The 57,671-nt window shown below is 58.6% G+C and carries 42 protein-coding genes (1 of these 42 cut by a window edge); 7 read left to right on the top strand and 35 right to left on the bottom strand.

Annotated elements, in window-relative coordinates; all coding sequences use genetic code 11:
- The 6 genes from LF252_RS20620 to pdhA all read right to left on the bottom strand — a co-directional run.
- Positions 1–174, bottom strand: the start of a protein-coding gene (locus LF252_RS20620) for a type III pantothenate kinase (protein ID WP_226271480.1). The gene continues 570 nt to the left of window position 1, outside the view; the window shows 174 of its 744 coding nt (coding positions 1–174); it begins with the start codon at positions 172–174; its stop codon lies beyond the left edge, outside the window.
- 139 nt (positions 175–313) lie between these two features.
- Positions 314–2,080: a pseudouridine synthase gene (locus tag LF252_RS20615; RefSeq protein ID WP_226271479.1), complete on the bottom strand. Its 1,767-nt coding sequence runs from the start codon at positions 2,078–2,080 to the stop codon at positions 314–316.
- 165 nt (positions 2,081–2,245) lie between these two features.
- Entirely contained in the window at positions 2,246–2,629 is a 384-nt protein-coding gene (locus tag LF252_RS20610; protein WP_125420509.1) for a TraR/DksA family transcriptional regulator, read from the bottom strand.
- A gap of 277 nt (positions 2,630–2,906) precedes the next feature.
- A complete protein-coding gene (ribH, locus tag LF252_RS20605) occupies positions 2,907–3,383 on the bottom strand; it encodes a 6,7-dimethyl-8-ribityllumazine synthase (RefSeq protein ID WP_226271478.1) in 477 nt (158 codons plus the stop codon).
- Positions 3,384–3,518: 135 nt separating this feature from the next.
- The gene (locus LF252_RS20600; protein WP_226271477.1) at positions 3,519–4,295 is read right to left on the bottom strand and encodes a tetratricopeptide repeat protein; all 777 of its coding nucleotides are present in this window, start codon (positions 4,293–4,295) and stop codon (positions 3,519–3,521) included.
- 49 nt (positions 4,296–4,344) lie between these two features.
- Positions 4,345–5,520 (bottom strand): pyruvate dehydrogenase (acetyl-transferring) E1 component subunit alpha, encoded by a 1,176-nt coding sequence (gene pdhA, locus LF252_RS20595; protein WP_226271476.1) that lies wholly within the window; start codon positions 5,518–5,520, stop codon positions 4,345–4,347.
- A gap of 68 nt (positions 5,521–5,588) precedes the next feature.
- Here pdhA and recF point away from each other — a divergent pair, with 68 nt between their 5' ends.
- Both recF and LF252_RS20585 read left to right on the top strand, forming a co-directional pair.
- Positions 5,589–6,701: a DNA replication/repair protein RecF gene (recF, locus tag LF252_RS20590; RefSeq protein ID WP_226271475.1), complete on the top strand. Its 1,113-nt coding sequence runs from the start codon at positions 5,589–5,591 to the stop codon at positions 6,699–6,701.
- Positions 6,702–6,820: 119 nt separating this feature from the next.
- The gene (locus LF252_RS20585; protein ID WP_226271474.1) at positions 6,821–7,144 is read left to right on the top strand and encodes a DUF721 domain-containing protein; all 324 of its coding nucleotides are present in this window, start codon (positions 6,821–6,823) and stop codon (positions 7,142–7,144) included.
- Positions 7,145–7,231: 87 nt separating this feature from the next.
- On the opposite strand, the gene LF252_RS20580 is transcribed toward LF252_RS20585, so the two are convergent.
- The 3 genes from LF252_RS20580 to LF252_RS20570 all read right to left on the bottom strand — a co-directional run bounded on the left by LF252_RS20580 (position 7,232) and on the right by LF252_RS20570 (position 9,485).
- The gene (locus tag LF252_RS20580) at positions 7,232–7,738 is read right to left on the bottom strand and encodes an acyl-CoA thioesterase (RefSeq protein WP_226271527.1); all 507 of its coding nucleotides are present in this window, start codon (positions 7,736–7,738) and stop codon (positions 7,232–7,234) included.
- A 238-nt stretch (positions 7,739–7,976) separates the two neighbouring features.
- Positions 7,977–8,375, bottom strand: coding sequence for a helix-turn-helix domain-containing protein (locus LF252_RS20575; protein WP_226271473.1), 399 nt, complete (start codon positions 8,373–8,375; stop codon positions 7,977–7,979).
- Between the two features lie 258 nt (positions 8,376–8,633).
- On the bottom strand, positions 8,634–9,485 hold the full coding sequence (locus LF252_RS20570) for a glycerophosphodiester phosphodiesterase family protein (RefSeq protein WP_226271472.1): 852 nt from the start codon (positions 9,483–9,485) through the stop codon (positions 8,634–8,636).
- A gap of 80 nt (positions 9,486–9,565) precedes the next feature.
- Between LF252_RS20570 and LF252_RS20565 the strand changes: the two genes are divergently transcribed.
- Positions 9,566–10,186, top strand: coding sequence for a DUF2939 domain-containing protein (locus LF252_RS20565; protein ID WP_226271471.1), 621 nt, complete (start codon positions 9,566–9,568; stop codon positions 10,184–10,186).
- An 81-nt stretch (positions 10,187–10,267) separates the two neighbouring features.
- On the opposite strand, the gene LF252_RS20560 is transcribed toward LF252_RS20565, so the two are convergent.
- From LF252_RS20560 to LF252_RS20530, 7 genes are all read right to left on the bottom strand, one after another.
- Positions 10,268–10,546, bottom strand: coding sequence for a PLD nuclease N-terminal domain-containing protein (locus LF252_RS20560; protein WP_226271470.1), 279 nt, complete (start codon positions 10,544–10,546; stop codon positions 10,268–10,270).
- A gap of 107 nt (positions 10,547–10,653) precedes the next feature.
- On the bottom strand, positions 10,654–11,286 hold the full coding sequence (locus LF252_RS20555) for a rhomboid family intramembrane serine protease (RefSeq protein ID WP_226271469.1): 633 nt from the start codon (positions 11,284–11,286) through the stop codon (positions 10,654–10,656).
- 69 nt (positions 11,287–11,355) lie between these two features.
- Entirely contained in the window at positions 11,356–12,327 is a 972-nt protein-coding gene (locus LF252_RS20550; protein ID WP_226271468.1) for a polyprenyl synthetase family protein, read from the bottom strand.
- Positions 12,328–12,569: 242 nt separating this feature from the next.
- Positions 12,570–15,110, bottom strand: coding sequence for a ribonuclease R (gene rnr, locus LF252_RS20545; RefSeq protein WP_226271467.1), 2,541 nt, complete (start codon positions 15,108–15,110; stop codon positions 12,570–12,572).
- Positions 15,111–15,283: 173 nt separating this feature from the next.
- Positions 15,284–16,033, bottom strand: coding sequence for an ATP-grasp domain-containing protein (locus LF252_RS20540; RefSeq protein ID WP_226271466.1), 750 nt, complete (start codon positions 16,031–16,033; stop codon positions 15,284–15,286).
- 41 nt (positions 16,034–16,074) lie between these two features.
- Positions 16,075–18,093 carry an ABC transporter ATP-binding protein gene (locus LF252_RS20535; protein WP_226271465.1) on the bottom strand — a complete coding sequence of 673 codons (2,019 nt, stop codon included), beginning with the start codon at positions 18,091–18,093 and terminating at the stop codon, positions 16,075–16,077.
- A 190-nt stretch (positions 18,094–18,283) separates the two neighbouring features.
- Entirely contained in the window at positions 18,284–18,940 is a 657-nt protein-coding gene (locus tag LF252_RS20530) for a lipoprotein signal peptidase (protein ID WP_226271464.1), read from the bottom strand.
- Positions 18,941–19,347: 407 nt separating this feature from the next.
- Here LF252_RS20530 and LF252_RS20525 point away from each other — a divergent pair, with 407 nt between their 5' ends.
- Complete coding sequence (locus tag LF252_RS20525) at positions 19,348–21,069, top strand: hypothetical protein (protein ID WP_226271463.1); 1,722 nt, start codon at positions 19,348–19,350, stop codon at positions 21,067–21,069.
- Between the two features lie 113 nt (positions 21,070–21,182).
- Here LF252_RS20525 and ileS read toward each other — a convergent pair whose 3' ends face one another.
- On the bottom strand, positions 21,183–24,584 hold the full coding sequence (ileS, locus tag LF252_RS20520) for an isoleucine--tRNA ligase (RefSeq protein ID WP_226271462.1): 3,402 nt from the start codon (positions 24,582–24,584) through the stop codon (positions 21,183–21,185).
- Between the two features lie 135 nt (positions 24,585–24,719).
- Complete coding sequence (locus LF252_RS20515) at positions 24,720–27,158, bottom strand: efflux RND transporter permease subunit (RefSeq protein ID WP_226271461.1); 2,439 nt, start codon at positions 27,156–27,158, stop codon at positions 24,720–24,722.
- A 237-nt stretch (positions 27,159–27,395) separates the two neighbouring features.
- On the opposite strand from LF252_RS20515, the gene LF252_RS20510 reads away from it, so the two are divergent.
- Complete coding sequence (locus tag LF252_RS20510) at positions 27,396–27,794, top strand: hypothetical protein (RefSeq protein ID WP_226271460.1); 399 nt, start codon at positions 27,396–27,398, stop codon at positions 27,792–27,794.
- 84 nt (positions 27,795–27,878) lie between these two features.
- On the opposite strand, the gene LF252_RS20505 is transcribed toward LF252_RS20510, so the two are convergent.
- A complete protein-coding gene (locus LF252_RS20505; RefSeq protein ID WP_226271459.1) occupies positions 27,879–29,393 on the bottom strand; it encodes a glycine--tRNA ligase in 1,515 nt (504 codons plus the stop codon).
- 364 nt (positions 29,394–29,757) lie between these two features.
- Between LF252_RS20505 and LF252_RS20500 the strand changes: the two genes are divergently transcribed.
- On the top strand, positions 29,758–31,161 hold the full coding sequence (locus tag LF252_RS20500) for an inorganic phosphate transporter (RefSeq protein WP_226271458.1): 1,404 nt from the start codon (positions 29,758–29,760) through the stop codon (positions 31,159–31,161).
- Positions 31,162–31,356: 195 nt separating this feature from the next.
- Here the strand turns inward: LF252_RS20500 and LF252_RS20495 are convergent, their stop codons facing one another.
- The 11 genes from LF252_RS20495 to LF252_RS20445 form a co-directional block, all read right to left on the bottom strand.
- Positions 31,357–31,839 (bottom strand): hypothetical protein, encoded by a 483-nt coding sequence (locus LF252_RS20495; RefSeq protein WP_226271457.1) that lies wholly within the window; start codon positions 31,837–31,839, stop codon positions 31,357–31,359.
- Positions 31,840–32,031: 192 nt separating this feature from the next.
- Positions 32,032–32,523, bottom strand: coding sequence for a DUF4385 domain-containing protein (locus LF252_RS20490; protein ID WP_226271456.1), 492 nt, complete (start codon positions 32,521–32,523; stop codon positions 32,032–32,034).
- Between the two features lie 1,047 nt (positions 32,524–33,570).
- The gene (locus LF252_RS20485; protein ID WP_226271455.1) at positions 33,571–35,202 is read right to left on the bottom strand and encodes an Ig-like domain-containing protein; all 1,632 of its coding nucleotides are present in this window, start codon (positions 35,200–35,202) and stop codon (positions 33,571–33,573) included.
- Between the two features lie 278 nt (positions 35,203–35,480).
- Positions 35,481–36,371, bottom strand: coding sequence for a class I SAM-dependent methyltransferase (locus tag LF252_RS20480; RefSeq protein WP_226271454.1), 891 nt, complete (start codon positions 36,369–36,371; stop codon positions 35,481–35,483).
- A gap of 258 nt (positions 36,372–36,629) precedes the next feature.
- Complete coding sequence (mnmG, locus tag LF252_RS20475; RefSeq protein ID WP_226271453.1) at positions 36,630–38,498, bottom strand: tRNA uridine-5-carboxymethylaminomethyl(34) synthesis enzyme MnmG; 1,869 nt, start codon at positions 38,496–38,498, stop codon at positions 36,630–36,632.
- A 255-nt stretch (positions 38,499–38,753) separates the two neighbouring features.
- Positions 38,754–39,482 (bottom strand): GNAT family N-acetyltransferase, encoded by a 729-nt coding sequence (locus LF252_RS20470; protein ID WP_226271452.1) that lies wholly within the window; start codon positions 39,480–39,482, stop codon positions 38,754–38,756.
- Between the two features lie 213 nt (positions 39,483–39,695).
- Positions 39,696–40,181 carry an rRNA maturation RNase YbeY gene (gene ybeY, locus LF252_RS20465; protein WP_226271451.1) on the bottom strand — a complete coding sequence of 162 codons (486 nt, stop codon included), beginning with the start codon at positions 40,179–40,181 and terminating at the stop codon, positions 39,696–39,698.
- Positions 40,182–40,203: 22 nt separating this feature from the next.
- Positions 40,204–40,671: an ATP-binding protein gene (locus tag LF252_RS20460; protein ID WP_226271450.1), complete on the bottom strand. Its 468-nt coding sequence runs from the start codon at positions 40,669–40,671 to the stop codon at positions 40,204–40,206.
- A gap of 52 nt (positions 40,672–40,723) precedes the next feature.
- Positions 40,724–44,170, bottom strand: a complete 3,447-nt coding sequence (locus tag LF252_RS20455; protein WP_226271449.1) for a DUF4175 family protein — start codon at positions 44,168–44,170, stop codon at positions 40,724–40,726.
- A gap of 87 nt (positions 44,171–44,257) precedes the next feature.
- Positions 44,258–45,535 carry a BamA/TamA family outer membrane protein gene (locus LF252_RS20450; RefSeq protein ID WP_226271448.1) on the bottom strand — a complete coding sequence of 426 codons (1,278 nt, stop codon included), beginning with the start codon at positions 45,533–45,535 and terminating at the stop codon, positions 44,258–44,260.
- A gap of 184 nt (positions 45,536–45,719) precedes the next feature.
- The gene (locus LF252_RS20445) at positions 45,720–48,752 is read right to left on the bottom strand and encodes a M16 family metallopeptidase (protein ID WP_226271447.1); all 3,033 of its coding nucleotides are present in this window, start codon (positions 48,750–48,752) and stop codon (positions 45,720–45,722) included.
- A gap of 289 nt (positions 48,753–49,041) precedes the next feature.
- Between LF252_RS20445 and LF252_RS20440 the strand changes: the two genes are divergently transcribed.
- A complete protein-coding gene (locus LF252_RS20440; protein WP_226271446.1) occupies positions 49,042–49,449 on the top strand; it encodes a hypothetical protein in 408 nt (135 codons plus the stop codon).
- Between the two features lie 76 nt (positions 49,450–49,525).
- Here LF252_RS20440 and LF252_RS20435 read toward each other — a convergent pair whose 3' ends face one another.
- From LF252_RS20435 to LF252_RS20415, 5 genes are all read right to left on the bottom strand, one after another.
- Positions 49,526–50,938, bottom strand: coding sequence for an MFS transporter (locus tag LF252_RS20435; protein ID WP_226271445.1), 1,413 nt, complete (start codon positions 50,936–50,938; stop codon positions 49,526–49,528).
- A 92-nt stretch (positions 50,939–51,030) separates the two neighbouring features.
- A complete protein-coding gene (locus LF252_RS20430) occupies positions 51,031–52,878 on the bottom strand; it encodes an alpha-amylase family glycosyl hydrolase (RefSeq protein WP_394370414.1) in 1,848 nt (615 codons plus the stop codon).
- Between the two features lie 137 nt (positions 52,879–53,015).
- On the bottom strand, positions 53,016–53,723 hold the full coding sequence (locus LF252_RS20425) for an SDR family oxidoreductase (RefSeq protein WP_226271444.1): 708 nt from the start codon (positions 53,721–53,723) through the stop codon (positions 53,016–53,018).
- Positions 53,724–53,813: 90 nt separating this feature from the next.
- Positions 53,814–55,724 carry a glycoside hydrolase family 13 protein gene (locus LF252_RS20420; protein ID WP_226271443.1) on the bottom strand — a complete coding sequence of 637 codons (1,911 nt, stop codon included), beginning with the start codon at positions 55,722–55,724 and terminating at the stop codon, positions 53,814–53,816.
- A gap of 260 nt (positions 55,725–55,984) precedes the next feature.
- Positions 55,985–57,427, bottom strand: a complete 1,443-nt coding sequence (locus tag LF252_RS20415; RefSeq protein ID WP_226271442.1) for a hydrolase — start codon at positions 57,425–57,427, stop codon at positions 55,985–55,987.
- Positions 57,428–57,671 lie beyond the last annotated feature (244 nt).

Raw genomic sequence — 57,671 nt, 5'->3', positions numbered from 1 at the left:
AGTCTGGGTAGGTTCCGCCACTGAAGCCACTACCACATGCTCGGGCCGGAACCGCGCCACGGCCGCCAGCACCTGCTCCGTCGTCTGCCCCGCCACTGCTTCTACCAAAGCGTCAGCTTCAAAGAAGCCCACCTTCACGGCCGTGTTGCCAATATCAAGCGCGAGAGTCCGCAAGCCAGTTTGTGCGTGAAATGAATTGGGTGAAAAGAGCAAATGAGTGGCTCAGGAAGTCACTATAGGGTAAACTTCGCCGAACCACTCATTCTAGCTCATGCACTCATAAGAGCCCGGCGCGGGGCACCGGGTTGCGTGCCTACATGAAATACTTAAGGCGGATTACCTCTTTCTCGTTAAGGAAGCGCCATTTACCACGGGGCAGGTCCTTTTTGGTTAGGCCCGCGTACTGCACCCGGTCCAGGGTTACTACGTCGTAGCCCAGGTGCTCGAAGATGCGGCGCACGATACGGTTCCGGCCAATGTGAATTTCCACGCCCACAAAGTGCGGGTTGCCGGCCACTACGGCCACGTCGTCTACTTCAGCTTTGCCATCTTCCAGCTCCAGACCTTCCGCAATTTGGGCCAAGTGCTCGGGGGTCAGCGGCTTGTCCAGTTCTACTTGGTAGATTTTCTTGTTGCGGTGCGAGGGGTGCGAGAGTTTCTGGGCTACCTCGCCGTCGTTGGTGAACAGCAGCAGACCGGTCGTATTCCGGTCGAGACGGCCTACCGGGAACACCCGCTCCTTCGAAGCACCCTTGATCAACTCCATTACCGTGCGACGACCTTCCGGGTCCTCGGTGGTGGTGATGTAGTCTTTGGGTTTGTTCAGGAGCACGTACACCAGCTTCTCCCGGTTGAGGTTGGTTTTCCCGTACTGCACCGTGTCGGAGGGCTGTACTTTGTAGCCCATTTCCGTCACCACCTGCCCATTCACCTTGATTTCGCCGGCCGCAATGAGGGAGTCGGCTTCGCGGCGGGAGCAGATGCCGGCGTTGGCAATGTAGCGGTTCAGGCGTACCTCGCCCGTAGCCACGTCGTCTTCTTCGCGCCGGCGCTTGTTGCCACGGGTTTTGTCGTCTTCGTAGTGCTTAAGGTTTTTGTAGTCGGGCGCCTCCCCAGCTACCTCACCGTACTTGCGCTTACCTGCTTGGTTAGAACTCGGAGTTTGAGCACCCCGACCTACAAACTCATCATGGGCCCGGCGAGGACGCTCCTCGGTTGGGCGGCTTTCGCGGCGCTCCGTACCAACGCTGCGCTGGCTGCTGAAGCCCTTCCGGTCGTCCCGGTCAAACGAGCGAGTTTCCCGCTTGTCGCCAAACGAGCCGGGGCGGCTGGTGCGCTTTTCGCCAGCGGCTCCGCCGCCATAGCCCTGGGGCTTACGGTTGCTGAAGTCGCGACGCTCCGAGTTGAATCCACCTTCCCGCCGAGCCGGCCGCTCACGCTGAGAATCGCCTTCGAAGCGGCTGGGCCGCTCCGCACGCTCACCGTCCAAGTCAGTTGGCCGGCCACGGAAATCGAAGGGGCGGGCCGCCCGGATTTCCCGGTCAGCACCGAAGCTACGCTCCGAGCGTTCCTCCGTAGCCCGGGGGCGGTACGTTTCCGGCTCCGGTGCCGGGGCCGGGTTCGGGTTCTGCTTTACAAATTTGCGGTTCCGCTCGCCGGGCAGGCCGCGCGGCACGGCCGTTTTACCCTCTTGGCGGTAGGGCTGGCCCTGCCAGGTTTCGCGGGGCGTAAACTCCCGCTTAGGGCGCTCCTCCCGGTTGAAGTCGGAGCGCTGCGTGTTGTTGTTGTCTCCACGATATGGGCGATTCTCCCGGTTGCCGAAGCTGCTCTGGCCCCCGAATTTCTTAGGCGCACCGTATCCACCGGTATTTCCAAACTTCTTGGGGCCGCCGTAGCTGTTGCCACCCGACGAACGGCCGAAGCTGGAACGGTCGGACTCGCGCCGCGAGTCCCGCTCGGAGCGCTCCTGCTGGGGCTGCATAAACTTGCGGAAACCCTCAGTATTGCCAGAGGGGCGGCCAGAGCCAGCGGGGCGACCTTTACGGCCGGAAGGCTCGCTGGAGAAATGTTTCTTACCCATGATGGTAGAAGCGTGAATACCGTATCGCTACGGGATGGTGAAAAATCAGGTTAAACGGAAACCGGCCAACGCACGGCTCCCGAAAACAGTGCCCGGACTGGCAGCCGGCTCCGCGAGTGGCAGAGGCCGGTTGTCAGTCCGGGCAGGTATTGGGGCTTACTGCAATTAGTCGCGGCGGGCCATTTTAGCTTCGATGGAGTGCTGGGTGTGGGGCACTGCCCGCAGGCGCTCCTTCGGAATCAGCTTGCCGGTACCAATGCACACGCCGTAGGTTCCGTTTTTGATGCGGATAAGGGCGTTTTCCAGCTGCTGGATAAACTTCATCTGGCGCGAGGCCAATTGGTTCAGGCTTTCTTTTTCCGCCGTATCGGCACCATCTTCCAGCACCTTCGATGAAGAAGCCGTGTTATCGGTACCCGAGTCGTTTTTGCGGCTCAGCGTTTCTTTGATGAACGCTACTTCCTTCCGGGCAGCCGTGAGCTTCTCCTGAATAATTTGCTCAAATTCGGCCAGTTCTTCCCTGGAATAGCGTAGGGGTGCTTCACTCATGACGTTGCAGGAAGAGGTTAAATACAAATGGATTACTGACTAAACTGCCGACGCCGGTAGCCTCTCATCTGCCAGTAGTTACGCCCAACAGCAGCTTCCGCGAATAAGTTTACCTTACTTACGCATGGTCACTAGCAAGTGGAGGGCGCGTCTATCAGCCCGGTGCTGCCGATGGCCAGCTGTTTTCGGCCGCAAAGCTACGGCTTTGTCAGTTAATGAGCACAATACCGGTGTGCGGTTGCAGCTTTTTCAGAAACCCGGCGGCTTCTGGTTGCGGTTAGAAGCCGAGCATATGGATGGCGGCCACAGCTCCCTCTACCCCCTTGTTGCCGTGCTTGCCACCGGCCCGGTCCCAGGCCTGCTCCAGGGTGTTCGTCGTCACCAAGCCAAAGATGACGGGCTTGTTGAACTTCAGCCCCACATTGGTGATACCGCTGGCCACCGCGTGGCAGATGTAGTCATCGTGCTTGGTTTCGCCTTTAATCACGACGCCCAGGCAAATCACGGCGTCAATCTCCTCGTGCTGGGCCAGCAGTTGGGCACCTAGCGTCAGCTCGAAGCTACCGGGTACCGTATTGCGGTAGATGTTCTCGGGCTTGGCCCCGTGCTTGAGCAGGGTTTCGTAGGCCCCCTGCGCCAGCGTGTCGGTGATTTCCCGGTTCCACTCAGCCACCACCAGGCCAAAGCGCTTGTCGCTGATATCAATGAAGTGGTCGGAGGTATAGTCACTCAGGTTTTTGAGGGAGGTTGCCATGGGGCGAAATGTAGTCGGTGAAGGTGACGCAGCCCGTAGCTGCCCGGCAAAGATAGACGACCGACTTCGAGTAGCACGCCCACAAAAAAGCGGCGACCTGCCGGCCGCCGCTTTTCACTTGTGCTATAGCTATACTTATTTACCAGCTAGTCCTTCAGCGCGGGCTTTGTATTCTTTTGCCTCCGTTACCTCAGCAGCCGAAGCATAGTCGGTGATGATTTTGTCGTAAGCGGCAATAGCCCCCTCGTAGTCTTTAGCCTGTTCGCGGGCGGTAGCTTCCTTCATCAGGTAGCCGGGCGAGAAGTACTCGTTGGCGTTGTGGTTGGCGGCCTTGTTGTAGAAGTCGGCGGCCTCCTTGGGCTGGTTCAACTCCAGGTGCGCATCACCCAGCAGTGAGTAGGCGCGGGCCTGTACCAAATAGTCATCCGAGCTAAAGTCTTCCAGGTAGTCGATGGCCTGCTTGTACTCCCCTTTCTTCAGCGAAGCTACCCCGGCATAGAAGTTGGCCAGGTTGCCAGCGGCCGTACCGCTGTATTCCGAGGCTACTTTCTCTAAACCCAGGTTGCGGCCATCACCCTTCAGCGCTTTGTTCAACGAATCAGCCTCCCAGTAGTCTACCGCCTGGAACAGGGCAGCCTGCGCCTTGGTATCCTGCGAGCCACGCCACATATAGTAGCCAAAGCCCCCGGCCACGGCCAGCACCACTACGGCCAGCAGCCCCAGCAGCACGTTTTTATTACGGCGTAGGAAGTCCTCCGAACTAGCCAAACGTTCGGCGAGGGCATCAGGGTCTTCCAGTAGCGGGTGCTCGGGGTTATAGGCTTCGGCGGGCTGCAATGGGTCCGTAGACACTACCCGCTGCTGTTGCTGGCGGGCCTGCTGGCTTTTACCGGTGAAAGGAATCTTCGACATGAGAGTTACGCAGAAAGGCGGCCGCCGAATACGGCCTGATTAATTTCCGCTAGTCGCGGATGTAAGGGTAGTCCTGTTGCACGTACACGTCCTTGAACAACTCGTCGGCCGTGGGGTAAGGCGAGTTTTCAGCAAACTCCACCGACTCCTGCACCTGCGCCTTAATCTTCTCGTCAATGGCCGTCAGGTCCTCCTCAGTAGCCATGTTGTGCGTGAGGATAGTGTGACGTACAGCCTCGATGGAGTCGCGCGAGCGGTAATCTTCCAGCTCCTCTTTGGTACGGTACTTGGCGGGGTCACTCATGGAGTGACCTTTGTAACGGTAGGTTTTAAACTCCAAGAAAGTGGGGCCTTCGCCGGCACGGGCACGCTCAGCGGCGCGGGCCACGGCGTTGTGCACGTCCTCCACGTTCATGGCATTCACCGGCTCCGAAGGCATGTCATAGCCGCGGCCGATGTGGTAGAGTTCCGTTACGTTAGACGTACGCTGCACCGAGGTACCCATAGCGTAGCCGTTGTTCTCCACCACGAAGATGACGGGCAGCTTCCACAGCATAGCCATGTTGAAGGCTTCGTGCAAAGCCCCCTGTCGTACGGCACCATCACCCATGTATGCGATGCACAGGTTGCCGGTTTTGTTGTACTTCTCGGCAAAGGCAATGCCGGCCCCCATGGGAACCTGGGCTCCTACGATGCCGTGGCCACCAACGAAGTTTACTTCCTTATCAAAGATGTGCATGGAGCCGCCTTTGCCTTTGGAGCAGCCGGTGGCTTTGGCAAACAGCTCGGCCATAATGGCGTTGGGCGAGGTGCCCAGGGCCAGCGGGTGGGCGTGGTCACGGTAGGCGGTAATCCACTTGTCGCCTTTTTGCAGGGCCGATACGGCACCGGCTACGCAGGCTTCCTGACCGATGTAGAGGTGGCAGAAACCTTTAATCTTCTGCTGACCGTAGAGCTGACCGGCCTTCTCCTCAAACTTGCGCATGAGCTGCATTTGCTCATACCACGTCAGGTAGGTTTCCTTTGAGAATTCCGGATTGTCCGGCGTGGTTGCTTTTGGGGCACCCGTCGCGGCCTTGGCCTCTTCGTTGGCGAGCGGCAATACCGGATCCGGCTGCTTGGTAGTAGCAGCAGCCGCTTTGCCTTTGGAGGCAGCTTTAGAGGTCGACGATTTTTTCGTCGAATTGGAAGCCTTGGGGGCAGCCTTTACTTTCGTCTCCGCCATCTTGCTTTCGGTTGTTCGCGTTTGGGATGCGAAAGTACGTAAAAGGATTGCAATTCCGAACCCTGAGCATGAACCTCCAAAGCCTTCATCTGCTGTTCTTCAAAAACTACGAAGACGCCAATCTGAGCTTCTCCCCGCACATTAATTGCTTCGTGGGCGACAACGGCAGTGGCAAGACGAATCTGCTGGATGCCATCCATTATCTCTCGCTTACCAAAAGCGCCTTCACTGCTACTGATACCAATAGTATTAAGCAGGGGGAAGAGTTCTTTGTGGTGAAAGGCCGGTTCAGTTCCGGTCCTGAGCAGAAATCCGAAACCATCCAGTGCAGCCTGCGCCTCGGCCAGAAGAAAACCATCACCCACGACAAGCAGGCGTATGAGCGGGTGTCTGACCACATCGGCCGCTACCCGGTGGTCCTGATTTCTCCTTATGACACGGACCTGATCCGGCAGGGCAGCGAGGAGCGGCGCAAATACTTCGACAGCTTCATTTCCCAGCTCGACCATCAGTACCTGACCCAGCTTATCCGCTACACCCACTTGCTGAAGCAGCGCAACTCTCTGCTCAAGCTAGCCACCGACCGTCAGGCTGGGTATGACCGGGACTACTTGCTCACGCTTGACGAGCAACTAGCTCCTGTGGGCGAACAGCTGGCACAACGTCGGCAGGAGTTCTTAGTGGAGTTTGCGCCCATCTTTCAACGGCATTATGAGCAACTCGCCGATGCAAGGGAGCAGGTAACCCTTACATATAAGAGTGAGCTACCGGGGGCCGACTTCCTCAAGCTACTTCGCTTGCAGGAGCGCAAAGACTTAACGCTGCAGCGCACTACAGTTGGACCTCATAAAGACGACTTCACCTTCTTGATGGATGAGCTGCCCGTTAAGAGTTATGGCTCCCAGGGGCAGCAAAAGTCCTACGCCATTGCGCTCAAGCTGGCGCAGTTTGAAATGCTGTCCCAGCACAAGCAGCAAAAACCCATTTTGCTGCTTGATGACATTTTTGACCGATTAGATGAGAAGCGTATTACCCGTCTAATGCAGCTGGTGGCCAACCACACCTTCGGCCAGATATTCCTTACCGATACTCACCTGGAGCGCACCGACCGGGTGCTAGCCGATTTATCCGAAGACATTCGCCGCTTTCAGGTTCAGGCAGGCACCATTCAGCAGCTATAAGCCTCACTTATACCTCTTCCTATTACTTCGTCCTTTAGCTTACACCCTTCAGGTATTGGCTTTGTAGCGCAGTACCTTTGTGCTGATGCAGCGGGCTTGTTCGCGCGTTAATAAATAGCATGGCATTCAAAAAACCTTACGCCTCCGAAAATTCCCGTCAGTCGGATATTGTACCGCTTAAGGATGGTATTACTGCGCTGCTCCGAGCCTACCGACTGCAGGGCAAGCTCAATGAGGTAACAGTGGTGGCCAGCTGGGAGAAAGTGATGGGCAAGGCGGTGGCTATGAAAACCCAGCAGGTATATGTGAGCAACCAAAAGCTGTTCGTGCGCCTGTCGTCGGCTCCGCTCAAGCATGAACTGGTAATGGCCAAAACGAAAGTACTCGAGAACCTGAATGCGGCTGTGGGTGAGAACATCATTAAGGAAGTGGTATTCCTGTAACCAGCCTACTTCTTCCCTGCCCTCCTCAAACACTACGCCCGCCAGATTCGCAACCTGGCGGGCGTAGTGCCTTATTAGTGGGCCTTCTTATTCTGTAGCGTATGCTATCCGGCACCGCTCACCTTCCAAGTTGTATTCGCGCGCTTCAATGGCCAACGCCACCCGGGCATTATCAAACTCCTCACTATAGCGTTCCTTAAATTCCCGGCGCTTGATTGCTTCCAGAAAGCGACGTGTATCCTCGGGGGTTTCCAGCTCTAAGCCCGGCACTGGCGTGGGCTTGCCATCGTCGTCTTTCGCGACCATAGTGAAGTAGCATGTGTTGGTGTGCTTAACGGCGCCAGTGCGCACATCCTCGGCAATTACTTTGATGCCTACCAGCAGCGACGTGCGCCCCACATAGTTGACCGAGGCTAACAGGGACACCAACTCCCCTACCTCCACCGGCTGCAGGAAATTTACCCCATCAACGCTCACCGTTACGCAGTAGGTGCCGGCATGCTTTGAAGCAGCAGCGTAGGCTACCTTGTCCATCAGCGACAGTAGAATACCGCCGTGAATCTTGCCTCCGAAGTTGGCATACGATGGTATCATCAGCTCAGTGAGCGTAACGCGTGAATAGGACACCGGGCGAAATAGTGGCTGGCTAACTGCGGACATTCTGCAACAATCAGGGAAGAGCTATAACGCCTGACTCGAACACCTTCAATAAGGCTGCCAGGCGCTCCGGAAACTAGGAAGACGCTGTACAGTAGTTATGATTTATATCTACTGTTAAAACACTAGCGCACTACTGATACTGAACAAAAATGTTTCACGTGGAACACTTCTGTCACTTTGGGCCATACACTTTTAACAAAAGCTCATTGTAGGCCTCAAGTAGGGCAATATACTTCTGCTGGAGCGCCATCAACTGTTTTGACAAGTCAACGTCCGTTACAACCGGTGTAACAACCCGCGAATGAACAGGCTTTACGGATACATTGTTACTATTATTTGTAACAGGTGTAACAGAAAATGGTATTACAGATTGATGTAACGAAGTAAAATCGTCCGAAAAATCATGCTGTATAATTTCCCCTATTTTCTTTACAAAATTGTAGTCAAGTGTCTCTTCTTTAAATTTACGATATATAGTAGGACGTGTAATACCCAGCTCATCAACGATGCGCGTTATCGAAATTCCGCTGTTTTTGATGGCTTCTTGCAGGATTTCGCCTTGATGAGGCATAGAAGAGAGACGTAACAGTTCGTGTATAATGTAAATATACACACGTATTGAAAACACATATACGATACACATAAAATTAACACGATACAGTTACAATAATACAGTATTTACAATTTTACATTATACACGTTATTACACTACATATATGATACACTGTCAAACAACAAGGACATCGTTACACAGTTACACTGTTGTTGTGTAACGGTGCAACGATGCCAATGTACTTTTCCGCCTATGCTCCACCTTTACTCCTGCACGCTATTCAGGTGAAGCACGGAGCGCTAGCAGCCGATCAGGAAAATCGGTGGTGATGCCATATGGCTGGAAGCGTAGTACAGCCTCCATATCTGGCAAAGCATTTACCGTCCAGGGTACCAGCTTCACTTGGATCTGGCGCAATTCTGTCACTAGCCCGTCATCCAAGAGCCGAAAATCAGGGCCGTATATGTGTGGCAGAAACCCTAGTTCCTGGAGGTGTTCAGCAACGGGCCGTTCATCCTCAACAAGCAGGCAAAGCGGCAATGAGGAGTATAGCCGATGCGCAAGCTGCAGGATACGCTTGTCGAAGCTGAGCAGGGTGGTGCGAGGCAAGGCGTTGCACTGGCTGAGTACCTCTATTACCAGCTGCAGGAACTCAAGGGGTGCAGGATGCCAAACGGCGTCGCCGGCGGGTGAGCTTTTAATTTCTACACTGAACCCTACTGGTGCACGACCCAGTTGTTGGCAATGCGCATCAACGGCATATAGTACTTCGCGCAGCAGAGGCTTGTAAGCTGATTGAGGCCGCTGCTGCGGAAATGCCGGATGCTGCGTCAGGCCACAATCATACTGCCGGATGCGTGCGTAGGGCAAGGCAAAGAGGTTGTGCTGCGTCGGCGCGTCGGCACTGATAGGCTGCCCATCGGGGGTACGGCAAATGGCGGCAGACATCCAAGGCTCGTGCGACACCACAACCTGCCAGTCGGCGGAGATGACTACATCCAGTTCAATCACATCAACACCGAGCTCTACCGCCTTTAAAAATGCTGGCAAGGTGTTTTCGGGAAGCAGGCCGCGGCATCCTCGGTGCCCATGCACCTGCGGAAAACCAGTTAAAAAGGGTGAATTCATGGAGTTGAAGTGATGGTCCGCAAACAGGTATTCGTTGTGGGCGTATACGCGGTACCATTCGTTACTGCAGCTCGTGCACCATGAAAAAAACCATTCTTATCCTGCTGTTGGTTGCCCTAGCCATGGGTGGCTATTGGTACTACCGGAAGCTCAGCACCGGCCCGGAATACTCGTTGATGCAGGCGTACAAAGCCGTACATGACCACGATGCAGCCGCCTTTGAACGCTATGTGGACGTGAGCAGCGTTACGGGCAGGCTAGTAGATCAGGTGGCAGACCAAAGCGCTTCGTTAGGAGTGTTGGCCCCGGGCGGATTTGCCATGAAGGGCGCTCTGCGCCTATTGAAACCCCAATTAGCGCAGGCTGCCCGGCAGGAGGTGAAGCGCTACGTTGAAACGGGCTCGGCCACTGCAGCTGCGGAAGCAGCACCCGGCCGCTTGGTAAACGTATCCATCCTTGGTCTCGCCGATAAAGTAGTGGGCAAAGGCAGCGCTTTTAAGGGCGTGAAATATTCCCGGGAGGAGGGCGACCAAGCATTCATAGGCCTGGAGTTTACGCAGCCGCGCTACGACACCACGCTGGTGCTGGAAGTGAAAATGCAGGACCGGGGCGACCATTGGCAGGCCACGGAAATCACCAACACTGGCGAGATTCTACAACACGTAGCCCGCATGGAAAAACAGTATTTACTAGGTAGATAAGCTTCCGTAGCACCAAACAAAAAGCCCCGGCACCTGTGAGGTACTGGGGCTTTTTTTTGAATATGACCTTGAGCCTAAAAGCTATTTACGTCCCGAGAAGAAGAAGTAAATAATAGACCCACCGAAGGGAAAGAACCAAATAATCAGACCCCAAATAATTTTCTTACCGGTTGACCAGTCCTGCTTGATCAAACTCAGAAAAGCAGCAACTGCCAGAATAAGATAAAAAACCCCTAAAGTAGTCAGGGAGCCATCGGCGCGACGACCACTGCCGCATGCTGTCAGCAGTGGCATGACGAGAATGGAAATCAATAAAGCAAAGGCAGGAATGCGGTTCGACAGAGAAAGAAGCTTATTCATGGCGTAGGGAGTGATTTGGTTGAGAGTTTTGCCTTACTCTACGCTACACTGCCGGAAATAGATATAGTGAAATACGTTTTTTTATATTCAAAAACTTGATAATCAATCTATTGACTTAAATATTCTTGAATTTGGGACCAGAATACGTTGCCCACGCGGGGTATCAGAATGAACGTGAGTACTAAGCCGTAGAGAGCCCCGTAAAAATGAGCATCATGGTTGATGTTGTCGCCCCGGCGGCGGCCCATGTAGTAGGAATATGCCAGGTATAGGAAGCCGAAGATGAAGCCGGGAATCTTGAAGGGCAGGGGGAAAATCATCATCCCACCCAGCGGATTGAACAGAATGGCCGAGAAGATAACCGAGGCTACGCCGCCCGAGGCACCCAGGCTACGGTAGTTGGGGTCGTCGCGGTGACGCAGGTAGGTGGGAATATCCGATACCACGATGCCGCCCAGGTACAGTAGCAGGAAGTAAAGAATGGCCGTGGTTGGGTTGAACAGCTGCCCAAACACATATTCAACCGTTTGGCTGAAGGAGTAGAAGGCAATCATGTTGAACAGCAGGTGACCAAAATCGGCGTGCAGAAAGCCGGAGGTGATGAACCGGTACCAATCGTTGTTGCGCTTCACGCGGTAGGGGTCCAGTATCCAGCTCTCGTACAGATTTTGGTTGGACCAGGCGTAGATGGAAATGCCGACGGTGAGCAGGGCCAGCAGAATAGAAGGAGAAACTTGCATAGGAAATGAAGGAAAAAGCCGACGGACCGGACAAGCAGGGTAGGCCTTGCCGGTCCGGTCCGAATGATGCTACTGCTCGCGCTCCAGCAGCTGCAGGGCCAACTGGTGCAGTGGTTTTTTGCGCGTTTCGGGGGCCTCTACGCGCTCCAAGTGCTGCAGGGCGTCCAGGAAGTAGCGGTTGATGAGTTCTTCCGTCTGGGGGCGAATTTCGAGCTCATCGTAGATGGTGCGTACGGCCTGCACCTTGGCGTCAGCATCCGTGATGGGCTGCCCGATGTGGCGGGCCAGCGTGGTGCGTTGCGCATCGTTGGCCTGAACCTGGGCCGTGAGCAGGAGGTAGGTTTTTTTGTCGCTGAGGATGTCGCCGCCCACGCGCTTGCCGAAGGTGGCGGCGTCGCCGTACACGTCCAGCAGGTCGTCGCGCAGCTGGAAGGCTACGCCAATGCCTACCCCAAATTGGCGCAGGTGGTCGGCATCCTCGCGGGAGGCACCGGCCAGCAGGGTGCCCAGCTCCAGAGCAAAGCCCAGCAGCACGGCCGTCTTCAGCCGAATCATATCCAAGTACTGTTCAATGCTGACAGTGGACTCGGTTTCGAAATTCATATCCCACTGTTGGCCCTCGCACACCTCGGCGGCGGTTTGGGAGAAGCGGCGCAGCACGTGGGCCAGCAGGTGCGGGGGCACGTCCAGGAACAGCTCGTAGGCCCGCACCAGCATCACGTCGCCGCTTAGAATGGCCACGTTGGGGTTCCACTTTTCGTGCACGGTGGCCTGGCCCCGGCGCAGGGGGGCCTGGTCCATCAGGTCGTCGTGGAGCAGGGTGAAGTTGTGGAAGACTTCGGTGGCCAGGGCGGGCTTCACCACGGCATCCAGGTCGTCGGTGAAGAGGTGGGCACCGAGCAGGGTGAGCAGGGGCCGGATGCGTTTTCCACCCAACGCCATGATGTAGCGAATGGGCTCGTAGAGAGTGGTAGGCTGCTCGCCATAAGAAAGGTCGGAGAGGCCAGCAGTAAGCTTGGTAGTGAAGTACGAAAGGTCCACGAATGGCGGGGTCAAGGTTGAGGCAGGCAAGGTACGGTAGGTTGGGGGAAGGAGATGTAGGGGCCTGTGTCATCGGCGAGGTCTCGGCAGTGACTACGACCATAACTGCCCATCATCCTGAGCATGTCGCGCATCGGCAAAAAGCCCCCGGTGCGGAGTGCACTGGGGGCTTTAGTGTAGGTCAGCGTTTTGGGTTCGGAGAAGGACGGATTGCTTCGGTTCCGCCTCGCAATGACAACAGCTTACCGGCGACGCTTGCTGCCTCCGCTGGCTTTACCACCGCCACCGGGGCGGCCTCCTTTGTTGCTCTTCTCGGGGCGGTAACCGCGGCGGGTTTCCCGGCTGGCGGCGCGTTCATCCTGTTCCCGGCGCTTCACCGAATCGGGGCGGTTGTCCACCAGCTCAAAGTCGATGGTGCGGTCCAGCAGGTTGGCGGCTTTCACGATTACCTGCAACTCGTCGCCGAATTGGATAATGCGCTTCGTGTTTTTGCCCACCAAGCGGTAGTTGTCCTTGTCCAGCTCGTAGTAGTCGCCGGGGATGTCGGCAATGCGGACCATGCCTTCGCACTTGTTCTCCTCGATTTCCACGTACAGCCCCCACTCGGTGAGGCCCGATACCACGCCGGTAAATTGGTCGCCGATGCGGTCCTGCAGGAACTCTACCTGCTTGTACTTGATGCTGGCGCGCTCGGCATTGGCGGCCAGCTTCTCGCGCTCCGAGGAGTGCTTGCACTCCTCCTCAATGGGCTCCACCTCCACGTTCTTGCCGCCCTCCAGGTAGTGCTCCAGGAGGCGGTGGGCCATCATATCGGGGTAGCGGCGGATGGGCGAGGTGAAGTGCGAGTAGTGCTCGAAGGCTAGGCCGAAGTGGCCGCGCGGGTCGGTGGTGTACGTGGCCTTGGCCATGGTGCGGATAGCCAGCGTCTGGATGACGTTCTGCTCCGGCCGGCCCACTACCTCGCTGCTCAAATCGTTCAGCTCACTGCTCAGCTTTTTGGGGTTGGAGAGGTCGAGCTGGTGACCGAACTTCTGAGCAAACAGGGCGAAGTTCTGCAGGCGGTCCTCGTCGGGGGCATCGTGCACGCGGTACACCATGGTCAGGCGAGGCTTGCGGGGCTTGAGCTTGTACACGAATTCGGCCACCTTACGGTTGGCCAGCAGCATGAACTCCTCAATCATCTTGTGGGCATCCTTGCGCTCCTTCACATACACGTACAGCGGCTTGCCCTCAGCGTCCAGCTTGAACTTCACTTCCTGGGTTTCGAAGCTGATGGCCCCCTGCTTGAAGCGCTGCGCACAGAGCTTCTTGGCAATGGAGTTCATCAATTGAATCTCCTGAGTATAGTCAGCCTCCAACCCTTCGATGCGCTCCTGGGCTTCCTCGTAGGCGAAGCGCCGGTCGGAATGGATGATGGTTTTGCCGAACCAAGAGCTGAACAGCTTGCCCTTCTCATCCAACTCAAATACGGCCGAGAAAGTCAGCTTGTCTTCGTTAGGACGCAGGGAGCAGAGGCCGTTGCTGAGGCGCTCGGGCAGCATGGGAATTACGCGGTCCACGAGGTACACGGAGGTAGCCCGGTAGCGGGCTTCTTTCTCCAGCGCCATGCCGGGGCGCACGTAGTGGGTCACGTCGGCAATGTGTACTCCAATTTCCCAGTGCCCGTTTTCAAGCTGCTGGATGCTGAGGGCATCGTCGAAGTCCTTGGCGTCGGCGGGGTCGATGGTGAAGGTGGTGATGTTGCGGAAGTCGCGGCGGCGCTCTATCTCGCTCCGAGGGATTTCCAGCGGAATGCTTTCCGACTCCTCCTCTACCTCGGCGGGAAACTCAAACGGCAGCCCAAACTCAGCCATGATGGCGTTGATTTCGGCCTCGTTCTGCCCGGCCTTACCGAAGCTGCGCTTCACCTCACCTACCGGGAAGTGGCCGGTGTCGCCGTCCGGAAACTCGGTGACATGCACCAGCACCTTGTCGCCGTGCTGGGCCCCGTGCAACTGCTCGTAGGGCACCATCACATCGAAGTACACCTTGCGGTTGTCGGGCTTCACAAAGCCAATGGGGCCTTGCATGTAGAGCCGGCCCACCAGCTCGGGGCGCACCCGGTTGGTTACCTCTAGCACGTCGCCCACGGGCTTGCCGTCGCGGGAGCCGCGCAGGCGCAGACGCACCGTGTCGCCGTGCATGGCAAACTTGAGGCGGTCGGTAAACACGCGCACGTCCTGCTCGCTTTCCTCCGAAATGACAAAGGCATACTTGTCGGTAGCCAGGGCCACGGTGCCGATGATTACCTCACCCCCGCCCTCGGACCGGTGGCGGCGGAAGTCAGTGGCGGGCTCGTCGGCGTTAGGGAAGTCGAAGCCCGCTGAGCGGCGACGGTGTACTACGGGGTCTTGGCCAAACTCGGTTTCCACGGGGCGGCCGGCACGGCGGTTGGTGGCGGCAAACGGCTCCCGCTCGTTACGGCGCGTTTTACGGCCACTGGCGGGCTCGGTAGCGGCGTAGGCAGCACTGGCATCGGTGAGGCGGTACTCGTCGTTCTGAAGCAGCGTAAGCAGGCCTTTTTGCTTCAGGCTTTTCAGGTGGGCGAAAATCTCTTCCCGCTGCTCTTTGGTGGTTACGCCCAGGCGGCGGGAGAGCTGGCGGTAGGAAAGGACCTTGTCGGGGTTGTCGCGGAAAATGCGGAACACCAGGTCCTGGGAAATGGAGGGTGCCGCAGATTCAGTGCGGCGGGATGCCTTCGCGCGAGAGGCGCGGGGGGCGGCGGATTCGTCTTTTTCTTTCATGTAGAAAAGGGGCCGCCAGAAGATGTCTTTTTCGCAGGCGGCGGGGTTGAGTAAGTGGGAAACTGGTAGTACTACGCGGTTCCCGGGGTAAAGTAATCCAGCCCTTCAGGGGGCTTCGGAGAGATGATACGGAATATAGCGCGGAATAACTATTCCGGGGTAAAAAATGCGGGTTAAGATTGTATTGCACGGGCCAAAGTGCCTAGCACCGTATACCCGAAATCAGCAATGCTCCACTCCTTTAAATCGGATACCTGCCCGTCGCCCACTTCCACTACCGCCGGGCGGCCGGCAGCAGTATACGCCACATCCAAGCTGTAAAACAATCGGGGGCGCAGCAGGTCAAGTACCGGCCGAAGCTCATCGGGCAGCGAGGTAGCGGCTGCCCCACAGGCCACACCATCCACCACAAAGAAGCGTCGCTCGGAACCGGCTTGCAGTGGTGTGAACTGCCGTATGAACAGCGGCTCCGTGGGCAATAGTTCATGCGCCCGGCATAGTTGCTCCCACTGCTCCTGTGAAGCTACCACGGAGTCGGTACCAAACGACTTCACCAGCCCTTTCACAAAGTAGCGCTGGCCCGCAGAAAAGTCGGGCATCGTAGCGGCCGTACCAAAAGTACTGGAGAAAGTGAATGAGTAGATGGCATCGTACCAACCCGAAGCCTGGTGTGAAGACAGGTAGCTGGCCGTTGATACCCGCAAAGCTACCCGTGTCGTCAGCAGCTCATATTCCTCAGCCGAGAGCATCCATCCCCGGTACAGCGCAGGTCCCGCAGTTGGGGTAACTGGCCACAGACGTTGGGCTTCGCTGTCGTACAAACTTACCGCCCACCCCTGCTCCTGTACCCACGCGCACTCCGGCTCCCACAGCGGGTCCACGGTGCGCACTTCGTAAGGCAGCGAGGGGTAGATGAGGTGCATAGTTCGGTTGGCAAAGTGAAGGCACAACTTGTAGATCTTCCCTACCCGCGGCTGGCTACGGCGGCGCGGATGTCGGCGGGGGTATCCTTGGGAATGGCGGCCAGCAGTTGGCGAGTGTACTCGTGCTGGGGGTTGGCGTAGATGTCGGCGGCAGGGCCGCTTTCCACAATCTGGCCCTGGCGCATCACCAGCAGCCGGTCGCTCATGAAGCGGGCCACCGACAGGTCGTGGGTGATGAACAGGTAGGTGATGCCGAACTCGCGCTTGAGGTCGTTGAGCAGGTTCAGCACCTGGGCCTGCACCGATACGTCGAGGGCCGACACCGATTCGTCGCAGATGATGCACTTGGGCTGCAGGGCCAGGGCCCGGGCAATGCAGATGCGCTGGCGCTGCCCGCCGCTGAACTCGTGGGGGTACCGTAGGAAATGCTCATCCTTGAGGCCCACCGTGCGCAGCAGTTCCAGCACCCGCTCCTTCTGCTGCTGCCGGCTGCCGCCCACGCCGTGCACCCGCATGGGTTCCAGAATAGCTTCGCCCACGGTCATCATCGGGTTGAGGGCGGCGTAAGGGTCCTGGAACACCATCTGAAACTCGCGGCGCTTGCGGCGCAGCTGCTCGGCCGGCAAGGTGGCCAGGTCTTCACCCTCAAACAGGATACGGCCCGAGGTAGGCTCCACCAGCCGCAGCAGCGTGCGGCCCAGGGTGGTTTTGCCGCAGCCCGACTCCCCTACCAACCCCACCGTTTCGCCAGGGTAAATATCGAAGCTCACGCCATCCACCGCCCGCACAAATTCCTTGGTGCGGTTGAAAAATCCTTTCCGGATGGGGAAGTGCACGTTCAGGTTCTCAACGCGCAGCAGAGGACTAGAAAGTGTGGTCCGACCAATTCCCGCAGGGTTGGTCAGACCATTCTCGCTGCCGAGGTTGTTGGCGGTGGGGTTGTCCTCGTTCAACGGGAGTGTTTCTACAAACCCCTGCGGAGAATTTGTAGGACCACTGGCAATGGGCAGCGGCTGGCCTGATTCCAAGCCCGGCGCGGATTCTAGGCCGAATTTCGGTTCCGCAGGGCGTGAAACAGGATGTTCCACGGGGAACGTTTTGGTGGTTTCCGTGCCGTTTTGAGGACTTAAAGCAATACTTTCACCTGCAACAGGCTCAACCACTTGCGTAGCGCTGGCTTCAGTGCTGATAAAGCCGCCATCGGCCGTTTCACGCATGAAATCGGCCACTACCGGTAATTTTTTTTGCCCAACGGAAAGTTTTGGGCGGCAGGCCAGCAAACCCTTGGTGTAGGGGTGCTGGGGGTTAGTGAAAATATCGAGCACAGGACCCTGCTCCACCACCCGGCCGCGGTACATCACCAGAATCCGGTCGGCAATTTCGGCCACCACACCCAGGTCGTGGGTGATGAAGATAACGGCCGTGTGGTGCTGGCGGCGCAGGCCATCCATCAGGCGTAGCACCTGGGCCTGCACCGTCACGTCGAGGGCGGTGGTGGGCTCGTCGGCAATCAGAATGGCGGGGTTGCAGGCCATAGCCATGGCAATCATCACGCGCTGCTTCTGTCCCCCGCTGATTTCGTGCGGGTAGCTCTTGAATATCTTTTCGGGCCGGGGCAGCTGGGCCATCGTGAACAGCTCGATGGTGCGCGCCTCGGCTTCCTTCTCCGTGAGTGTGGTGTGCAGGCGCAGGGCCTCCACCACCTGGCTACCGCAGGTATACACGGGGTTCAGGGAGGTCATCGGCTCCTGAAAAATCATGCTGATGTCGTTACCCCGTACCCGCTGCAGTTGTTGGTCCGATAGCCGAAGCAGGTCCACCTCCCCTAGCGCCTCGCTTTGGAACCGGGCCTCGCCGCTCACAATCTGGCCGGGCGGCAGCGGAATCAGTCCCATCAAGGCCAGGGAGGTAACCGATTTGCCCGAGCCTGACTCACCCACAATAGCCAGCGTTTCGCCCCGGTGCAGGTCAAAGGAAATATCCTGCACGGCCCGCGTAGTGCCGCGGTGCGAGTGAAAATCGATGGTAAGGTTGCGGACGGAGAGAATGGGCTGGGACATAGTAAGTACGAATGTAACGCGAAGCTCCAGCTTCTGCGCACGAGCGAAGCGAGTAGCTACGCGTTAGAACAAACGGCGCGGTCTTGGTTACTCGCTTCGCTCGTGCGCAGAAGCTGGAGCTTCGCGTTACAACACCACGGCCCGCCAGATTGCTCCGACGGGCCGTTTTAAACTGCTACTACTCGGTTCTCTAGGCAACTTCCGAAGCTTCAGCGTCGCGGCGGGCCTGGGCGGCGGCCAAGTCGTCGGCAGCCAGCGGATGGGCTTCTTCGTGATGGCTGAAGAAACGGCTTTGGAACAGCAGAATTAGCGCTACACCCACGAAAATGGCGGAATCGGCAATGTTAAAGATAGGCCAGAGCGACACATGCGAGCCACCTACCAGCGGCCAGGAAGCTGGCAGAATACCCTCGTAGATGTCTACGTACAGCATGTCAATCACCTGCCCGTGAAACCAGGGCGTGGGCGAGCCATAGGGCGCGTTGTTGTAGATGACGCCGTAGAAAATAGAGTCGATGACGTTGCCCAGGGCCCCACCCAGAATCATGGCAATGCACACGAGCAGGCCCTGCGGGGCACGCTGTTTCCAGAGGCGGTAGATGTAATAGGCAATGCCCGCCACGGCTACCAAACGGAAGCTGGTGAGCAGAATTTTGCCGTAGGGCGGCGGCAGCTCTACCCCGAAAGCCATGCCCGGATTTAGCGTGTAATGCAGCTTAAACCAGTCGCCGAGCAGCGGGATTTCACCGGGCATACCCATGGGCATATAGCGGTGCACGGCCCACTTGGAGAGCTGATCAATGACGATGACCAGCAGGGCCACCAGATAGTACTTCCAGTATTTCATGTAGTGAGAGGTGAGAGGCAAGCGGTGAGAAGCGAGACTCCGGCCTGACAGCGTGTCAGGACCAGCACCTCTCCCCTCTCAAAGCACAAATTGACGAAGATTTTTTGACTATGCTGCATCTGACCCCACAGACACTTGGTCCGCATAGTACATGATGCAAGTGGGATTTTGTGCCGGTTTGAGCTTATCACCCGCCGGTTTGTACGGCTTTGTGCTAATACCTCTCTGCGGCTGGTTTTCGCCAAAGGTACCGCCATCTGGCTGCTTCCGCAGAATTGCCGGGCTTTTGCGGGCGGGCTGAATACGCTAACCCGCTTTCCTCTATCTTACCAGCAGTATCCCTTTCTACCGTGTCTGTTATGTTACTATACCCTTCCCGGCTTCGGCACATAGCCGGTTGCAGCTTGTTGTCGGTTGCGTTATTGGGCGGTTGCGCCGCGCCCCACCCGCTTACCCGCGCCAACGAACAGCGCAGTACTACCACCATCACCTTCTACAACCAGCAGCTCAACACCAGCCTGCTGCTCAACGGCGACTATACCCTGGACCTGAAGCCGCGCAACCGGCCCGATGCCGCTACTCAGGCCACCTTGCAGCAGTTGGCCGTTCCGCGCAAGCAGGCGGCCGTGCTGTTCACGGGCCGCACTACCCTAAAGCCAACGTATCAGCTACGGGCCCTGCGGCTGGCCGGCAACCCCGATTGGAAGGCGGCCGGTTTCCAGGAAACAGGCCTGGACCGGTACCAGCGCACCACGGCTACCTCGCCCGATTTGCGGATGGAATACGCCGCTCCGCTGCCCGACAAGCAAGGCTGGCTGTACCTGCTGGCCACCAGCGACGCCAAAACGGAGCCGATGGCTTCAATACAAAGCCGCAGCCGGGAAATGGATGCGGAGTTTGTCACATTCACATTTCCCTCAGTACAGGCCGGGCGCTGGCCCCGCACAGTGGCGCCCGGCCGCATGGCCAGTAACGCTTTTGCAAGCCGCCCGAACGGAAACTACCTGGCTCCACTGATTGCGCTGGCGCAAAGCCGCCACTCCCCCGCCGACCCTTCCCTGGACGGCACGCTGCGGTACACCTTGCTGCAGTACCACGCCCTAGCCGGCAACACCGATTCGGTAGCGTATTTCCAGCAGCTGGATAATGTGCGGTTACCGGCCTCATCCACTTCCAGCAGCCCAGCCCGGCCGCGGCGCGCTACGCCGGATACGCTGGTGAGCATGGGAGCAGTGCCGGAAATTCTGCATCACACGGCTACGGCCCGGGCCGTATGGTTAGATGAATCTCCCACCCAGCCTCAGCACCGGGCCCTAGCTACAGCCTTGCTACCGGGCCTGTACCAGCAGGGCTTCCGCTACCTGGCCCTGGAAGCACTGGAAGATTCGGCGGCGAGTATGCTGAGCCCGTTGCCGCTACAGGCAGGCATGGAAGCCCGGGAAGCTACCTTCGCCAACCTGGTGCGCACAGCCAGGCAACTAGGTTTCACGCTGATTGCTTATAACGCCCACCATAACTTCTTCAACCCCGAACAGGCGCAGGCGGCCTCATTACACAGGGCTCTGCACTCTGATGCCCAGGCCCGCGTGCTGATTTATGGAGGCAATATGATGAGCAAACGGCTAGCGAAAAAAGGGCAACCACCCGTGAAATCGATGCCGGAGCAATTCACAGAACAAACGGGCTGGCCGGTATTGCGCATCAGTCAGGCGCGTTTGTCCAACGAACCGCTCAATACATTACCGGCCACGGCGCCCGGCACGGCCGAAGTGGTATACCGGGTGCAACGAGGCCAGCGCCGCCCGTTTTACCCGGAAGCAGAACTCGTGGTGCGTAATAACCTCATGCCTCAGCAGCTCCCCCTGCCCTACGCTAATGCCCGCGAAACCCGTGTGACGTCCCTAGACCTGCGGCCGTACCGGCCCAGCACTGCAACTGGCCGCCGATTGGTACAGCTTTATCTACAACCCGAATTGGCGGTGCGCGAAGATGTGGCCCCCATTCTGGTACACGAAGTTCGTACAACGGATGACACCCTGCCTCTACGCCTAGCTCCCGGCCGCTACGTCTACCGCGTGCTGTCAGAGAAATTGCCGGATGAAGTACGGCAGGAAATGGTAGTGCAATAACTATTCTCCAGCTGAAACTGAACCGTCATGCTTCGGCTGCGCCGCTGCATGACGATAAAAAAGAGAGGCCGCGAAACAGATGTTTCGCGGCCTTTTTTTACGCTTGAAGGAGCTTATCCGTTGGCTACTTCCAGCTGCACGGGCACCGAATACTCGTCGAATTCCAGCACCGCGCCGCCGCTGATTTCCGGGGCGAAATCCAGGCTCAGGGCCTGCACTTCCTCGCGGATGTAGCTGCCGAACGACTGCACGGCGGCTTCCAGCTCGGGCTGCTGCTGCAGCGTCACGCGCACCTTGTCCTGCACTTCCAGGCCCGAGTCCTTGCGCAGGTTCTGGAGGCGGTTCACCAGCTCGCGGGCCACGCCTTCCTGGCGCAGCTCCTCGGTCAGGGTCACGTCGAGGGCCACGGTGAGGGGGCCGTCGGTGGCTACCAGCCAGCCGGGCAGGTCCTGGGTGCGGATTTCCACGTCGTCGGGGGCCAGGGTATAGGCTTCGCCGTCGATTTCCACGGCCAGTTGACCGGTTTTTTCGAGGGTGCTGATTTCCTCGGCAGTCATCTGCTGGATGCGGGCCCCCACGGCTTTCAGCTTGGCGCCGTACTGCTGGCCCAGGCGCTTGAAGTTGGGCTTCACCGACTTCACCAGCACACCGCTGGTATCGTCGAGGAACTCCACGTGCTTCACGTTCACCTCGGCGCAGATCAGGTCTTCCACCTTGCCCACCTGCTCACGGGTGGTGTCGTTGAACACCGGCACCAGAATGCGCTGCAACGGCTGGCGCACTTTCAGCACCGATTTCTTACGCAGGGAGTGGGTGAGCGAGGAAATCCGCTGAGCCAGCTCCATGCGCTCTTCCAGCGCCTTGTCGATGCGGGCTTCATCGGCCTCCACCAGCAGGGTCAGGTGCACCGATTCGGCAGCCAGCGGGGTGTTGCGCTTCACGGCTTCGGCGCGCATACCGCCGGTCATGTTCTGGTACAGCCACTCGGCGAAGAAGGGCGCAATAGGGGCCATCAGCTGCGACACCACTACCAGGCATTCCTGCAGGGTTTCGTAGGCAGCTTTCTTGTCCTGGGTCAGCTCGCCCTTCCAGAAACGACGGCGCGAAAGGCGCACGTGCCAGTTGGAAAGCTGGTCGGTGACGAAATCCTGGATGGCGCGGGCGGCTTTGGTGGGGTCGTATCCATCATAATAGCCGCGCACTTCCTGAATCAACGACTGCAGCTTGCTCAGAATCCAGCGGTCCAGCTCGCTCAGCTCGGCGTAGGGCACCCGGTCGAACTCGCGGGCCTGGAAGCCGTCGAGGTTGGCGTAGAGGGCGTAGAACGAGTAGGTGTTGAACAGCGTGCCGAAGAAGCGGCGCTGCACCTCCGTGATGCCGTTGAGGTCGAACTTGAGGTTGTCCCAGGGCTGGGCGTTGGCAATCATGTACCAGCGCGTGGCATCCGGACCGTACTGGCTGATGGTGGTGAACGGGTCGATGGCGTTGCCGAGGCGCTTGCTCATCTTGTTGCCGTTCTTATCCAGCACCAGGCCGTTGGCCATCACGTTCTTGTAGGCCACCGAGTCCTCCAGCATCACGGCCAGCGCGTGCAGGGTGAAGAACCAGCCGCGGGTCTGGTCCACGCCTTCGGCAATGAAATCAGCGGGGAAGTTTTTGCGGAACTGCCCTTCGTTTTCAATCGGGTAGTGCCACTGGGCGTAGGGCATGGCGCCGCTGTCGAACCACACGTCGATGAGGTCCGTTTCGCGGTACATGGGCTGGCCGCTGGGGCTCACCAGGAACACGTCGTCCACGTAGGGGCGGTGCAGGTCGGTCATTTCCCCGCTGGCAATGGGGTTGTGCGTCATCACCTCGGCCGCCACGGCCTTGTCGATTTCGGCGCTCAGCTCGGCAATCGAGCCGATGCAGATTTCCTCCGAGCCGTCCTGGGTGCGCCAGATGGGCAGCGGGGTGCCCCAGTAGCGCGAGCGGCTCAGGTTCCAGTCCACCAGGTTTTCCAGCCAGTTGCCGAAGCGGCCGGTGCCGGTGCTTTCGGGCTGCCAGTTAATGGTTTTGTTGAGCTCGATGAGCCGGTCCTTCACCGCCGTGGTTTTAATAAACCAGGAGTCGAGGGGGTAGTACAGTACGGGCTTATCGGTGCGCCAGCAGTGCGGGTAGGTGTGCTCGTACTTCTCCACTTTGAAGGCCGTGCCGTCGCCTTTCATGCGGATGGCAATGCTCTCGTCGAGGGTTTTGTAGTCGGCGCCGCTCTGGTCGTGACCGTCGTAGTTTTTCACCCAGCGGCCGCCAAATTCGCCCATCTGCGCTACGTAGCGGCCGGTGCGGTCCACCACTGGGCCCAGCTTGCCTTCGTCGTCGGCAACCAGCAGGGCGGGCACGCCGGCCAGCTGCGCGGCCCGGAAGTCGTCTGCGCCAAACGTGGGCGAAATGTGCACGATGCCGGTACCGTCTTCGGTGGTTACGAAGTCGCCGTTGATGACGCGGAAACCGTTTTCCTCGCCCTCAAACGCCGGATAGCCCTTATCCTGCCCGAACAGCCGCTCGTAGCGGAGGCCCACGAGGTCAGCGCCTTTAAAGGTGCCCTCGATGCGCCAAGGCAGCACTTTGTCACCGGCCTTGAAGTCGTCCAGCGAAGCGTCTTTGCCTTTCTCCGAGAAGTATTTGCCCAGCAATGCCTCGGCCAGCACCACCCGGATGGGGGCGCCAGTGTAAGGGTTGAAGGTGCGCACCAGCACGTAGGCAATGCCCTTGCCCACAGCCAGCGCCGTGTTGGCGGGCAGCGTCCAGGGGGTGGTCGTCCAGGCCAGAATGTACGTCGGTACGTCCTCAGCCGCAGCAAACAGCTTCTCCGACGCCTCATCGCGCTGCACCTTGAACTGGGCCACGATGGTCGTGTCCTTCACGTCCCGGTAGGTGCCGGGCTGGTTCAGCTCGTGCGACGACAAACCGGTACCGGCCGCCGGCGAGTAGGGCTGGATGGTGTAGCCTTTGTAGAGCAGGCCCTTGTCGTAGAGCTTCTTGAGCAGGGCCCAGCAGCTTTCGATGTACTCGGGCTCGAAGGTGATGTAGGGGTCGTCGAGGTCCACCCAGTAGCCCATTTTCTCGGTGAGGTCGTCCCACTGGGCTTTGAAGCGCATCACGGTTTCGCGGCAGCGCTGGTTGTACTCCTCGATGCTGATTTTCTTGCCGATATCCTCCTTCGTGATGCCCAGCTCCTTTTCTACCTGCAGCTCAATGGGTAGGCCGTGGGTATCCCAGCCGCCTTTGCGGTTTACCTGCTTGCCCAGCAGCGTCTGGTAGCGGCAGAAAATATCCTTCACCGTCCGGGCCATTACGTGGTGAATGCCGGGGGCACCGTTGGCCGAGGGCGGGCCCTCGTAGAACACGAAGGTGGGCTGCCCCTCGCGGGTGCTCACGCTTTTCTCAAAAATGCCGTTCTGTTTCCACCACGCCAGGATATCAGTACCAACCTGGCCGTAGTTGAGCGGCTGCTTGAATTCGGGGTAGTTCATTTGTGGGGAGGGTCGTTGTAGCAGAACGTCATGCTGAGCTTGCCGAAGCATCTCTACCGCTTCATTGCAGTAGTAATTTCAACGAAGCGGTAGAGATGCTTCGGCAAGCTCAGCATGACAGTAGTGTAAGTAGTTTTAACCGTTCTGGCGGGGCTGCACCTGCATCCGGTTGAGGTTGAGTTCCAGGTCGTCGTCTTCCTCGTGGTAGTTGTCGTCGTAGTGCCGGATACCAGTCTGGTCGATAACGTCCTCGTCCTTGCCGTGCTCGAAGGTAACCAGCAGGCAGGGCAGCAGAATCAGGTTGGAGAAGTTGGTAATCAGCAGGCTGGCCGACATGAGCAGGCCCAGCGCCTTGGTGCCGCCAAACTCCGAGAAGGCAAACACCGAAAAGCCCAGAAACAGCACAATGCTGGTGTAAATCATGCTGGTGCCGGCCTCGCTGAGCGTGGTGCTGATGGCGGCCTTCACGCGGCGGCCGTTGGCGGCCATTTCCTGCCGGAACTTGGCCAGCAGGTGAATGGAGTTGTCACCATCAATACCCAGCGCAATGCTGAAAATCAGGGCCGTGCTGGGCTTGAGTGGAATACCGAAGTAGCCCATAATCCCGCCCGTGAGCAGCAGGGTGAAGAAGTTGGGCAGCAGCGTAAAGAACACCGCCCGGATGCTGCGGAACAGAATCAGCACCACCAGGCCCACCAGCACGAAGGCAATAATGAGGCTTTCCTTGAGCGTGCCAATCAGGTACTCGTTGCCCTTGGTGAAGATGATGGTGGTGCCGGTCAGCTTCACATCCATACCCGTGCCGTTGAAAATTTTCTTGATTTCGGGACGGATGCGGTTGTTGAGCAGGGTATCGAGGTTGTGGGAGCCGATGTCCGCAATTTTCAGCGAAATCCGGGCCTCGCGCATGGTGCTGTCGGTGAAGGAGCGGAGCAGCTTGCTGGTGAGGGCTCCTTCACTGCTTTTGGCATTCTGGGAGTGAGCCAGGTAGCTGAACACGTAGTTTTTCTCCGAGTTATCGGGCAGGCGGTAGTACTCGGGGCTGCCGTTGTAGAAGGCCTGGGTGGAGGCTTTCAGGGCTGTTACCACGCTCACCGGGGTGGTGAGCACGGGCTGAGTGCGCAGGAAGTTTTCGAGGCGGTCAATGCGCTCCAGGTTCTTTAGCTTCAGCAGGCCTTTAGGCTTGCCGGTGTCCACTACCATTTCCAAGGGCATCACCCCGTTGAAGTGCTGCTCGAAGAACTTGAGGTCGGAGTTTACCGATGAATCCTTGGGCAAATCATCCACCATGTAGCTCACCGAGCGCACCTTGGCCACCCCAAACGAGGCCAGCACCACCAGCGCCAGGGCCGTGAGGTACACCGTGCGGCGGCGCTCCAGCACCACGTAATCGAAGAACTCCAGCAGCTTCATCAGCGGCTTAGCCTCCAAGTGTTCCAGCTGCTTGGGCGTGGGCGGGGGCAGAATGGTGAACACAATGGGCATCAAAATAAACGACACCGCAAAGGCCACGAAGATGTTGATGGTGGCCACCGCCCCAAACTGGAACAGAATGGCAATGTTGGTGAAGCAGAACACCACAAAACCGATGGCCGTGGTGGTGTTGTTCATGAGCGTTACCAGCCCGATTTTGCGCACCACGCGGGCCATAGCCAGCACCTGATTGCCCGATTTGCGGTAGTCGTAGTGGTAGCGGCTGAGCAGGTAGGTGCAATTCGGAATACCGATGACGATGATAATACTCGGAATCAGCCCGGTGAGCAGGTTGATTTTGTAGCCCATCAGCACCATGCTCCCAATGCACCAGATAACCACAATGAGCACAATCAGTAGCGGGAACACCACCGCCGACCAAGTGCGGAAGAACATGAGCAGCGTGAGGGCCATCATCACAATGGTGAGGGCCACGAACAGCTTCATTTCGGAGGCTACCTTGGTGGTCATGGTGGCCCGCACGTACGGCAGGCCGGCGTAGTGCATTTTGATGCCGGTCTTCTGCTGAAACCGCTCGGCGTGGCCCAATATCTCCTGCATTACCGCCTCGCGCCGACTGGAATTCAGGTACTTGGGGTCCATGGTGAGGGCCAGCAGCGTGGCCCCGGTGGTGGGCGAAATCAGCTGGCCTTTGTAGAACTCCTGGGAGTTTACTACCCGCATCAGGGAGTCCAGCTCCACCTGGCTGCTGGGGAAGCGCCGGAAAATGGGTTCGGCCCGGAACGTTTGGGTGGCCGTGTCCTTCACCAGCCGGGGCAGGCGCGTCACGCCCAGTACCCCGTTCACGCCCTCTACTTTGCTGAGCGTGTCGGTGAGCATGCGCAGCTCGTTGAAGTTGCCCAGCCGGTACACCGAACTGTCCTGCATGCCCAACACCAGCACGTTGCCATCCTCGCCAAACTTCTGCTTGAAGCGCTGGAAGTACACCATGTCCGGGTCGGTGGGCGAAACCACCTGGGCAAAATCGTAAGTCATTTCGATTTTGCGGGCTTCCCAGGCCATAAACACCGTTATAACGGCCAGCAGCCCAACCAGCAGGCGGCGGTTCTTAATGACGAATAAGGCGAGGTTTCTCCACATAGGCCGGTAAAATGCAGCAAAGGTACGCAACCCCCGGCAGCTATGTGGTGAGCATCAGCCGGTAAACGTTCGGCGAGAGTAGCCCATCATATAACGAGTCCAATTGGAAAACTCATTTATTCTTCAGAATATAGTGAACATTTTATGCCTTATTCTACGTAAACATCCGCATTACAGTACGTTGCACGAGCAATGAATTGTATTATTCCTTTCATTGCTTGTCATTTTCTTGTCACCATGACTTTGTACAATTCCCCGGACGCGTCCCTCACGTACAATCCGGTTTCTGAAACGCTCCACCTGAGCTACAACGCCACCCGCCTGTCGGTATCGTTTGGCCAGGCTTACCAGCGCGCCCTGGAGGAAATGCTGGCCCAGAACGTGGGCAAGCTGCTGCTGGACCTCAAACGCAACGCCCCACCCACCGATGAGGCCGATGAGCTGCTGGGCCCCCTAACCGAAGCCCTGGCCGACCAGCCCCACCGCCCCTTGTTTATTGCGGCCGTGGTATCAGAGGGGCAGTACCAGTACCAAATTGGCAACTCCCTCGCCACTACCACCCTGCCTCCGGCCCGCGTGGAGTTCAACTACTTCACCTCCCGCCGTGACGCCACGCAGTGGCTCAGCGAAAACTAACTGCCCCTTCACACACCGCCCGATATAACAGAACGGCCGCCGGATTGCTCCGGCGGCCGTTCTGTTTTTCAAACTCTACAAGCCTTACAGTTGCTCAAAAATGCGCGAGAGGCTCACGGCCTCGCCAATATAGCTGCGCAGCTCCGAAATGGGCATGCGCGTCTGCTCGCGGGAGTCGCGGTGACGGATGGTGACGGTGTTGTCCTCCAGCGTCTGGTGGTCGACGGCAATGCAGAAGGGCGTGCCGATGAGGTCCTGGCGGGTGTAGCGCGTGCCGATGCTGTCCTTCTCCTCCACTACCAGGCGGAAGTCGTGGCGCAGGCTGTTGTAGATTTCGTTGGCTTTCTCGGGCAGACCGTCCTTTTTCACTAGCGGGAAAATGGCGGCTTTCACCGGGGCCACGGCCGGGTGCAGGCGCAGCAGCTTGCGGGTTTTGGTTTTCTGCTCTTCGCCTTCCACAATGGTTTCCTCCTGGTAGGCCTGGCAGAGCGTGGCCAGGAACAGGCGGTCAGCCCCGACGGACGTTTCCACCACGTAGGGCACGTAGTTGCCGTAGGGCTTGCCGGTTTCGGGGTTGATGTCGTTGTCGAAGTAGTTCTGCTTTTTGCGGCTGTACTGCTGGTGCTGGGTCAGGTCGAAATCGGAGCGGGAGTGGATGCCTTCAATTTCCTTAAAACCGAAGGGGAATTCGTACTCGATGTCGACGGCCGCCTTGGCGTAGTGGGCCAGCTTCTCATGGTCGTGGAAGCGCAGCTTGTCGGCGGGCAGGCCCATCACCTCGTGCCAGCGGCGGCGGGCCGCTTTCCAGTGCTCGTACCACTCGCCCTCAGTGCCAGGACGCACGAAGAACTGCATTTCCATCTGCTCAAACTCCCGCATGCGAAAGATGAACTGGCGCGCCACAATTTCGTTGCGGAAGGCCTTACCAATCTGGGCAATACCGAACGGCACCTTAGCGCGGGCCGACTTCTGTACGTTCAGGAAGTTCACGAAAATACCCTGGGCCGTTTCCGGGCGCAGGTAGATTTCGCTGGAGCCCTCGGCCACGGCCCCCATCTGCGTCGAGAACATCAGGTTGAACTGGCGGACGTCGGTCCAGTTGCTGGTTTTGCTGATGGGGCAGAGGATTTTCTCATCAATGATGAGCTGCTTCACGGCCGGCAGGTCGTTGTCGGTCAGCAGGCGGCCTAGGGTGGCCAGCAGCTGGTCAGCACGCTCCTGCTCGCCGGCCTTTTCGTACTCGGCGGCTTTGTCCTCCACCAGCACGTCGGCGCGGTAGCGCTTCTTGCTGTCGAGGTTGTCGATGAGCGGGTCACTGAAGCCGTCGACGTGGCCGGAGGCTTTCCAGGTGGTGGGGTGCATGAAGATGGCCGCGTCGATGCCCACCACGTTCTGGTTGAGCTGGGTCATGGCCTTCCACCACAGCTGCTTCAGGTTGTTCTTCAGCTCCACGCCGTTGGGGCCGTAGTCGTACACGGCAGCCAGGCCGTCGTAGATTTCGGAGGAGGGGAACACGAAGCCGTATTCCTTGGCGTGCGACACGATTTCGGCCAGGGTGCCTTCGGTAGTATTGGCGGCGGGTTGCGCGGGTTTGCTCATGCGGAGGATAGAGTTGAGAGCTTAGATTCGAGAGCTTAGAACTTAGATAGACAGGACCTGACCGGCAATTGCCGACTCAACTCTTGCCTCTCAGTTCTAAGCTCTTGATTCTATATAAAGGGCAAAAGTAGCCAAAGCATTTACTACCGTGCTAGCCCAGCTACCGGAAAGACCGTTGAATTGCTGCTTTTCAATAATTTACTGTCGCTCAACGGTTCTGTCTAAACCTGCTGCCGGTTCCTGCGTTTAGCGGCTCAACCTACAGGGCGTCCGGCCAGTACGGTAACAATTTCATAATCTTGCGCCCCCTTAGGGCGGCAGTACCTTTGGTTGCCGAAACTGAATCTTCACCAATCCCCCCCTTATGTTTGGCTTAGAGCCTCATGTGCTGTTGCTGCTGGTTACCTGTTTGCTAGCAGCCTGCGCGTTTGAATTTGTAAACGGCTTCCACGACACGGCCAACGCGGTGGCCACGGTGATTTACACCAACTCGTTGCGGCCCTGGGTAGCGGTGATATGGTCGGCGTTCTGGAACTTCGTGGGCGTAATTGCCGGCGGTATCAGCGTGGCCATGGGTATTGTGTACCTGCTGCCCGTGGAAAGCCTCGTGGATCAGAACGTATACCACGGCATTGCTATGGTGGGGGCCCTCATTGTGGCGGCCATCATCTGGAACGTGGGTACCTGGTACTATGGTATTCCGGCCTCGTCGTCGCACGCACTCATTGGCTCCATCCTGGGCGTAGGCATTGCCTTCTCACTGCTGAGTCCCTCGGCCGCCGCCGTAAACTGGAGCAAAGCCGGCGAAACCGGCCTAGCCTTGCTCATCGGGCCGCTGTTTGGCTTCTCGCTCACCATTGTGCTCATGTTTTTGCTGCGGCGCTTCGTCAAGAGCAAAGCCATCTTTAAGGAGCCGCACAAACGCAAGCCCCCACCCATCTGGATTCGCCTGATTCTGATTGCCACCTGCACGCTGGTAAGCTACTTCCACGGCTCCAACGACGGGCAGAAGGGCGTGGGCCTGATGATGCTGATTCTGATTGGCATCGTACCCGTGCACTTCGCCCTCAACGCCAAGCTCAACCCCCTCGACATGCGCGACTCACTCACGCAGGTAGAGCAGGTGATGGGTCGGGTAAACGCTCCTTCACTGGGTGAAGCTGACCGCCAGTTGCTGTCGGAAATGCGCAACCAGACCAACGCTCTGGATGCCATCTTCGCCGGCAAAACCGATGTGAAGCAGTTGCCCGAGCAGGCCCGCTTTGAAATCCGCAAAGCCATTCTGCTGCTCAATAACCGCGTGAAGAAATTTATTGCCAGCGACAAAGTGCCGCTGAGCTCCGCCGACCGCAAAACGTTTGAGGACAGCCTCACCGACATGCGCCGCTTCACCGACTACGCCCCTTGGGAGGTGTCCCTGATGGTGGCCCTGTCGCTGGGTATTGGTACTATGGTGGGCTGGCAGCGCATCGTGAAAACCATTGGTGAGCGGATTGGCAAAGAGCACCTGACCTACGCCCAAGGTGCGTCGTCGGAGCTGGTAGCCGCCGCCATGATTGGGGCCTCCACCGGCTACGGCCTGCCGTCGTCTACCACGCACGTGCTGTCGTCTGCCATTGCGGGTTCCATGGTGGCCAACCGGGGTATCAAGAACCTGAACCCGCAGATGGTGCGCAACATTGCGCTGGCCTGGGTGCTCACCCTGCCCGTGACGATGGTGCTGGCTGGTGTGCTGTTCCTGCTCTTCCGTAGCATCATGCCCTCGTAAACGGTTCTTGAAAACGCACAAAAAAGCCGCTCCGGTTTCGGGGCGGCTTTTTTGTTGATGGGCTGATTTTCAGCAGTGTGCTAGTCAGGCTAGCAAGGCTCGGCTTTTTAGGAAAAGCTGTTGAAAACTCCCGATTATTAGAGCCTTATCCACTTATCAACAGGTAAAACCCGCCAAAATGTGGATAACTTTTGACTAGGCGGGCCACTGCACCTCCAAATCGTCGTTGATAAACACGCCGAAGTTGACAAACTGCAGTTGGTCTTCGTCGAAGTACATGTCAATCATTTCCTTCTCGTAGGACACGCGCATCTCGCCAGTGTCCATTTTCTCCACTTCGCTTTGCTCGTGGCCGTGGCGCTTCATCAGCTCCTGAATTTCCTGGGGGCTCTTGCCGTGGATGGCCTCGCCGTAGAGACGCATGCCGGGGTGGTCAGTTTCGATGCAGCTCAGGCGGTAGTCATCTTCCCGGTCAAAGTAGAGCGAGTAGCCCTCCTCGAGGTAGTTCCAAGCCTGGTGTTCAAATTCGTCGTCGTCTTCCGACTCTTCAATTTCTTCCGGCTCTCCCATCAGGGCGCGCACTTCGTCCATGGAAGCGCCGAACTTGAGGGGGCCCATGCCTACGCCAAGGCTGATTTCGTTTTCTTCGGTGCTGGAGGGTTGGGTTAGGTTCTGCATAGCCTATGAGGGGTGAAAGGAGAGTTGCTTCTGAGAAAGTAAAGGTAGGAGGTCTGCGGGGTTCGTGTACCGTTGTTTGGTTTTGGTTGCTACAGTACGGTTGTTGGTTCTTCCGTTTTCGTTGCTGGTTTTAGCAGTTATCCACTTGGCGGGTTATACGTGGTGGATAAGCTACGTCTGAAAGCGAACAACTCATTTGCCGTGGCGCTGCTCGAAGGCTTCCTTCTGGCGCAGGTACTCGGGGTGGTGCTTGGCCTCATCCCATTTGGCTTTGAAGATGGCGGCGGCCCGGGCCTTTTCGGGGTCTTCTGGGGAGCGGGGCAGCTCGGCGCGGCCGTGGCTGCCGCTCTGGCCCTTTTTGTCGTCAGGCACCGGCCCATCGTACTTCTTGCCGCCGCGGTGGTTGGCGTAGCGCCGGGCCCTGGTGAAACCCATCTGCAGAAACTTACGGGCCATGTCGGCCCCTACAAAGTCGTGCTGCCGTAAATAAGCCTCAAACAGCGCGTAAATCTTCTCCGACGACTCCTGGGCCACCTCGGGGGTGCGGAAGCGCCAGTGGGGCAGAATCTCGCCTTTATAGGGCTGTACCAGTAGCACCCCCTGCTCGCCCTTGCCCACGCGGTACAACTCCGGATGCCGGCGAAAGTCAACAGTGCGAAAGTCCAGGGTGTAGTCGAACGGCATATTGAGGGCGCGGAGGTGGAGTAGCTATACGCCGGTTTCGGGTTGGCGGCTGCTTCCGCCACGCTGGTTTGGGGTGTGATTAGTGGAAAACCAGCCCTGCAGTGTTGATAACCTGTTCATTTATAAACACCTAACCATCTTTTCAAAGTGATTGAGGTCATTTTTTGAGTGACTGATATGCACTTGTTGATTTCTGGGGTGAATTCTAGCTGCTCAGTCGCCTTTTCTGTTTTGGGAGATGCCTAATGAGCTTCGCCCGTTTCCGGCATTTGGCTTGGCCCGGAAATGCCTGGATCATCCGGACCTGAATCATCCGGAGACTGAGCGGGACACGAGCCGCTTTTCCACAGGTTAATAACTTTTAAAATTCTTTTTATTTAAAAATCTCTTTTTGTCCCCGTCGTTAGGGCTGTTTATAAGTGGATAAAAATCAGAGGTTATCCACGGCGTGGGTAACATGTGTACAAGAACAGGGTTATCCACCGTCCATTAACAGGGTATGTGGATATCATTGCGCTATATATCAGTTTGTTACATGAGTTTTTAACTATTCACATAAGGCACCTAGAAATCCACAATTCACATCCACCACCCAGTGTGGATTCTGGGATTTTCGGGGGAAAGTTATCCACCCTTATCCACGGGTTTTGTACATCTCCGGGAGGGTGCCAAAAAGGGGGTACCAACCAAAAAAACTTTTCCGCAACTTCTCCACGGGTTATCCCCAGGTTTCCCCAGTATTATCCACAGGTTAAGCACCTATGGCCGTTTTTAGTGGATAAACTATGTGGATTACGGTTTTGGAAAACAGCAGAAATGGCCTGGCAAGCTGCAAAGGTAATTTTGCCCTGTGGATATCTTTATAGGACCAGTTATATATAGCAGGGAGTTGTACTTTGGCAGTACTACAGCTGGTGCCCACTCTACCACCCACTCAGGCAGGCTGATTCCTGTAGAGGCCTGTTTGTTAAGGAAAGGAGCCAAGGCACGAAAAAGCCCGGCTCCGCTACTAGCGAAACCGGGCTGTGGTGAACCAGAGACGGGCGGTTAAAATGCCAGCGTTTCCACGTTATCGAAGTTGGAGCGGATCTGAATGGTTTTAGAGAGCAGATATACCGGTTCGGGCGGGCGGCGTAGCTCCGGGTCGCCGCCCTGCCATACGCCGTCCTGGTTCTCATCAATGAGCACGCGGAGGCGGAAAGTGCCCGGCTGCAGGTTATCGAAGCGGTAGGTGCCCTTGGGCGAGTCGAGCACACTGATGATGTTGTTATTGGCATCCAGCAACTGCACCCAGTAACGGCGGGCAGTGGTTTGTACGGGGCCGCTCAGGGTGCCAGTGCTGGTTTGCTCGGCCACGCGCAGCCGCAGTGGCTTCAGCCCCAGCGGCTGCCCCGTTATGCTGCGCACCACGGTGCTATCAAGCACGAAAGTGACGGTTTTGCGGGCGCTGGTATTGGGATTGAGGCTGAGCGTGGCGCGGTCGGGGCTGAGGCTGCCATCGGCGGGTAGCGAGAGTGGGCGGCGCTTTAGGGAGTCTTCCAGCAACGTGCCAATGGGTTTGCCGGGCGTGAGGCGAATGGGCTCATTGAACACAAACTTTACCTGCCCCTGGCGATACACTTCTTTGGGGCTGCCTTCCACGGTGTAGGCGGCCCCGCGCTTGGCCGGCGCATTGCCCTGAAAACGCACATTGATGGTGTCGCGGCCCACGTTGCCGGCGCTATCGGCGGAGGTAAGCAGGAAGCGGCCCTCCTGCAACTCCGGTGTGCGGTACAGCACGGCCGTTCGGCCTTTATCGGTGAGTTGCAGGGCCTCGTTGAGAGCTGGTGAGGGCGTGGCACTGCCCAAAGGAGCCAGCGTAGCTTGCCGAACCCCCTCGTTGTAGCTGATGCGGAAATCGGTGGGGTTGGTTTTCTGGGTAGTTACCAGGGGGCGTCGGGTATCGGGCCGGGTCATCAGGAAGCGGACCGAATCGGTGCGGCCCGCCACAGTGAGCAGGTCGGGCAGGTAGCCAATGCGCTCGGGCTCCTCGTAGCGGTTGTTGTTGTTCTTATCCAGCAAGGTGTAGGCGCGGTACCGGGTAGCCTTGAGGTAGGTCAACTCAAACCGCCCCGATTTATCGGTGCGGGCCAAGTAAGTAGGGCGGCCGCGGCGCACGGTGGAGGTATCGGCCTCGGGGTAGAGCAGCACCACGGCATTCTCCACCGGCTGCTGGCTGAGCACATCCACCACCGAGCCCCGCACAGAGGCCGAGTCCAGGTCGGGCCCGGTACTGAAGCTGACGATGGCTTTGGGGGCCGGATTGCTCTCGGTGATGTCGCTGATGGAGTTGCCGAAGTTGAACGAGTAAGTGGTATTGGCGGCCAGCGGCTTGTCGTAGGTGAGCGTAATGGCCGTGCGCTCCTCCCGGATTTTGTAGGGGTTGTCGTCGCCGATGATGGGGGCTACAATCAGGTTCTTGGCCAGGTCTTTCAGCTGCACCTGCTCCGAAAACTCCAGCCGCACCGATTTGCCCTGATAGTTGCGGGTGCCGTTGGCGGGCACGCTGCGTACCAGCTTGGGCGGAATGGTGTCCCGGGCGCCGCCCTCCGGCGAGCTGACGGCGGCACAGCCGCTCAGGCCCGCCGCGGCGGCCAGTAACAGAAATACGCTAGCACGGGAAAAAGCAGGATGAAGCATTGAGGGCTAAACGGGTTGGGACAGATACGGAAGCGTGGCGCGGTTACCCCGGCCGCTTCCGCTACCCGAAGGTACGGGCTCTAACGCTGTAACTGCCCAAAACCGTCAGCCTGCCGGGCAAAAGCTATACAGCAGGTACTCCCAAACGGGCCTCCATTACCAAAAATGGCAACGTGCTAAGCAGCAGCAGTGTGGCCTCCCTCCTACCCTACCAGGCAGCCGCAAAAAAATACCCCGAAGTCTGACTCCGGGGCATTGTCTAAATGAGCTTGCCTGGGCTACCGCTTGCGGGCCACATAAATCAGGCTGCTGTACTGGCCCTCGTGCTGGGCCGCGTACTGGTTGGATTTGTAGCCGGCCTTGAGTACCGTGAGCATGCCGCCGCCCCGCTCGGCGCGGTGCTTTTCGCTGAGCATGCTCACGTAGTAGGCATCCAGGGGCATGGGCAACACCTCCGCCACCTTCATTTTGTGCTTTTTGAGCAGTTGCGTCATGGTTTTGGGGGTGAAATGGTACAGATGACGGGGCACATCGTAGGCGGCCCAATCCTGGCGGTAGTGTTGGGCATCGAGGCTGTCCACGTTGGGCACGGCAATAATGAGCGTACCGTCGGGCTTCAAGAGCTGGATGAGCTGCTGCAGGGTTTCGTTCAGGGTATGAACGTGTTCCAGCACATGCCAGAGGGTAATAGCATCGAAGCTGGCGGGCTGAAACTGCACCAAGCTCTCGGCGCCAATGGGCTGGCCTACCCGCTCACTGGCCTCAGTACGGGCGCGGGCGTTGGGCTCCCAGCCGGCCACCTGCCAGCCGTTGGCTTTCGCGGCGGCCAGAAAGTGCCCCGTACCGCAGCCGTAATCGAGCAGACGCCCCTTCTTAGCCTGCTTATTCAGCAGGGCCACCTTGCGGCGCATGGTGAAGAACCGGGCCACCTTGTAGGCTTGGTTAATCACCCCTCCTGCCCCACTGTTGTGCGACACGTACTCATCCGACTCGTAGTAGCGCCCAATGTTGGCCTCGTCGGGACGGGGGTTAGTGAACTGGAACGAGCAGGCTACGCATTGCTGAATGGCAAAGCTCTCCTTGCTCACCGACTTATCCTCCACCACCAGCTTATTGCGGAATTCCGTTTTGCCGCACACCGGGCACTTCTCAAGTCGCTCGTAAATCACAGATGCTCGCTGATTAATATTGATTGCGCTGATTCCGGCAGTTAGGGAGCCGGAATAGTTACGCGCACCACGAAAGTACGAAACCAAAGCGGCCGCAGAACCTGAAAGATTCTGCGGCCGCTTTGGTTTACAGACCGTCATTCCGAGCGGAGTCGAGGAATCTTGCGTGCTGACGGAGGATTACCACCACAACATCAGCACGCGAGATTCCTCGCTCCGCTCGGAATGACGTGCTGGTTGCTCAGGATGACAGGGCGGCTACCTCCCCAGATACACCATCAACACGGACACGTCGGCTGGCGATACGCCGCTGATGCGGCTAGCCTGGCCCAGGGTTTCGGGCTGAATCTTGAGCAGCTTCTCGCGGGCTTCGTGCGAGAGGGCTGGCATAGCTTTATAGTCGAGGCGGCCTTTGATAGTGAAGTTTTCCAGCTCCTGCACACGGGCGGCTTGCTGATGCTCCTTCTCCAGGTACGACTCATACTTCACCAGAATCTCGGCCTGCTCCAGAGCTTCGGGCTGGTACGGGGCCAGCGCCAGCGTGAGGCCGGGCAGCACCCGGCTCAGGGCAGCCAGGTCGATGCCGGGGCGGCGGAGCAGGTTCACGGCCCGGGTTTTCTCGTGAATGGTGGCCGAGCCAATTTCCGTGAGCCACGGGTTGATTTCCTGGGGCTCGATGCCGAAATTCTTCAGCAGCTTGGCTACTTCCTGAGTTTGCTGCTCCTTCTGGCGCACCAGTTCCATGCGCTCCTCCGAGGCCAGGCCCAGGGCGTAGCCCAGCGGGGTCAGGCGCAGGTCGGCGTTATCTTGGCGCAGCAGCAGGCGGTGCTCGGCCCGGCTCGTGAACATGCGGTAAGGCTCGTCGGTGCCCTTGTTCACCAGGTCATCGATGAGCACACCGATGTAGGCCTCGCTCCGCTTCAGGATGAAGGGCTCCTTGCCGTGCACCTTGTTGTGGGCGTTGATGCCGGCCATCAGGCCCTGGCAGGCGGCCTCCTCGTAGCCGGTGGTACCGTTAATCTGACCCGCGAAGTACAGGTTCCGGATGCGCTTGGTTTCCAGCGTGAGGTGCAGCTGGGTGGGCGGGAAGAAGTCGTACTCGATGGCGTAACCGGGGCGGAACATCTTGGCGTTTTCGAAGCCAGCAATTTTGCGCAGGGCGCGGTACTGCACGTCTTCGGGCAGGCTGCTCGAAAAGCCGTTCACGTACACTTCCACCGTGCTCCAGCCTTCGGGCTCCACAAAAATCTGGTGGCGGTCCTTGTCGGCAAAGCGGTTGATTTTATCCTCCACCGACGGGCAGTAGCGCGGCCCCAGGCCCTTGATGCGGCCCTGGAACATGGGCGACTTCTCGAAGCCCTCTTTCAGGATTTCGTGCACCTCCGGATTGGTGTAGGTGATGTAGCAAGGACGCTGCTTTACCAGCGCGGGCGTGTCGAGGTAGGAGAATTTGCAGGGCACCTCGTCGCCGGGCTGCTCCTCCATTTTGGAGTAGTCCAGGGAGCGGCCGTCCACGCGGGGCGGAGTGCCGGTTTTCATGCGGCCGGCTTCAAAGCCCAGCTCAATCAACTGCTCGGTGATGCCCGTGCTGCGGCTTTCGGCGGCGCGGCCACCCCCAAACTGCTTCTCCCCGATGTGGATAAGGCCGTTGAGGAAAGTACCGTTGGTGAGTACCACCGCCTTACCCCGGAACTCAATACTCAGCTGGGTTTTCACGCCTACCACCGTGTCGTTTTCCACCAGAATGCCGGTTACGGCTTCCTGCCAGAAATCTACGTTCAGAGTTTGTTCCAGCGTGAGGCGCCATTCCTCGGCAAACCGCATGCGGTCCGACTGGGCCCGGGGGCTCCACATGGCGGGGCCCTTAGAGCGGTTCAGCATCCGGAACTGAATCATGGTTTTGTCGGTGATGATGCCCGACTGACCGCCCAGCGCATCTACCTCGCGCACAATCTGGCCCTTGGCCACCCCGCCCATGGCCGGGTTGCACGACATCTGCGCGATGGTGTTCATGTTCATCGTCACGAGCAGCACCTTGGAGCCCATGTTGGCAGCTGCGGCGGCCGCCTCACACCCGGCGTGGCCGGCTCCTACTACTATTACGTCGTACTCTTCTTGCTGAAACATGAACTGCGGATTTAAGCGAATGGGACGAGTTGAGCGGCTTTTTCCGGCACCGGAACAGCATTGCGGGCCGCACATTTCCTTGGGCGTCTGAGGCAAACAGAAGCCGCAAACCAGAAAGTTCGCCGCACCAGCTAAACCGAAAACGCCCGCGTGTGGGCAGGCGCTTCCTCAGGAAATCAACTTCAGAAAGTCGGACGCAACACGCTCAAAACGTGCACAAAGATACGCACTTCACCGTTTTTGCGGTCCGCAGGTTTACTCCAGATTCTCTACCTCCGCCTCCTCATCCGGGTAAGCAGCCAGTAGCTCCGCCGAGTGCCGGGCCACGGCGTCCCAGGAAAACGGCATCCAGAGTCCGGTAGTACAGTTAAATACCTCCGTGGCTTGCCGGTCGGGAAACAGCTTGTAGTCGAATTTGGGGTAGCCATGCACCAGGTAGCCGGGGTAGTAGTAGAACATCTGCTGGCGCTGCGCTACCTGTAGCTTCAGCAGCATCAGGTACTTGCCTAGACTGTGGCGGCGGTACGCCGGGTCGTAGAAGTTCATGATACCGGCCAGGGTGCGCAGGCCACTATCAAAAATACCCGCGGCAATGAGCTGCTCCCCGTCGCGCACTTCCAGCACGCTGGTGGTAAACACGTTGTGCTCGGCCCCACCCAGCAAGAAAGATTCGATGGTAGGCGGCGCGTCGAAGGTAATAGAGGCCCGGTAGCGGGCGTATAACTCCTCATATTCCGCCCGCAGCTCAAATGGCCGAATATGCACTGCAAACTGCTCGTTGAGGCGCAGCAAGCGGCGCTGCTCCGGGCCTAGTTGCACCTGGGGTAGCACCAACCGCAACCAATGCACGGTGTACAACTCCCCATCAACGGGCAGAAACCGGCAGGTAAACAGATCCTGCTGCATGCGGTAATAGCCTTGAGCCAAATAATAGTCCAGTGCGTCGCCCCGCAGAACCGGATGTTGGGAAGGAGTAGCAGACATAACGGAATAGCCGTGGTACAAAGAACGTCATGCTGAGCGAAGTCGAAGCATCTTTACCGCTTCGCCTGTACGATTGAATTAGCCAGAGGTAAAGATGCTTCGACTTCGCTCAGCATGGCGTTTTATTGTTTATCACCTCATTATTCAACAAAAAACGCCCGCTAGAAAGCGGGCGTTTTATCTCTGAACAAGTGTACTCTGTTTAATACCGGCCTAAAACGTGCGCAGCAATAGACAGTCGTCTTCTTTCTTGCGCATGGCAGTCTGGCTGAGCAGGTCTTTATCGGCGTAGCCCAGCAGGTGCAGCACCCCATGAATCATCACGCGGTGCAGCTCGTCGCGGAAGCTGACGCCGTGGATAACGGCATTTTCGCGCACCCGCTCCACCGAAATGAAGATGTCGCCCTCAATGATGTCGGCGTCGTCGGCGTTATCAAAGGTGATGACGTCGGTGTACGTGTCGTGGTCAAGGTACTCCACGTTTACCTTGTGCAGGTATTCATCGGAGCAGAAGATGTAGGTGAGTTGCACGATTTCGTGCTCGTGCACCACGGCTACCCGCTCAATCCAGGAGGTTAAGTCCTGCGCGTCGGCCAGCTCAAACTCCACGTCTTCCACAATGAATTCGATGCCGTGGCTTTCACGGCCGAAATCATCCTCGTCCTCAAACTCGCTGTGCTCGGTAGGCAGGTCGCTCATGCTGGCAAACTGGGGGTAGAATTTAGTGGGCCGAAGCGGTGCCGCTAACGGCGGAAGATTGCTCAGTTTCGGACTCAGAGGCCGAAGGCGTGGGCAGCATAAAGGTGAGCTGCACATGGCGGCCATCCTTCTGGAAGTCCACTTCATCGGCCAGGTGGCGGATGAGGAAGATGCCACGGCCACCGGGGTTTTCGAGGTTTTCGGGGGCCGTAGGATCCGAGAGGTTGGTATAGTCGAAGCCCGCGCCTTCGTCCTCAATTTCAAACTTCACGCGGTCCGGCTCCACGAACAACGACAGGAAGACATTCTTATCCTTGTCGAATTTGTTGCCGTGACGGATAGCGTTGTTTACCGCTTCCGTTACGGCCACCATGATGTTGCCGTAAATGTCATCATCGATGTGGAACGTGTCCTTGGAGTTGTCGATAAAGCTTTCTACGACGCGGATATTTTCAACCAGGGAAGGAATCTGAATTTTGACCTGCTTCATAAAAGGGAAAAGAGAGGAGGGCAGCGGGTAAGGGGGTAAAATTAGCGGAACGCTATTTCATTTTTTGAAAATATTCACTCACCTCCCGCTGGTAGTAGGGCGTGAGGGTAGGCGGCACGCTGCGGAGCAACTCCGTTTGCCGGTTTTGCTGGCGTTTGTATTGCTGAAACGCCGGAGGAAATACCGGAGGACGGGTTTGAGCAGTCTGTGCTTCGCGCTTGTCGTCCTGGTCCCGCTCCCGGGCCGATTTCTCGGCTTCCAGCAAACGGGTCAGGATTTGGCGCTGGCGCATAATGGTTTGCTCCGTCAGCCGCTTGTTTACGAGGTCGGTTTCGGTTTGTTCCATCATTTTTTTCACGTCGCCCAAACCACCGGCTCCGTCCTGGCCTTGGCCATCTTTATTGTTCTGGGGCTTGCCGCCGCCTTTTTGCTGCAGGCGCTCCAATTCCTGCATAGCTTGCCGGAGCATTTGTTGCTGCCCAGCCAGTTTGGCCAGCTCCTCGGAGAGGGCCCGGCCGGTTTTGCCGCTCTGCTGCAGCTGCTGAATTTGCTGGTTGAGCTGCTGCTGCATGCGGCCCATCTGGCCTTCGCCGGCGCTGCTGCCTTTCTTCTTTTTACGGCCCGATTTGCCCCCACCCTGCTGCTGTTGCTGCTGGCTCTCGCGCTGCTGCTGCTGCATTTGCTGGAGGGCATCATTGAGCATCAGGGCCAGGTTGTTCATGCTCGTCATGGCCAGCTGCTGGGAGTTGGTAGCCCGGCCCACGTTGCGCTGCCGAATCTGGTCGAGGCTTTCGTCCATGCGGCCGTTCATCTCGCCCACTTCCCGGGTCACGAAGCTCTTGATCTGGAAAACGCGCTTGGCCAGGGCATACAGGGAATCCTGCACCACACGGGCGTCGTCCTTGAGCTTGCGCTGGGTTTGGCCGAGCTGCACGAAGCGCGGGTCGCTCTGGTCCACCTGGCGGAACTGCTTCATCAGGTTTTCCTGGTCGAAGGAAAGCTTGAGCAGATTTTCCAGAATGTCGCGCAGGTCGTCGATGTTCTGCTGCTGCTGGTCCGATTCCTCCTGGTCCATTTGCTGCTGCATCTTCTGGGCCATCTGCTGCATTTTCTGGGCGGCTTGCTTCTGGCTCTGGCTGGCTTTCTGGTTCTGGTTTTTGCCCAGCTGCTCCTGGCTTTGCTGTTGCTGCTCGTCCACCTGCTGCTGGTCCTGCTTCATCTCGTCGGCCCCATTCTGGCCGTCGAGCTGCTGGTCCAGCTCCTTCATATCCTTGAGGTCCTGCTTTAGCTCGTCAAACTTTTGCTGCTGCTCGGCTTGGTTGGTTTTTAGTTGTTCGTTTTTGGTTTTTTGTTGGTCGTTGGAGAGTTTATTCTCCGGATTGTTCTTATCGTTTTTCTGGGTTTCCTCGGCTAGCTTCTGCTGCTCCTGAGCCAGCTGCTGCAGCTTTTCCAGGGCCTGGTCCTGCTTCTGCTCAAACTGCAGCTGCTTGAACATTTCGAGGGCGCGCTCCAGCTCTTTTTGCAAGGTATTTTCCTTGTTCTCCAGCTGTTGCAGGAGCTTCTGCATGTCGGGCTGGTTCTGGTCCTTCTGCTGTTCCAGGAGCTTCTGCAGCTCCTCGTAGAGCTTCTTGGTCTCGGGGTCCAGCAGAGTTTCCATCAGCTTCTGCAACTCCTTGGCTTTTTCGGCCAGCTGCTCGTTTTTCTGCGGGTCCAGCTGGTTTTGCTGGTCCTGGAGCTGCTCAAACTGCCGCTTCAACTCATCCAGGGCTTGGTCCATCTGCTGCTTCTGGTCGAGCATGTCCTTGAGCTGCTTGCGGTCCTGGAAGTTCAGGTCACGCTTCACCTTCAGCTTATCCTCGGCCTTGGCCAGCTCCCGCTCCATCTTCTTGCTTTGCTGGGCGGCCTGGCTGAGCTGGCTTTGTACGGCCTGGCTCTGGGAGGCCAGCTGCTGGCGCTGTTCGGCGCGGCTGGGCAGGCGGAACTCGGCGGTGCGGCTGCGGCCGGCTTTGGGGCCGTGCACGCCGTCGTTGTCCCAGGCCTGCACGAAATACTCCAGCCGGTCGCCGGGGCGCAGGTTCAGGGGGCGGGTATCCCACTGGTAGGCATAGCTCTGACTGGGGCCATTGCCCAGGGGCAGGGCTTTGGCTTGGTAGGCGGCGTTGGGCCGACCCTTGCTCAGCACGCGGTAGTGCAGCTGCAGGCGCGAGAAGCCGTAGTCGTCGCGGATGGTGCCGCCCAGGGCCAGGTAGCGCTGGGAAGTGGTATCCTGGAAGCTCTCCAACGCCACCTCCGGTGCCTGGTCCGGAATAACGGTTATCTGGTACTCAATCGGGTCCCGGTTGGGGCTCACGGCGTTGCGGAGCTGCACCGAGTAGGGCTGGCTGCGCATCGCCCGGCGGCTGAGCAGGAACAACTCGTCGTCGGGTGTGGCGGTCAGGGTTTCGTCGGGGTTGCGGAATTTGAGCTGGAGCTGGTCGGTGGCTTCGGTCTGGAATTCCCAGCGCAGGTCGGAGCCCTCGGGCACGGTGAGGTTGCCGGTGTTGCGGATGGTTTCGGCGGGCTTGCCCAGGTAGGCCGGGTAGGAAACCCGCACGGCAAAGTCGCGCAGATTAGGCCGCTCCTTCACCTTCAGGTTGTACTCAGCAGACGAGAAACCGGCCGCCGACAACTGAAACGGGATGCTCTGGCGCAGCTGGCGGAAATCGAACCGGAACCGGTTGCCGGACTCACGCACCAAATGGCGCTGCTTGCCCTCGTACTCGATGCTGATTTCGTTGGGCAGGGCCTCGCCTTCTACAGTTACGTTCAGGGTAAAATCTTCGCCCTTGAAAGCCGTGAGCTGCTTGTTCTCCACTACAAACTTGAACGGGGCGGGCCGGCTGTACTTCCGGTCGTAATGCAGAATCCGCTCGGTGCCCTGCACAAACAGGCTGGGATACACCAGCAACAGCAGGACTACCACGCCGGCGGGTATGGCCACGTATTTCCACAGTGGCTTGGTCTGGGCCTGAATATTGATGCCCTGGCTGAACTCCACGCCGCGCAGCTGCCCGGCGCGTTGCTCCAGGCTGGCGGCCAGCAGGGCATTTTCCTGGGCTTGCCCGCGCAGTTGCAGGGCGTTCAGTAGCTTATCCTGCACCTCCGGAAACAACTCCCCTACCCGCTTGGCTGCCTGCTCATCGGAAAGCATGCGGCGCAGGTTGGTGAGGGCCGCCAGAGGCTGCCAAATCCAACGGCCGAAGGCGTAAAGTAAACCGCCCACAAACCCAAACAGCAGCCCAGCCCGCACCCAGGTGGGCAGGTACAGGAAATACTCCAGCAGGTTAAATACCAGAAACAGGCTGAGCACGAGGCCGCCGGCCACCACGAGGCCACGCACCAACAGGCTCAGGTAAAACTTACGCTTAAACGCGTCGAGGCGGGCCAGTACGTCGTCCAGGGCCCGAGTCGTTGCGGGGTCTTTCTCCACTACCATAAGAGTGCCGCCTAATCCGGGCATGGGAAAGATACGGATTTCGGCCCGGCGGCTGCATGTAGGCTACACGCAGAGGCGCGCAAGAGGTTCCCGGGTGGTCGGTTGCCGCGCCTAAAACACCTCCCCCAGGTTAAACGCCAGCCCCCGGGAGCCATCGGCCCCCACCCCGTAATCAACGGACAGGTTGGTGCCAGATACTTTATTGAGGTTGAGGCGCAGGCCCGCGCCTACGGCCGGCACCACCCGCTCGAAGCGGGCCGCCAGCACATCGGGCGTCCGGTACGAATCCTCGGACACGGTTTGGGCATTGCCGAACACCACGCCGCCCAGCAGCCGGTTGCGGGTAATACCGAAGCGGTACTCGGCCTCGGCGTAGAGCAGGTTTTTGCCCCGGAAGCGGCCCTGAATGAATCCCCGACCCAGGTTGCTGTAGGTGTCCCAGCCGGTGCTGGGCAAATCCAGGAAGGGCGGGTCGCCGTGCAAAGTCAGGGCCGAGTACGACCATAGGGCCAGCACATCCTGGGAGTAAGGCGAGAGGCGCAGGTACTTGCGGGCGTCCACCAGCAGCGTCTGGTAGTTGCTGTCGGAGCCCAGCCAGCGGGAGTTGGCGCGGGCCAGCAGGTTCACGTAGCTGCCGCCCTGGGGGTTGATGGCGTTGCCCCGGGTATCGTACAGCACGCTGATAGTAGGCCCTACCGACATCGACCGGCCCGACACGCCCTCGGAGTAGCGCGAAATGCGGTGCAGCTCCCGGGTAGGCGTGCGGCTCACAATATCCCAATGGTAATCGAGCTGGGCACCCAGTCCGGCGTACAAATCGGGGCCGATGTTGCGCAGTACGCTCTGGTAGAAGCGCAGGTAGTTGAAGTCCATCAGCACCGAGCGGTCCAGGGTAGTGTGCATACCCAGGCCGTAGGTGCTTTGCGGGTAGTGCATCACCCGCCAGTCGCCCACCCAGTTGGTGCGGTTGCCGGGGCTCCAGATGGAAGTAGTAGCCGTAAAAATCAGCTGCTTGTTCTGGGTGTAGCTCAGGGCCGAAACCAGGGTGGACATATTCGCCTCGGGCCGCTGAAATGCCACGTTGCCCGAGAGCTGCACCAGGAGGCGGGTTTGCTGGGTGTAGCCCAGGGCCGGAATCACCCACACAAACTTGTGCCCATCACCCAACGACGCCGAGTCGTGGGCCGCCAGTTGGGTTTTGGGAAACAAGGTGCGGTAGAGGTCCACCACGTCCTGCTGGGGTCGGCGGCCCAGGCCAAACAGCTGAATGCCGTGGCGGGGCCGGCCCACGGCGGCCACACTATCGGGGGCGGCGGGCGTTTGAGCCCGGGCCGTGAGGGCCAGGAGTACAGAGGCCAGCAACCCGCCTATTTTCTTTGCTTGTAACACGTTGGGTATCCACTCCGGCACGGTAGAGCTTGCGCGTGCCGATTGATAGAAACTCAAAATTCCGGCAAAAGATTAGCCCGGCGCTACATTTTCGATTAGCCCGGCCATTTTCCCGACCTATAGGCGCAAAAAAGCCCGGCTCCTTGCGGGGCCGGGCTTTTCGCTTTTACCTATTCAGCGTAGGCTATTTAGCCTCGTCCTTGTCTTTCTTGGACTTGCGCTTCTCTTTTTTACCGTCGGCGTCCTTGGTTTTTACCTTCATTTTCTCGGTTTCCATGGGAGGCGTGAGGGTAGACGTGGCAGCCGGAGCAGCCGGGGCAGCAGCGGCTACGCGGTTGCCATCGGCATCCAGCTCCACTACTTCGTAACCCAGCTCCGAGAGGCCGGGGAACGACTTAGCCCGGTCGCCGACTACCACGATGTACATGTTGTCGGCGGGCAGGTATTTCTGGGCAATGCCTTGCACGTCTTCCTTCTTCAGGGCCTTCAGGATGTCGCTCTGCTGCTTCACGTAGGTGGTGGGCAGGTCGTACTCCAACAGGCGGCTCAGGAAGGCGGCTTTCTGCTGGCCGGTTTCGTAGCGCAGGGCGTCGCTCTGGCCCACCGAAGCCTGCAGGAACTGCAGCTCCTCGTCGGTAATGCCGTTGCGGTAGCCCTGAATTTCCTTCATAAACTCCTTCACCGAGGCAGCCGTGGCATCGGCGCGCACGCCGGCCTGGGCGGTGTAGGGGCCCACGTAGCGGGTGCCCTGGAAGCCCGAGCGGGCCCCGTAGGTGTAGCCTTTATCCTCGCGCAGGTTCAGGTTGATGCGGGAGTTGAAGGCCCCGCCCAGCAGATAGTTGCTCAGGTAGGCGCGGTAATAGTCGCCAGTAGCATCGTAGGTGAGCGGGGTGAGGTAGCCAATGCGGATTTCCGACTGGGCCGCCCCGTCCTTGTTCACGAAGTAGATGCGGGTTTTATCGGGCTGGGTGGTAGCCATGCCGGCGGGCAGGCTCACCTGCTTCTGCTGCCAGCCTTTCAGGAAGCCCACTTGGTTGGTTACCGTGGCTTGGTCTACGTCGCCCACGGCTACCAGGTAGCTCACATTGGGGGCGTAGTACTGCTGGTAGAACTGCTTCACGTCGTCGAGCGTGAGGCCGGTTACCGTAGCCGTGGTGCCGCTGCCGGGAGTCTGCATGATGTCGCCGGCACCGTACACGAGGCGGGCAAACGTCTTGTCGGCAATCATTACCGGCTGGGTGTTCTGGTTGGCAATGCCTTCCAGCGTCTGCTTCTTGATGCGGTTGAAGTCGGCCTCATCGAAGCGAGGACGGAGCAGGCGCTCTTCCAGCAGCTTCATGGTGGCGGGCAGGTTTTTGGTCAGGCTCTGCACGTACACCGTGGTGTTGTCGTCGCCGGTGCTTACCCGGATGGCGCTGCCCAGTTTCTCCAGCTCCGAGCTGAACTGCTCGCCGGTGTACTTCTGGGTGCCTTCGTTCATCATGGCTGCCGTGAGCGAGGAAATACCCGCTTTGTTGGGCATAGCCTGCTCCAGGCGGTGGCCGCCCCGGATGGTGAGCAGCATCGTCACGGTCGGAATTTCGGCGTTGCGGGTGCCCATCAGGCGCAGGCCGTTACCCAGGGAAGCCTGCCACACGGCGGGTACCTGCACCACGGGGTTAGCCCCGGCGGCGGGCTGCTTGCTCCGGTCGAAGGTATCAGTGGGCTTCACGTACTTCAGGCCCTCGTAGCCGTAGTCGGGCGCTTTGTAGCCGTCCTTCGATACGGTGAAGTTGTCGGCCTTGGCGGGCTGTACGCTACCATTTTTGGGCACCACGCTCAGCACCACGGCGCCTTTGCCTTTGATGTACGTGTTGTACACCCGGTTTACGTCGGCAGGGGTTACGGCGCGCAGCTCCTTCAGCTCCAGGGGCAGGCGGTTGGGGTTGCCGAAGTACGTTTGGTTAGCGGCCAGCTGGCTTACCTTGCCCTGCACGCTCGAGAGGCCGTTAATCATCTGCGCCTCGGTGCTGGCTTTGTAGCGGGCCACCTGCTCGGCGGTAGCGCCGGTGCGCTCAAACTCCTTCAGGGTGTTGCGCACTTTCAGCTCCAGCGAGTCGAGGCCTTTGCCGGGGAAGGGCAGCGTGACGATGGTGAACTCGCCGGCCAGCTCGGAGGTGCTGTTGTAGGCCTGGGCCTGCACGGCCTGCTGGGTTTTGGTGAGGTTCTTATACAGCAGGGAGTTCTTGCCGCTGCCGATGATTTCGGCCAGCGCATCGAGGGCAAACTCATCGGGGTGGCCGCTGGGTACCGTCGGGAACACCATCTGCAGCATCGGGAAGCGCACGTTGTCCTTGTAGCTCACGTACCGGTCGGCCGTCAGCTTGGGGGCGGGCAGCTTCTGGGCCGCTACGGCGGGGCCTTTGGCAATGGGGCCGAAGTATTTCTCCACCATCTTCACCACCTCGGCCGGCTTCACATCACCACCCACCGTGAGGGTGGCGTTGTTGGGGCCGTACCAGCGCAGGAAGAAGTTCTTGAGGTCGTTTACATCGGAGCGGTCCAGGTCTTCGAGGTAGCCGATGGTGAGCCAGCTGTAGGGGTGGCCGTAGGGATACAGCGTGCGGCTCACGTTTTCGGAAGCCAGGCCGTAGGGGCGGTTGTCGTAGTTCTGGCCCCGCTCGTTTTTCACGGTGGAACGCTGGTTCTCAAACTTGGGCTGGGTTACGGCATCCAGCAGGAAACCCATGCGGTCAGCCTCCAGCCACAGCGCGGTTTCGAGCTGGTTGCTGGGTACGGTTTCGAAGTAGTTGGTCCGGTCCCGGTTGGTACTGCCGTTGAGGGTACCGCCGGCGGCCGACACCGTTTTGAAGTGCTGCTCGTCGGCTACGTGGTCGGAGCCCTGGAACATCATGTGCTCAAAGAAGTGGGCGAAACCCGATTTGCCAATCTGCTCCCGGGCCGAGCCTACGTGGTAGGTCACGTCTACGTGCACCAGCGGGTCGGAGTGGTCTTCAGCTACAATCAGGGTGAGGCCGTTGGGCAGCACGTATTTTTCGTAGGGAATTACCAGCTCGCCGGGTTTACGGGTGATTTTTTCTACCAGACGGGCGCCGCCGGCCGTGGCCGTGGGCGCTTTGGTAACGGTGGCAGGCTTGGTGGTTTTTTGCTGGGCCGCGGCCGGCTGCATCGCCAGCGAAGCACCCAGGCCCAGCAGCAACAGTTGATTGCGGGTCATTGCGGTGGATAAGGAGATACGGAATGAGAAAAATGGAACCGGAAGGTACGCGCCGAAAGGCAATTGCCCCCGGTCGAAGCGGCCGGGTTCCAACCAACCGGAGAGTTTCAACCGTCAAAGCCCGAAAACCAACCGCCAACGGGTGCGGCGCTTGGCCGGGCTTTGTGCGCTATTGACCAGCGCAACCTACGTAGGTTGCACTCAGTGGCTTCATGCTCATTTCATGTCAACAATGAAGCTTCGCTGCATCCACTCGGCCAAAACAAGCGTACCTTTACCTGCCTGTCTTATGTCCGCTCCTCCTGCCCTCGACTATCTGCGCCTCTCCTATCGGCCCGACCTGCAGCTGCTGTTTCTGCGCTGGACGCGGCCGGCTACCTCTGAGGAGCACCGGGAGGGGTATCAAACTGCCTTGGAAATGGCCCAGCAGGAGCAGGCAGGTCGCTGGCTGATTGACCTGCGCAGCCGGGGCCTGGCCGACCCTGTGGACCTGCAGTGGGTGTTGGAGGACTTCCGGGCGGCGTTCAAAGCGGCTCTGCCCGGCACCACGCGCCGCATTGCCTATCTCACCACTCCCTACCACGCCGACATCCTGCGCCCCCGCCTCGCCGAGTTCGACCACGACCCCAGCAACAGCACCCGGCTGCAGGTATTCACCGAAGAACTCCCAGCCCAGCAGTGGCTGCAACACGGATAAAACCAGATCTGATATAAGCAGAAGGCCCCGCCGTACACTCTGGTACGGCGGGGCCTTCTGCTTATGGCGAATTGCCTTACAGGGCTGGGTTGGGCTGGGCCCCAGCATCGTAAGCAGCATTCAGCGGCTGAACATCCTCTTCCAAGGGCAGGTGTATTTGCTCATCATCCGACACACGCAGGGTTAACAAGCCACCGATAATCATTAGCGCCCCGCCCAATACTACAACGTTCAATGGGTCGAGGCTGGGAAACGCCTTCATGATAGCCGGCAGCCCCAGCGAGGCGCATACTTGAGGCGTTACGATGAAGGCGTTGAACACACCCATATAATGGCCCATCTTATGCGAAGGAATGGCTCCGGCCAGCATGGCATAAGGTACCGACAGAATGCTGGTCCAAGCCACACCTACGCCTACCATGCTGATGTACAGCATCCAAGGCTCAGTAATGAATGCTACCGAAATCAGACCCAGACCACCGGCCGTCAGGCACAGCATATGGGTAAGGCGGCGGCTGACTTTGCGGGCAATCAACGGAAGCAATAAGCTAAAAGCAGCTGATACGCCATTGTACATGGCAAACGCATTGCCTACAAAGTTGCCCGCTTCGTTGAACGTCCGTGAGGTAGTGTCGGTGGTATGGTAGACGTGCTTAGCTACTGCCAGCGTCATAAAAATCCACATGCAGAACAACCCAAACCATGTAAAAAACTGCACCGAGGCTAGCTGTTTCATCACCTTGGGCATGTGTAGTACGCCCGTGAAGGTTTCTTTCACACCTTGGGCTAGCGTAACAGACTTCTTCTCCCGTTCAAATGCCTCCATATCCTCCGGTGGATATTCATTAGAGGTCAGTACGGTATACAGCACGCACAGGAAAAACGCCGCTGCTCCCAGGTAATAAGCGTATTTCACGGAGTTGGGCACAATACCAGCCGGAGCCTCATTAGCCACGCCCATTCCGGTGAGCAACGTGGGTAGCAGCGAAGCTACCACCGCGCCAACCCCAATAAAAAAAGACTGCATGGCGAAGCCTGTCGTATGCTGCTCACCCGGCAGCTTGTCGCCCACGAAAGCCCGGAACGGCTCCATGCTGATGTTGATGCTAGCGTCCATAATCCAGAGCATGCCGCCGGCAATCATCAGGGAAGGCGAATTAGGCATAATCAACATAGCCAACGACGCCAGAATAGCCCCGATCAGGAAGAAGGGCCGCCGCCGCCCCCAGCGTGGGCTCCACGTGCGGTCCGACATGTAGCCGATAATAGGCTGTACCAGCAGGCCCGTCAGCGGAGCCGCTACCCACAGAATTGGAATATCATCGGCGTTGGCCCCCAGATTGGAGAAGATGCGGCTGGTATTGGCGTTCTGGAGGGCGAAGCCGAACTGAATACCCATGAAGCCGAAGCTCATGTTCCAGATTTGCCAGAAGCTAAGGCGAGGTTTTCTGCGGGTGCCGGTGGGCGCGGCTGCTACACTGGTGGCCATATGACGGTGTGGGAATTAAGGAGAAGAGGTTAGTGCTTAGTGTTTAGATTGTTATGAAAACAGCCTAAGCACTAAGCACCAACAACTAAGCACTATTTTTTGGGGGTGATTTCGAAGATGTAGGCGCTTTGGGGAGCCAGCGTGAGGTTGAGGGTTTGCACCGGCGAGGCCTGGCTGAGCAGCTCGGAGTAGGTGTAAAACTGCTGGGAGTTGAGGCCCATGAGCTGCATCACATTCTGCGGAATCCGGATGGTGGGCTTATAGGTCTTATCCGGGCTGAAGTTCACCACGATGAGCAGCTTCTGCTTCTCGGTGTAGCGCACGTAGGTGTACAGCTGGCGCTGGTTGTATTGGGCATCCAGGTTGTTGGCGTCCTGCAGCTCGTAGAAACGGCCGCGGCGGATGGCGTCGCTCTGGCTGGTGAGGGTGAGCAGGCGGGCGTAGAAGTCGTGGAGCTGGCGCTGCTCGGGGCTGAGGCGGCCCCCGTCGAACTTGCCGCCGTTCATCCACTTCTGGTGCTCGGGCACGCCCCAATAGTCGAAAATGGTGGTGCGGCCGTCCTCGCCCGAGAAACCTTCCGAGCCGTGAGCCGGCTCGCCCACATCCTGCCCGAAGTACAGCATCACCGGGCCGGTGCCCAGCGTGGCCGAAACCGTCATAGCCGGAATGGCGGCGCGGGGGTTGCCGGCAAAGTCCTTGCTGGCAATGCGCTGCTCGTCGTGGTTTTCCAGGAAGCGCAGCATGTGGCCCGAGAAGCCCCGGCTTTCCTCCCGCCACACGCGGGTAATGTCCTCGGTGGTGCCCTCGCCGCGCATCAGGCGGCGCAGGCCGTCGTAGAGGCCCACCTTGTCGTAGAGGTAATCGAAGTGGCCCTGCTCGATGTACATCTTGTACGTCTTGGCGTCGTAGGCTTCGCCGATGAACACCAGCTGAGGGTTCACTTTTTTCAGCTCCGGAATCACCCAGGCCCAAAACTCCACCGGCACCATCTCGGCCATGTCGCAGCGGAAGCCGTCCACATCCTTCCTGGCCCAGAAGATGAGGATGTCGCGCATCTTCAGCCAGGTATCGGGCGTGGGCGTGAAGTGCTTCTGGCGGCCGTTCTGGTAATCGACGCCGTAGTTGAGCTTGATGGTTTCAAACCAGTCGTCCACCTTGGGCGCTTCCGAAAACACGTCGTTACCGGTGGCCTTGGCCGGGTTTTCCTGGAATTTGCCGTCCTCGCGGGGGCCTTTCAGCGCGCCCAGCGGGTTGTAGCCAGCCGGTACCACAAAGGGCTTGCCGGGCAGGTAGTAGAAGTTGTTGTTGGGCGCAAAGGCCACGTTCTTGTCGTCCTTCTCCCCCAGGTCGGCCACGCCCGCCGGATGGGCATCCGACTTGTAGGTGCGGGCCACGTGGTTGGGCACGAAGTCGATGATGACTTTCAGGCCGTTGTCGTGGGTGCGCTTCACCAGGGCCTCGAACTCCCGCATGCGGTTTTTCACGTCCACGGCCAGGTCGGGGTTCACGTCGTAGTAGTCCTTAATGGCGTAGGGCGAGCCGGCGCGGCCTTTCACCACGTCGGCATCATCCAGGGCAATACCCTGCTTGGTGTAGTCCGTCATGGTGGCGTGCTCAATCACGCCGGTGTACCACACGTGCGAGGCGCCCAGCCTCTTGATGGCCTGCAGGGCCGGGCCGGTAATGTCGTTGAACTTGCCCACGCCGTTCTCCTGGAGCGTGCCGTAGGGCTTGTTCACGGCGGCTTTGTTGCCGAACAGGCGGGTCATCATCTGGTAAATCACCAGCTTATGATCCTGGGGCTGCTCGTCGGTGGTATTGGGGTCCGAAGAATACACGGTTTCGGCCACGGAAGCGGGAGGTTGCAAAGTGAAGGAAGAAAGCCCGAAGGCGGCCAGCCCCAGCGCACAAGCGGCGGCCGGCAGGAAAAGATATTTCATAAAAGTCAGTTACCGGTTGCCAGTTACGAGTTGTCAGGGCAGGTAGCCGGGGGCTGATGAAATGTTTACAAACCGTAATCTACTACCTCTACACCAAGAACTGGCAACGGGCAACGCACAACTGGCAACTGAACAGATTACCACTCCTGCGTCATGGGGTGCAGCATCAGCTCATCGATAACCACGTGGGCGGGCGCTTCCAGCACGTAGCGTACGGCGTGGGCCACATCGGAGGGCTTAAGATGGGTTTTCTCGGCATCCGGATTGCCGGGGCGGGAGTCGTTGAAGTAGGTATCCACCAGGCCGGGGTAGATGGTGCTCACCTTCACGCCGTGGGGTCGCACTTCCTTGCGCAACGAGCTAAGCAGGGCATCCTGGGCGTACTTGCTGGCCCCGTAGGCGGTGCCGTGCTCGAAGGTGCGCTTGCTCACATCGGAGGTGATGCCCACAATGTGGCCGTGGCCCTGGGCCTTGAAATGAGGCACCACGGCCTTACACAGCAGGAAGGTGCCCTTCACGTTCACGTCGAAAATCCGGTCCCACTCGGCGGCATCGAAGTGTTCGAGCAGGTTGAAAGAGCCCACGCCCGCGTTGCACACCAGAATATCGAGCCGCCCGAAATAGCTGAGCGTTTCAGCTACGATGTGGGCCGCGTCTTCCTCGTCGGCTACGTCGGCCGGAATGGCCAGGCCCTGGGTTTTGCTGTTGAGCTCTTCCAGCTCCTCGGCGGTGCGGGCTACGGACACCACTTTGGCGCCCTGCATGGCCAGCAGCAAGGCAATGGCGCGGCCGATGCCGCGGCTGGCACCCGTTACAATGGCAACTTTATCGGTCAGGTCGGTCATCGTTTCATCAGGTTTAAGCTGAAAATAATACCGAATGATACTCAATAAGTACGCCGGGCCGGCAGTGGTTCCCGCCGGCCCGGCCTATTCTTATTTTTTCAGCTCTACCACCCAGGCCGTGCGGCCCGGAACCTTAAAGCTCTTCAGGTCTGACAGCGCCGCGCCGGTCATAATTTCGGTGCCGCCCGTGAAGCCGCTGGTGCGCTCCACGAAGCGGGCCCCGTCCACGGTTTTCTCGTCCTTGTTGCCATTGAGCAGCACCATTACGGCCTGGCCCTGGTCGTTGTAGCGGAAGTAGGCGTACACCCCGTCCTGCGGGATGAACTGCATCAGCTTGCCCGTAGCCAGCACCGGGTGGGCCTTGCGGTACTGGGCTAGCTTGCTCACGTAGTTGAATGCCTCGCCGGCCTGGCCGGTGCGGCCGGCGGCCGTGAAGTAGTTGGTTTTGTCGCCGGCAAAGCCGCCGGGGAAATCCTCGCGCACTTTGCCATCGGGGTTCGAGAAGTTCTTCATTAGCACCTCGGTGCCGTAGTACAGCTGCGGAATGCCGCGCGAGGTGAGCAGCCAGGTAATGCCCAGCTTGTACTTGCCGAAGTCCTCGTCAATCACCGAGTAGAAGCGGCTCATGTCGTGGTTGTCGAGGAAAGTCACGTTGCGGGTGGCATCCTCGTACATCCAGTCGCCCTGCAGGGCATCGTAGAGCTTGCCCATGTTGGGCTGGTCGCCCTTGATGGCATCGTGCAGGGCAAACGTCGACTGGAAATCAAACACCGACTCCAGGTTCGACTTGAAGCCATCTACCGGCTGGAAGATGTTTCGGGCGAAGAACGCCTGCTGGGCCGTGCTGCCCACCCAGGCCTCGCCAAACTTGAACAGGTTCGGAAACTCGTCGTTCAGGGCCTGCCCCCACTGCATCAGAAACGTGGGGTCGGAGTACGGATAGGTATCGATGCGGTAGGCGTCGAGGCCAGTGTACTCCACCCACCACAGGAAGTTCTGAATCAGGTAAGTAGCCACCAGCGGGTTACTCTGATTCACATCGGGCATGGTGGTGTCAAACCAGCCTTTGTTGTATAGTCGCCGGTCCAGGTCGGAGCCGTAAGGGTCGTTGAGGGCCTGCGAGTTGTAGTTACTGCGCGTGAAGTTGGGCCACTGGTTAAACCAGTCTTTGGCGGGCTGGTCGAGGAACAGGTAGTTCTTCGAGCCCATGTGGTTGAGCACCACGTCGTGCACCACTTTCAGGCCATTGGCGTGGGCTTTGTCCACAAACTGCTTGTACTCCTCCAGCGTGCCGTAGCGTCGGTCGGTGTTGTAGTAGTCGGTGAGGGCGTAGCCGTGGTAGCTGGCCTTGGGCATATCGTTTTCCACCACCGGCGTCATCCAGATGGCCGTGGCGCCCAGCTCTTTCACGTAGTCGAAGTGGTTTTCGAGGCCCTTCAGGTCGCCGCCGTGGCGCGAGTACATCGAGTCCCGGGCCACTTTGGGGGCGCGCATGCCGGCAATGTAGTCGTTCTTGGGGTCCCCGTTCGAGAACCGGTCGGGCATCAGGAAGTAGATGAAATCCTGCTGGGTGAGGCCCTGCACTTTCTGCTTGTCGCCGGGGGTGGTGCGCTGGCGCAGCTCGTAGGCGAAAGTGGTTTTCTTGTCCCCTTTGAACTCCAGCTGCAGCTTGCCCGGCTTGGCCGAAGGACTGATGGTGAGATTGAGCAGCAGGTAATTCGGGCTTTCCAGCTTCTGCACGCCGTCCAGGGTCACGCCCTCGTAGGCTTTGAGCGTAGCGGTGCTGCTGGCAATGCCGGGCCCGTGCACCAGCAGTTGCAGCTTGGGGTTTTTCATACCTACCCACCAAAACGTGGGGTCGATACGCTGAATGGCACTGGTTTTGGCGGCCGGGGCAGTGGCCTCAGTAACGGTCAGGGCCGGGGCAGCCAGGGCTGCAGACGAGGTAGTGGCGGCCAGCCAGGAGCCAGCCAGCAGGGGCAGGAATCGGAAGGAATTCATACGTGGGTAGGAAATCAGAAACGGTTCTGCCAAGGTACGCACGCACCCCCCTCCCACGCTACTGTTTTGCCCCGGTAGATTGATGATGTATTGATGGGTTTTTGATGCTGGATTGATGAATTTAACTTGGTAGTTAGTTTGAGCCGGCTAATGGCGTTGCAGCACGACAAATAAGCCACGTATGCTAGCACCAAAAAGCCCCGCCACCTGCAGGGCAGGTAGCGGGGCTAAAAAGGAGGCCCGAATAATAAACTGGCGTACTACTGCAGCTTAGCCAGCCACAACGAGGCGTTCATGTGCAGCTTGGCGTGGCTGGCAATTTCCGTCCAGCCGGGGTACACCGTGTTGCCGGGCGAGCCGGTGCCATCATCAGCCGGCGAGGAGTCGCCGATAACGAAGACGCGGCCACTGCCGAAGGTGCTGCTGGCGCACAGGATGTTGGAGTTGCCCTGGGCCGAAGTGGAGCGCCACACTAGCGGGGTAGCCTGCGAGCCGCTGGTTTTGGTGATGGTAGCCCCGTTGCTGAACTTCAGCTGGGTAACCGCCCCCTGCGAGCCGTTCAGGATGGTGTTAGTGCTGCTGGCCAGTACGTTGGAGCTGGTTTCCACGATGTTGGTCAGGTCGATGCTGAAACCAAAGGGGTTGCTCTGCACCGAGTTGTTGGTCATCAGGTCGTTCCAGATGGCCGGGGAGTCCCAACCGTCGTTGTTGCGGTCCGATACGTCGTGGTCAGAAATCATGAACAGGCCGCCGCCGTTTTTCACGAAGTTCAGGATGGCCGTTTTCTCGGCTGCGGTGAATACCGTGTTGGGTTCGTCAATTACAAACACGTTGTAATTGCTCAAATCCTGGGCGTTGCTGCTGTTGCCGTAGGTGATGGCCGTGCCCACGGGCAGGTTCTCCACCGAGTGGCCCAGCTTCACCAAGGATACGCCCCAGGCCGATACAGCCCCGGTCCAGTAGGTTTCCGAAGTGCTGCTGGTAATGCCCGAAGCGGCTGGCGTGGGGTAGCGTGGCACTACGCCGCCGTCCACGTCCAGCACCCAGTCGGCGTTGCCGGCGGTTTCAGCGTGGGTGGCGTCGAACAGGAATTTTTTGGCCGTGCCGGTGGGTGGCGGCGTGGTGCCGCCACCGTACTGCTCCATCGTCACGTTATCGATGTTGATGCGGTTGGTGCCGCCCGAGGTTTTGCGGATCTGCAGGCGGATGTTGCCGCTCAGGTTCACCGTAAATGAGGCTGTGCTCAGCGTGGAGCTGCTGGTGGTGATGGTGCTGCCCACTTTGGTGTAGCTGCTGCCGCTGTTCTGACTTACCCACAGCTCCCAGGTAGAGCTACCATCGGTACCGTACACGGCGTGCTGCACCGTTACTACGCCCGCGCCGGTGGTGGCGTTGAAGTTCATGGTGAGGGAGCCCACGTTGCGTACCCGAGCCGATTGCGCCCCGGTTTTGGGGTCGGCGGTGGTGTTGCCCAGCAGGGCATCGTCGAGGGTCCAGGAGCCAGAGCCCAACGTAACGGAGCCAGCGGTGTAGGCGGTTTTGGTGCCGGTTTCGAACCCTTCCGGGAAGCCGGCGCTGCTTACATCGGCAGCGGCCGTAGCGCTAGTGGCAGCAACGGGTGAGGGGAGATTATCCTGTTTGGCACAGGACAAGACGGAGAGGCTCAGCAGCGAAGCCGTGAGCCAGCGCAGGGGGTAGCGCATAGGGGAGTGTGGTTGTGGAGGGTGAGAAAAAGGACTGAAAAACCCTTTCAACAAAGGTATCGGGCCTCTGAGTGGTGGAAGGGGCAGGGAATATTAAGGAATTATTATCAAATAGTTAGCTCCGAATAAGAAGGTGTTATATAGTGGAAGTACAACTTTCTCCCTGAAATGATAGGCAAGCTCACTCCTGCCACTCCGCAGGGCCTTGATGGTGCTTGTTTGCCTTTTACTAGTGGCGCATTAA

Origin of the sequence: Hymenobacter pini (assembly GCF_020421205.1) — a bacterium.
GTDB classification, from domain to species: domain Bacteria; phylum Bacteroidota; class Bacteroidia; order Cytophagales; family Hymenobacteraceae; genus Hymenobacter; species Hymenobacter pini.
This window is presented reverse-complemented; position numbering and strand designations above follow the sequence as displayed.

What these genes read in the sequence shown, in the direction of transcription:
- LF252_RS20615 (WP_226271479.1), bottom strand. Translation starts at nt 2,080, where the DNA reads ATGGGTAAGAAACATTTCTCCAGCGAGCCTTCCGGCCGTAAAGGTCGC.
- LF252_RS20610 (WP_125420509.1), bottom strand. Translation starts at nt 2,629, where the DNA reads ATGAGTGAAGCACCCCTACGCTATTCCAGGGAAGAACTGGCCGAATTT.
- ribH (WP_226271478.1), bottom strand. Translation starts at nt 3,383, where the DNA reads ATGGCAACCTCCCTCAAAAACCTGAGTGACTATACCTCCGACCACTTC.
- LF252_RS20600 (WP_226271477.1), bottom strand. Translation starts at nt 4,295, where the DNA reads ATGTCGAAGATTCCTTTCACCGGTAAAAGCCAGCAGGCCCGCCAGCAA.
- pdhA (WP_226271476.1), bottom strand. Translation starts at nt 5,520, where the DNA reads ATGGCGGAGACGAAAGTAAAGGCTGCCCCCAAGGCTTCCAATTCGACG.
- recF (WP_226271475.1), top strand. Translation starts at nt 5,589, where the DNA reads ATGAACCTCCAAAGCCTTCATCTGCTGTTCTTCAAAAACTACGAAGAC.
- LF252_RS20585 (WP_226271474.1), top strand. Translation starts at nt 6,821, where the DNA reads ATGGCATTCAAAAAACCTTACGCCTCCGAAAATTCCCGTCAGTCGGAT.
- LF252_RS20580 (WP_226271527.1), bottom strand. Translation starts at nt 7,738, where the DNA reads ATGATACCATCGTATGCCAACTTCGGAGGCAAGATTCACGGCGGTATT.
- LF252_RS20575 (WP_226271473.1), bottom strand. Translation starts at nt 8,375, where the DNA reads ATGCCTCATCAAGGCGAAATCCTGCAAGAAGCCATCAAAAACAGCGGA.
- LF252_RS20570 (WP_226271472.1), bottom strand. Translation starts at nt 9,485, where the DNA reads ATGAATTCACCCTTTTTAACTGGTTTTCCGCAGGTGCATGGGCACCGA.
- LF252_RS20565 (WP_226271471.1), top strand. Translation starts at nt 9,566, where the DNA reads ATGAAAAAAACCATTCTTATCCTGCTGTTGGTTGCCCTAGCCATGGGT.
- LF252_RS20560 (WP_226271470.1), bottom strand. Translation starts at nt 10,546, where the DNA reads ATGAATAAGCTTCTTTCTCTGTCGAACCGCATTCCTGCCTTTGCTTTA.
- LF252_RS20555 (WP_226271469.1), bottom strand. Translation starts at nt 11,286, where the DNA reads ATGCAAGTTTCTCCTTCTATTCTGCTGGCCCTGCTCACCGTCGGCATT.
- rnr (WP_226271467.1), bottom strand. Translation starts at nt 15,110, where the DNA reads ATGAAAGAAAAAGACGAATCCGCCGCCCCCCGCGCCTCTCGCGCGAAG.
- LF252_RS20540 (WP_226271466.1), bottom strand. Translation starts at nt 16,033, where the DNA reads ATGCACCTCATCTACCCCTCGCTGCCTTACGAAGTGCGCACCGTGGAC.
- LF252_RS20535 (WP_226271465.1), bottom strand. Translation starts at nt 18,093, where the DNA reads ATGTCCCAGCCCATTCTCTCCGTCCGCAACCTTACCATCGATTTTCAC.
- LF252_RS20530 (WP_226271464.1), bottom strand. Translation starts at nt 18,940, where the DNA reads ATGAAATACTGGAAGTACTATCTGGTGGCCCTGCTGGTCATCGTCATT.
- ileS (WP_226271462.1), bottom strand. Translation starts at nt 24,584, where the DNA reads ATGAACTACCCCGAATTCAAGCAGCCGCTCAACTACGGCCAGGTTGGT.
- LF252_RS20515 (WP_226271461.1), bottom strand. Translation starts at nt 27,158, where the DNA reads ATGTGGAGAAACCTCGCCTTATTCGTCATTAAGAACCGCCGCCTGCTG.
- LF252_RS20510 (WP_226271460.1), top strand. Translation starts at nt 27,396, where the DNA reads ATGACTTTGTACAATTCCCCGGACGCGTCCCTCACGTACAATCCGGTT.
- LF252_RS20505 (WP_226271459.1), bottom strand. Translation starts at nt 29,393, where the DNA reads ATGAGCAAACCCGCGCAACCCGCCGCCAATACTACCGAAGGCACCCTG.
- LF252_RS20500 (WP_226271458.1), top strand. Translation starts at nt 29,758, where the DNA reads ATGTTTGGCTTAGAGCCTCATGTGCTGTTGCTGCTGGTTACCTGTTTG.
- LF252_RS20495 (WP_226271457.1), bottom strand. Translation starts at nt 31,839, where the DNA reads ATGCAGAACCTAACCCAACCCTCCAGCACCGAAGAAAACGAAATCAGC.
- LF252_RS20490 (WP_226271456.1), bottom strand. Translation starts at nt 32,523, where the DNA reads ATGCCGTTCGACTACACCCTGGACTTTCGCACTGTTGACTTTCGCCGG.
- LF252_RS20485 (WP_226271455.1), bottom strand. Translation starts at nt 35,202, where the DNA reads ATGCTTCATCCTGCTTTTTCCCGTGCTAGCGTATTTCTGTTACTGGCC.
- mnmG (WP_226271453.1), bottom strand. Translation starts at nt 38,498, where the DNA reads ATGTTTCAGCAAGAAGAGTACGACGTAATAGTAGTAGGAGCCGGCCAC.
- LF252_RS20470 (WP_226271452.1), bottom strand. Translation starts at nt 39,482, where the DNA reads ATGTCTGCTACTCCTTCCCAACATCCGGTTCTGCGGGGCGACGCACTG.
- ybeY (WP_226271451.1), bottom strand. Translation starts at nt 40,181, where the DNA reads ATGAGCGACCTGCCTACCGAGCACAGCGAGTTTGAGGACGAGGATGAT.
- LF252_RS20460 (WP_226271450.1), bottom strand. Translation starts at nt 40,671, where the DNA reads ATGAAGCAGGTCAAAATTCAGATTCCTTCCCTGGTTGAAAATATCCGC.
- LF252_RS20455 (WP_226271449.1), bottom strand. Translation starts at nt 44,170, where the DNA reads ATGCCCGGATTAGGCGGCACTCTTATGGTAGTGGAGAAAGACCCCGCA.
- LF252_RS20445 (WP_226271447.1), bottom strand. Translation starts at nt 48,752, where the DNA reads ATGACCCGCAATCAACTGTTGCTGCTGGGCCTGGGTGCTTCGCTGGCG.
- LF252_RS20440 (WP_226271446.1), top strand. Translation starts at nt 49,042, where the DNA reads ATGTCCGCTCCTCCTGCCCTCGACTATCTGCGCCTCTCCTATCGGCCC.
- LF252_RS20435 (WP_226271445.1), bottom strand. Translation starts at nt 50,938, where the DNA reads ATGGCCACCAGTGTAGCAGCCGCGCCCACCGGCACCCGCAGAAAACCT.
- LF252_RS20430 (WP_394370414.1), bottom strand. Translation starts at nt 52,878, where the DNA reads ATGAAATATCTTTTCCTGCCGGCCGCCGCTTGTGCGCTGGGGCTGGCC.
- LF252_RS20425 (WP_226271444.1), bottom strand. Translation starts at nt 53,723, where the DNA reads ATGACCGACCTGACCGATAAAGTTGCCATTGTAACGGGTGCCAGCCGC.
- LF252_RS20420 (WP_226271443.1), bottom strand. Translation starts at nt 55,724, where the DNA reads ATGAATTCCTTCCGATTCCTGCCCCTGCTGGCTGGCTCCTGGCTGGCC.
- LF252_RS20415 (WP_226271442.1), bottom strand. Translation starts at nt 57,427, where the DNA reads ATGCGCTACCCCCTGCGCTGGCTCACGGCTTCGCTGCTGAGCCTCTCC.